The organism is Gemmobacter nectariphilus DSM 15620 (assembly GCF_000429765.1).
Classification (GTDB): Bacteria; Pseudomonadota; Alphaproteobacteria; order Rhodobacterales; family Rhodobacteraceae; genus Wagnerdoeblera; species Wagnerdoeblera nectariphila.
The window spans coordinates 54,181-109,862 of the sequence record NZ_AUCM01000010.1; the positions used below are offsets into that span (position 1 = coordinate 54,181).

The following is a 55,682-nucleotide window of genomic DNA, read 5'->3' on the forward strand; positions in this document are numbered from 1 at the left end:
CCTCTTGGCCTCTCGGCCAATTCACCCCCCGAGGATATTTGGATCAAGGCGAAAAGCCCCGCACGCGCGTGCGGGAGAGGACCCGATCAGCCGAGGCCCGCGATGATGGCGCGCAAGGTCTCCAGCCCCTCGCCCTTTTCCGACGAGGTGACCACGATCTCGGGAAAGGCGGCCGGGTGTTTGGCCAATGCGCCCTGAACCTGGGCAATGGTCGCCTCGCGGGTGGCAAGGTTGACCTTGTCGGCCTTGGTCAGCACCACCTGGAAGGTGACGGCGGATTTGTCGAGCAGGGTCAGGATCTCCTGGTCTACCGCCTTGATGCCATGGCGCATGTCGACCAGCACGAAGACCCGGCGCAGCGTGGCGCGGCCTGCCAGATACTGTTTCAGCAGCGCCTGCCATTTCGCCACCACGGCGACCGGCGCCTCGGCATAGCCATAGCCCGGAAGGTCGACCATGTAGAAGGCCTCGCCGAGGGCAAAATAGTTGATCTCTTGCGTGCGGCCCGGCGTGTTCGAGGCACGCGCCAGCGACTTGCGCCCGGTCAGCGCATTGATCAGGCTGGACTTGCCCACGTTCGAGCGGCCGGCAAAGCAGAATTCCACCCGGTCGGCCGGGGGCAGGCCGGGCATCGCCACCACGCCCTTGACGAAATCGACCGGCCCCGCGAACAGCAGGCGGCCCTTTTCGCGGGCGAAATCTTCGGGCTCTTCGGCCAGCGGAAAAGTCAGGCTCATGCAAGCACCTCATCGCCAAGGGCGATCGTGCCGCCCGTGATCACCTCGGCATAGACGCCGAAATCCTGATGGCCCCAGCCCGATTGCAGCGCGGCCAGCGTATCGCCCGCGACATGCCCGGTTGCCGGATCGACGGTCGTCGCCTTGCAGCGGGTGATCCGCTCGCGCACGAGCAGCCGCACCGGGCCAATGGCAATCTCTTGTCCCACCAGATCGAATTCCTGCCAGGGCTGCCAGCCCCGCACCCAAAGGTTGCCGCGAAAGCGGTGGGGCGACAGGTCGATCCCCATCCGCGCGGCCAGATCGTCCAGCGTGTCCAGCGACAGGACCGAGACCGAGGGCCAGGCGCTGTCGGTGAGCGGCTGGCTGGCGGTGACGATCCGTTCGGGCCGGGCGCGCCCCTGCGGGTTCAGCGGGCGCAGCCAGTCGAGCGCGCGGGCCATCGCGGCCTCATCGCCCAGCCGAAAGGTGATCTCGCCTTGTGCGGGGTGGCGCAGGGTCAGATCGCCCGTCGCCTCGTCCAGCCGGCTTTCCAGCGCCATGAGCTCGGGCGCCTTGGCGCCGCGGGCGAAATTGGCACAGCGGCTCCAGCCGCCCTCGGGGTCCAGCCGCGCCGCATCATGCGCCACGGCCCAGACCCGGTCCCAGGGCAGTGCCTGCCCCCCGGAAAGGCGAACGGACGCGAGTTCCTCGCGTCCGTGGCCTTTCAGGGGATGGCGGCAGATGATCTCCAGCCGTGCCGTCATTTCTTCCTGGCCTTGTCCGGCGTCTTGGCCGGTTCTGCCTTGGGCTTGCGCTTCACGCTGGCCTTGATGTTGCCGAAGATGTCCGGCCGGTGCCCGTGGCTGCGCATGATGGCATATTGCTGGGTGAAGGTGATCAGGTTGTTGGTGATCCAGTAGACGACCAGACCGCTGGCAAACCCGCCCAGGATGAACATGAACACCCAGGGCATCCAGGCAAAGACCTGCGCCTGCACCGGATCGGCGGGGGCCGGGTTCAGCTTCTGCTGCAGCCACATGGTGATGCCCAGCAGGATCGGCAGCACGCCGATGAAGACCATCGCCAGCATGGTGCCATGCGCCGGCGCCGCCCAGGGCAGCAGGCCGAACAGGTTGAACAGCGACGTCGGGTCGGGCGAGGACAGATCCTGGAACACGCCAAAGAACGGGGCGTGGCGCAGTTCGATCGTGACGAAGATCACCTTGTAGAGGCTGAAAAAGATCGGGATCTGCAGCAGGATCGGCAGGCACCCGGCGGCCGGGTTCACCTTCTTGTCCCGATACAGCTTCATCATCTCTTGCTGCATCTTCTGGCGGTCGTCGCCCACGCGTTCCTTCAGCGCCTCCATCTCGGGCTGAAGTTCCTTCATCCGCGCCATGCTGACGTAGGACTTGTAGGCCAGCGGCAGCACCAGCGCCTTGAGCAGGAAGGTCAGCGCGATGATGGCGATGCCCATGTTGCCGATCACGGCATGCAGCCAGTGCAGGACGGTGAAGATCGGTTTCGTCAGGAAGAAGAACCAGCCCCAGTCGATCGCATCGACCAGCCCCTGAACCGGCTGCATCGCCGGATCGACCTTGGCGCCGAACAGGCGCTGCACGAAGCCCGGGTTGTTTTCATAGTGCTGCAGCAGCGCCCATTCCTTGGCGCCTGCGAACAGGCGGCTGTCGACGCTGGCCGTCTCGCCCGGCGCAACCGAGACGGTCGCCATGCGGGTTTCGGTCTGCCACACGTCGCGGGCGGGGAAATACTTCTGGACGGCCTTGAAGGCAGTGCCCGACGACGGCACCAGCATGGTCATCCAGTATTTGTCGCCAAAGCCCAGCCAGCCGGTGCTGGCCGCATCGACCGACACCATTGGCACACCTTCGGTGGCCGAAACGGCAGCGTCCTGGATGTCCTTGTAGTCCATCTCGGTCAGACGGCCATCGACCATCTGGATGGTGCCTTCATGGCTGATGAAGAACTTCTGCAGATCGGGCGGCAGACCATGGCGCGCGACCTGGCCATAGGGCGCCAGCCGCACCGCCTCGGTGCCCGTGTTCGTCACCGACTGGGTGATGGTGAACATGAAGTCCCGGTCCACCGCGATGGTGCGGCGGAAGGTCAGCCCCTTGCCGTTGGCCCATTCCAGCACAACCGGCTTGCCAGGCGCCAGCGTATCGCCCTGGGCCACCGACCAGACGGTGTTCGGCCCCGGCACATCGCCATCGGCCAGCGCGCCGCCGGGGGCCCAGCCATAGACGGCGTAATAGGCATTCGCCCCGCCCATCGGGCGCAGCAGCCGCACGATGTCGGAATCGGCCGCCGTGGTCTGGCGATAGTCGCGCAGGCTCAGGTCATCCAGCCGCCCGCCGGTCAGCGCGATCGAGCCGACAAGGCGCGGCGTGTCCACCGCGATCCGGGCCGTTTCGGGCACGGGCTCGGCCGCGGCTGCCGGAGCGGCGGCTCCGGGCACGGCAGCGGCCGGCGCGGTCTGGGTCACTGCGGCGACCGGGGCGTTCGGATCCACCGCCGGTTCTTCGGGCGGAAACAGCACGAACCACACGAGGATCACGAGGAAGCTCAGCGCCGTCGCCAGAATGAGGTTCTTGTTCTGATCGTTCATGATGGGGGGGCCACCTGCATTACGGGTCAGCGCGCTTCAACAGAACGGGGACCGAAAGGTCAAGCACAAACGCCTTTCGGGGCGATAACAACCTTGGCGAGGCCAGCCTGCGAAGGCCGGCCCAAGGCATGGTCCGGCGCCTGCGCACGGGGGGCATCCTTGCCGCGCCGCGCCTGCCGGACAAGGGGCCACGGCGCTATCGCCTTGGCCACAGGGCGCGTCCTTGCGCCGCTCAGACCGGGTGGAAGCCGCCGCGCTCGGGGTCGTATTGCTCGAGCGTGCCTTCGCCCGTCGAGGTCCACAGCCCATGCAACGTCAGTTCCTCGGATTCGACGGCCGCCCGCACAAAGGGGAAGGTCATCAGGTTTTCCAGGCTGACCAGAACGGCCTCCTTCTCCAGCGCCGAAAGCTGGTCAGGCGCGGGCAGCTGCACCACCCGCTCGTAGCCGGGGCGCAGGATGTCCATCCAGCGCCCGACGAAGCTGGATTTTTCCTCCAGCGCCGGGGCATGGCCGCTGCACATGTCATGGCAGCCCTTGACCCCGCCGCAATTGGCATGGCCCAGCACCACGACATGCGCCACCTTCAGCGCCGTCACGGCATATTCCACTGCGGCCGAGGTGCCATGCGGCTCGCCGTCGGCCTGATAGGGCGGCACCAGATTGGCGATGTTGCGGTGAATGAAGAACTCGCCCTCATCCGCGCCAAAGATCGAGGTGACATGCACCCGGCTGTCGCAGCAGGAAATCACCATGGCGCGCGGATGCTGTCCGCCCGTCGCCAGCTTTCGGTACCACGCCTTGTTGTCCTGCCAGGTGGTCGCGCGCCATCCGTGAAAGCGTTGGACGAGATAGCTGGGAAGCGGACGTGCCAGGTTCATCTGCGGTCTCTCCTTGAGTTGCGCACGACATAGGCCGCCGGCCATGAAAATTCGAGCGATTTTTGCAATCCACCGCAACGGTTTCTTCAGCACACCAGGCGCAGCCTCCCGCCCGGGTGAACGGGATGGATGTGGAGGGTGCCATGGCTGGAATGGTCATGTATCTGTGCCCGCGCGAACGGATCTGGCTGGATCCGTCGCGCATCGGGCTATTGTATGCCGAACTTGGCGGGGCCGAGGTTCAGGCACTGCTGGACCGGGCGATGGCCGAGCTGGCCAGCGTCCATGAAGATCTGAGCCTGCAATATGCGGCCCGCGATCTGGACGGATTCGCGCGAAGTCTGCGCCGGATGCGGCGGATCGCGGATCACCTCGGGCTGACCACCGTCGCGCGCATCGCCTGCGACGTGACGGAATGCCTGGACCGCAGCGACCCGACCGCGCTGGCCGCGACCTGGGCGCGCCTGTCGCGCAGCGCCGATCAGGCACGCCTTGGCAACTGGACCAGCCCCTGACCCCGGCGAATCGGCCCTCCTTTCGCCTTGATCCAAATATCCTCGGGGGTGAATGGCCCGGCACGGGCCAGAGGGGGCAGAAGGCCCCCTTGCGATCGCCGTTTGCGCAGCGTTGGGCAAAAGGGGGGCTGTCTGCCCCCCTCGGACCGGCACGCCGGTCCTCACCCCCCGAGGATATTTGGATCAAGGCGAAAGACCGGACCTGACGCGCTCATCCGCCGCCCCTTGCGGCTGCCGATCAGCGGGATAGGCTGGGGCTTCCAGGAGGAACCGCCATGACCGATCCGCGCCGCCTTGCCTTTGCGCCTGCCGATGCCAATGCCCTGCCACTGCATGTCGTGCATCAGGAAGACGCCCCCGCCTTTCTGGCCGCCCGCCCGCCTGCGGTGCGGGCCTGGCTCGAGGTGCAGGGCTGGTCGGGGGCGGCGGGCGATCCGGTGGTGTTGCCGGGGGTCAATGGCTCGGTCGCGGGGGCGGTGATCGGGCTCGGCGATGCGTCAGCGCGGGCGCGCAGCCGTTTTACGCTTGCCCGGGCGGCTGCAAAGCTGCCCGAAGGCAGCTGGGTTCTGCATGGCGAATTGTCACCGGCCGAGCGGGACGAGGCCGCGCTTGGCTGGTTGCTGGCCGGCTACCGCTTTGACCGCTACCGCGCCGCCAAACCGCCGCGCGCGCGGCTGGTCGCGCCCAAGGGCTGTGATGCCCACCGGCTGGAAATCATCGCCAATGCCGAGGCGCTGACCCGCGATCTGATCAATACCCCGGCGGCCGACATGGGCCCCGATGAGCTGGAGGCCGCCGTTCAGGCGCTGGCCAGCCGGCATGGCGCGCAGCTGGAGGTGATCGGCGGCGGGGATCTGCTGACGCGCAATTTTCCGATGATCCATGCCGTCGGCCGTGCCAGTGCCCGCGCGCCGCGGCTGCTGGACCTGCGCTGGGGCACAACGGGGCCGATGGTCACGCTGGTTGGCAAGGGGGTCTGTTTCGACACCGGGGGCCTTGATCTCAAGCCGTCGGCCGGGATGCTGCTGATGAAAAAGGACATGGGCGGCGCGGCAACCGTGATCGGGCTGGCCGAGATGATCATGGCAGCGCGCTTGCCGGTGCGGCTGCGGGTGCTGATCCCGGCGGTCGAGAATGCCGTTTCCGGCAATGCCATGCGCCCGCGCGACATTCTGACCAGCCGCAAGGGCCTGACGGTCGAGGTGAACAACACCGATGCCGAAGGGCGCCTGGTGCTGGCCGATGCGCTGAGCTATGCCTGCGAGGAAAAGCCAGATCTGCTGGTCTCGATGGCGACGCTGACGGGGGCGGCGCGGGTGGCGCTTGGCCCCGATCTGCCGCCCTATTACACCGATGACGCATCGCTTGCGCAGGCGCTGGACCATGCCGCGCAGCAGGTGCGCGATCCGCTGTGGCGGATGCCGTTCTGGGATCCCTATGAGCCGCAGATCGAACCCGGGATCGCGGATCTGGACAATGCGCCTTCGGGCGGGATGGCGGGGTCGATCACTGCCGCGCTGTTCCTGCGCCGCTTTGCCGAGGCGCCGCGCTATGTGCATTTCGACCTATATTGTCACCAGATCGCCGATGCCCCTGCCCGTCCCAAGGGTGGCGTTGGCCAAGGGGCACGGGCGCTGTTCGCCGCGCTGCCCACCATGCTGGAGATCTGAGCGATGGATCGGCGCACCACCCCGTTTTCCGGCCGCGTTGCCCATAGCTCGCTCAAGGGCCGGGTCGAGGCCTCGAGCTTCACCGATGGCACGCCGGCCCGCGTGATCCTGCCGCTGGCCGATCTGAACCGCAGTCCCGGCGGCGCCCGCGACCGGCAGGTGCTATGGGGCGAGCGGGTGCTGGTCATCGAGCGGCGCGAGGGCGAGGCCTTTGTCATGGCGGACAAGGACGGCTATTGCGGCTGGATCGCCGATGCCGCGCTTGGCCCGGACCATCCGGTGACCCACCGCGTCAACAGCCTGTTCAGCCAGCTTTACCCCGAGCCCCGCGTTCAGGCGCGCGAGTTGCAGACCTTGCCCTTCGGCGCGCAAATCCGGGTGCTGTCGGTGGGCGGCAAGTTCGTGGAAACGCCGCATGGCTTCGTGCCGCTGGCCCATCTGCGGCCGCTGGCGCAGCATGACCATGATCCGGTGGCGGTGGCCGAGCGGTTTCTGGGCGTGCCCTATCTGTGGGGCTGCAACAGTGCGGCTGGGCTGGACTGTTCCGGTCTGGCCCAGGCCGCAATGCTGGCCTGCGGCATCCCCTGCCCTGGCGACAGCGACCTTCAGGCGGCTGCCGGCACCCCCGTGCCCGACACCGCCCCGGTGCATCGCGGCGATCTGGTGTTCTGGAAGGGCCATGTCGCCATCGTCTCGGGCCCCGACGAGATCATCCACGCGACCGCCGCCTTCATGTCGGTGGTGCGCGAGCCGCTGTCGACCGCGACCGCCCGCATCCTGGCACAAGGCGGCGGGCCGGTGACCCACCGCCGCCGGCTGCGCTAAAGCCCGCGCAGCCAGCCGCGCAGGATGCGTTCCAGCTTGGCCGCGCCCACCGGGGCGCTGGCCTTGGTATGTTCGTGGCTGATATGCTCGCTGCTCATGCCGGCGGCCATGTTGGTGATGACCGACACCGCCGCACAGCGCAGGCCATAGAAGCGGGCAAGGATCACCTCGGGCACCGTCGACATGCCGACGGCATCGGCGCCCAGGATCTTCAACATGCGAATCTCGGCCGGGGTTTCGAAGTTCGGGCCGGAATACCAGGCATAGACGCCCTCGTTCAGCGCGATCCCCTCGGCAACCGCCGCAGCCCGCAGGCCCGCGCGGATCTCGGGGTCATAGGCGTTGGTCAGGTTGACGAACCGGGCATCCGTCGGCTCGCCGATCAAGGGCGAGCGGCCGGAATAGTTGATGTGATCGGCGATCAGCATCAGCGCGCCAGGCGGGTTTTCCGGCAGGAACGATCCGGCCGCATTGGTCAGGATCAGCGTGTCGGCACCAAGACCCTTGAGCACCTCGATCGGCAGGCGCATCGCATCGGCGCGGCCTTCCTCGTAGTAATGCGCCCGCCCGCCGAAGACCGCGACCGGCACGCCCTCGAGCGTGCCGACGACCAGCTTGCGGGTATGGCCCGACACGCCCGCATGGGGAAACCCCGGCAGATCGTCATAGTCGATGGCGACACCGTCCACCGCCTCGGTCAGATGGCCAAGGCCCGAGCCAAGGATCAGCCCGATGCGGACCTTGGCCCCCCCGGTGCGGGCATTGATGATGGAAAGGGCCTCGGTCGCACTCATGCGGCGTCTCCTGCTGTTTGTGTCGTTCTACGCCATGGCAGGGGCTTTGCCAGCCCCCTGCGCGGGCGCCGATGACGGGCGGCGGATCGGATCGGCCAGCAGGCGCAGCCCGTTCAGCACCACCAGCACGGTGCCGCCTTCGTGCCCGATCACCGCAAGCGGCAGCGGCAGATCCCAAAACAGCGCGCCCGAGACCAGCACCACCATTGCCCCCAGCGCAAAGACCAGGTTCTGGCGGATGATCGTCGCAGTGCGGCGGGCCAGGCGGTGGGCCTCGGCCAGGCGGGTCATGTCCTCGGACATCAGCGCAACGCCTGCGGCCTGCAAGGCCACATCCGATCCCGCCGCGCCCATGGCGATGCCGACATCGGCCCGGGCCAGCGCCGCCGCATCGTTCACCCCGTCGCCCACATAGGCGACGCGCCCGTCTGCGGTCATCGACGCGATCAGCTCCACCTTGTCGGCCGGCATCAGATCGGCGTGGATTTCATCCTCGCGCAGGCCCAGTTCGGCGCCAATGCGTTCCGCCACCGGGCGCCGGTCGCCCGTCATCATGGCCAGGGTATGAACCCCGCCCTGCCGCAGCTGCGCCAGCCCCTGACGCGACGAGGTGCGCGGCCGATCCGCGACAGCGGCGGCGCCGATCACCCGGGCGCCCCGCCCCAGCCAGACCACGGTTTCCGACGCCTCGTCAAAGCCGCGCAGCCCATCGGCCGCCGGGTCCGCGCCCATTCGCGCCGCCAGGCGCCGGTTGCCCGCCCACAGTTCGCCATCGGCTGTCACCCCCTCGCTCGGGTGGGCCATCACGCCGGTCGCGGGCACCGGCACGATGCCGCGCTCTGCCGCCTCGGCCCGCAAGGCGGCGGCAATCGGATGTTCCGAATGCGCCTCGATCCCGGCCAGCAAGGCCAGCATCGCCGGCTCGTCGCCATCGGCGGCCGCGATACGGCGCACCTCGGCCTTGCCGGTGGTCAGCGTGCCGGTCTTGTCAAAGGCAAAGCTGCGCACCGAGGCCAGCGTCTCCAGCGCCCCGCCGCCCTTGAACAGCACCCCGCCCCGTGCCGCCGCCGACAGCGCCGACAGGATCGCGGCCGGAACCGAGATCACCACCGCGCAGGGGCTGGCCGCCACCAGCAGCGTGGCCGCGCGGTAAAGCGCGCTGTCCATGTCGTGCCCCAGCGCCAGAAAGGCCAGATAAGCGATGATCGAGCCGCCCAGCACCGCCACCGTATACCGCTGGCCGAACCAGTCGCTGAACCGCTCGGACGGCGCGCGGGCGGCCTGGGCCTCGGTCACAAGGCGGATCATGCGGGCGACCGTGCTGTCGGCCAGCGGGCGCGTGACCTCGACATCCAGAACGCCGTTCAGGTTGACGGTCGCCTCGAACACCTGATCGCCGATGGCGCGGCTGACCGGCAGCGATTCCCCCGTGATGGTCGATTCGTCCAGACTGCCGGCCCCCGAGACGATGCGCCCATCCACCGGCACCCGCGCGCCAGGGCGCAGCACCACCACATCGCCAGGCATCAGCGTTTCGGACCGCACCTCGACCACCTCGTCCCCGCGGCGCAGCAGCGCGAAATCCGGGCGCAGCTGCATCAGCGCCTCGACGGCGCGGCGGGCGCGGTCCATCGCGCGGTCCTCCAGCGTGCCCGACACCGAGAACAGCGCCAGCAGCACCGCCCCCTCCAGCGGGGCGCCGACGGCAGCGGCGGCCAGGGCTGCGATGACCATCAGCAGGTCAATGTCCAGCGCCCGTTCGGTGAACAGCGCGCGCAAGGCGTCCTGCCCTGCGGGCACGCCCCCCGCCAGATAGGCCAGCACCCAGGCGGCCAGGGCGATCTGCCCTGCCCCCGCCCAGTGGGCGGCCAGCCCGACAAGCGTTGCGGCCACGGTTACAATCGTCAGCCAAAGGCCGGCGCGGTCGGAAATCGGGATCATGTCTTGCCTTGCACCTTGGGGCACTGGGTGGCCCAGACATGTCTGCCCCGCGCGCCGAATACAAGGCCAAAGCCGCCTTGCCCTGCCGCGCCCTTGCGTTAGAATACGCGGCAAATCGACGCCCGAGGAGATCCCGGAGATGACCGCCCAGCCCAAACATTCCGCGCCGGAAACCGAAACCGTCAGCCGCTGGAAAGTGGCCTGCGACGGCGGCGAGGGCGCGCTCGGGCATCCCCGCGTCTGGCTGGTGATCCCCGAGGAAACCGGCTGGATCGACTGCCCCTATTGCGACAAGCGCTATGTCCACGAAAGCCGCAAGGGTCAGCAGGCCGCCTGAGTGGCCGCACATTGACCTGAGGGGCCGCGATGTCCGCGGCCCCTCAGGTCATTCACGCCCGGACCGGACAGACCTTGCGGGAAACCATCGCCCCCCGACTTGCGCATCACCTTGCCGAAAATACCCCACGGGGAGGCGCCGGTTGGTGCGCAATTGGTTCGAGAACCAACCGGCGCGGAGGGGTGTGAAACCCCTCCAGCGGCCAGCCAAGGGGCGCCGGCCCATCCCGCTCTCGCCCCCTAGCCGAACCGTTCGACCGAGGCGCTGACAGCTTCCAGATAGTCGTAATCCAGCGTCACCCCGATGCCTGGCCCCGCTGACGGCACCGGCATGATGCCGTTTTCCGTCTCCAGCCGCTCGACCACGATATCGCGCTCGAAATAGCGCGAGGCCGAGGAGGTATCGCCCGGCTTGCTGAACCCCTCCAGCGTCGACAGATGGATGTTGTGGGCGCGGCCGATCCCCGCCTCCAGCATCCCGCCACACCAGACCGGCACGTCCCAGGCCTGACAGATGTCGTGGATGCGCCTGGCCTCGACATGGCCGCCGACCCGGCCGACCTTGATGTTGACCACCTGCCCCGCCCCCATCGCCAGCGCCTTGCGGCACTCTGCCGAGGACCGGATGCATTCGTCCAGGCACACCGGCGTTGCCAGCGCCCGTTGCAGCACCGCGTGATCGACATAATCGTTCCACGCCAGCGGCTGTTCGACATAATCCAGCCCATAGGCATCGAACCGGCGCAACAGCGGCAGATCGGCCAGCGTATAGGCGCAGTTCGCATCCACCGTCAGATGGACGTCGGGAAACCGCGCGCGCACCGCATCCAGCAGCCGAAGGTCATGGCCCCGCATCACCTTGAGCTTGATGCGCCGATAGCCCTGCTGCACATGGGCCGCCACGTCGTTCAACGTGGCGGGGATCTCCTTGATGCCCAGGGACACGCCAACCTCGACCTCGGTTTTCGTGCCGCCAAGAAGGGCGCGCAGCGGCTGGCCCAGCACCTTGGCCCACAGATCCCAGAAGGCCATTTCGACACAGGCCTTGGCCATCTGATGATCGCGCCAGGGCCGCATCAGCCGTTCCAGCTGCCAGGGCGTGTCGAAGCTTTGCCCGACGATCTGCGGCAAGAACACCTCGCGCAGCATCAGCATGGAGGTGACGTTGGTTTCCGGCAGATAATCCGGCAACACGTCGCTGACCCCTTCGGCATAACCCTCGACCCCGCCCGATCGCAGGATCAGCAGGGGAAACACCTTGCGGGTCTGGGTGCCGGTGGCAATCTTGAACGGGGTCAGCAGCGGCAATTCGACCAGCCGCAGTTCCGCGCTGTCGATGGTGATGGCTGAGGGCATCAGGCAAACCCCTTGAAGCCTGGGCTGGCGGAAATCGGCGGGCGGGCAGCAAGCGCGGCAATATCGGCGCGGGGAAAGGCCATCTCGGCGCTGGCATTGCAGATCGCCTCGATCTCGCGGGCAAAGGCCAGAAGGCGGGCGTCTTCATTGCGGCGCCCGATGATCTGAAGGCCAAAGGGCAGTCCCGCCTCGTCCCGGCCGACCGGAATGGTGATCGAGGGATGCCCTGCCAGCGTCGAGGCATAGGCCAGCGACAGCCAGTGGTAATAGCTTTGCGTGCGCTGGCCGTCGATCTGTTCGGGGTAAAGCTCGTGCCAGTCGCGGGGTGAGATGGTGACAGCGGGCGACAGCAGGAAATCATGGCGGTCAAAGAACGTCTGCCAGCGCCGGTAATAGCTGGTCTGTTCTGCCAGCGCCCAGGCGATATCCTCGGCGCTGAAGGACAGGCCTTCCTCGATATTTGCATGGACGTTCGGGCCATAGGCCGCCGGATCCTTGCGCACGCCGGCCAGATGGGTGGTCAGCATCTGCACCCCGCGCAGGATGGCAAAGATGCGGTCGGCATGGGCGCAATCGGGGTGGGCCGCCTCCAGCTGCCCCAGGAACGGCGCAAGGAACGCGACCCGCTTGGCAAAGGCGCGCCGGATGATGCCTTCGGTCAGAGTGAAGCCGAAATCCTCGGTGCAGGCGACGCGCCAGCGGGCGGGGTCGGTCGGGGCGGGATGGGCAAGGTCCGCCGGATCCCACAGGGTGCGCCCGTCCATCACCGTGGTCAGCGGATCGGACCTGTCGGGCCGCGCCAGAACCGACAGCATCAGCGCGGCATCATCCACCGTCCGCCCCATCGGGCCCGAGGTGGAAAAGTGGAACAGCCCCATGTTCCGCCCGGTCCCCGGCACCACACCGGGCGAGGGGCGATAGCCCACCACGCCGCAAAACGCTGCCGGATTGCGCAGCGAACCGCCGGTATCCGACCCGGTGCACAGGGGCGCCATGCCGCAGGCCAGCGCGGCGGCCGATCCGCCCGAGGATCCGGCCGCGCTTTTGGTCGGGTCATGCGGGTTGCCCGTCGCGCCATAGACCGCGTTGCGGGTGTTGCCGCCCAGCGAGAATTCCGGGTTGTTGGTCTTGCCCAGCACCACGGCGCCCGCCGCCCGCATGGCGGCGACGATCGGATCGTCGCTGGCCGCCACATTGTCCTTGTAGATCAGCGATCCAAAGGTCGTGGCATGGCCGGTCACATTGATCATGTCCTTGACACCAAAGGGCAGCCCCTCGACCGCGCCAAGGGGCGCCCCCGACATCTGCCGCGCCTCGGAGGCGCGGGCCTCGGCCATCACCTCGTCCTCGTGGACCGAGACGACGGCGTTGACCGCCGGGTTGACCTTGTGCATCCGGGCGAGGCAGGCCTGCGCCAGTTCGACGGGCGAGAGCTTGCGCCGGCCGATCAGGGCGCGGGCCTCGGTGGCAGACAGATCGGCGGGATCGGTGGTCATGGGGCGGTCCTTGGCAGGGGGTCAGGCAACAGCAGGCGGCAGGGCCGACAGGTCGGGCACCTTCCACCCCTGGCCGGGCATGGCGGCCAGAAGTTCGCGGGTATAGGGATGCTGCGGATCGGCGAACACACGGCCGATGGCACCGCGCTCGACGATCTCGCCCTTGCTCATCACGATCACATCGTCGCAGATCTGCGCCGCGACCCGCAGATCATGGGTGATGAACAGCATCGACAGGCCCATCCGGTCGCGGATCTCGGCCAGCAGGCGCAGAACCTCTTTCTGCACCGACACATCCAGCGCCGAAACCGCCTCGTCCGCGACAAGGATCTTCGGCTCGACCATCAGCGCGCGGGCGATGCACAGGCGCTGGCGCTGACCGCCCGAGAACTGGTTGGGATAGCGCTGCAAGACTTCCTCGCCCAGCCGGACGATGCGCACCAGATCGCGCGCGCGCTCCATCGCCTGGGCGCGGGGCACGCCAAAGTTCACCGGCCCTTCGACCAGCTGATCCCCGATGGTGCGGCGCGGGTTGAGCGAGCCATAGGGATCCTGGAACACGATCTGGATGTCCCGCCGCAGCGTGCGCAGCGAGGATTTCGGCGCCGCCGCAATATCCTTGCCGTCGATCATCACCCGCCCGCTGGTCGGGTCGATCAGCCGCAACAGCGCGCGCACCAGCGTCGACTTGCCCGAGCCGGATTCGCCGACGATCCCCAGCGTCTCGCCTTCGCGCAGGCTGAACGACGCCGGGCGCAGCGCCGCCACCTCGCGCGCGGCGCGGCCGAAACTGGCGGGGATGCGGTAGGTCTTGGTCAGCTCCTCGACCCGCAGCACCTCGGGGCGCGAGGCGGTCTCGCGCGCATCGTCCCGCGCGCGGCGGGGCACGGCGTCGATCAGCTGGCGGGTATAGGGGTGTTTGGGACGGTTCAGCACCTCGTCTGCCGTGCCCTGTTCCACCACGACGCCGCGCTGCATGACGACGACCTTGTCGGCCACCTCGGCCACCACATCGAAATCATGCGTCACCAGCATGATCCCGGCCCCGCGCGTGCGGCGCAATTCGCGGAACATCGACAGGATCTGCGCTTGCGTCGTCACGTCCAGCGCCGTCGTGGGCTCATCCGCGATCAGCAAGGATGGGTCCAGCGCCAGCGCCATGGCAATCACGATGCGCTGCCGTTGCCCGCCCGACAGCTGATGCGGATAGCTGGCATAAATGCGCGGCGGATCGGGCATCCGCACTTCGGTCAACAGCGCCAGCGTGCGCGCCTTGCGTTCCGCCTTGGGCATGTCGGTATGCGACAGGAACACTTCCTCGATCTGGTCGCCCACCGTGTAGCACGGGTTCAGCGCCGTCATCGGTTCCTGAAAGATCATCGCCATGCGGTTGCCGCGCAGCCTGGCATGATCGGCTTCGGACAGTTTCAGGATGTCCTGCCCCTCGAACACGATCCGGCCCGAGGACACGTTCAGCGCACGCGGCAGCAGCGCCATGGTGGCGAACGAGGTGATCGACTTGCCCGAGCCGGATTCCCCGACGATGCAGACGATTTCCCCCGCGCCGACCGTGACCGACAGGTTTTCGACCGCATGAGACCGGTCGCCCCCCTTGGGCAGATCGACCGTCAGACCTTCGATGGAAAGAATGGTGCCGGTCATCAGTTGCGGCCCTCCGGTGCGGTGACATCGCGGATGCCGTCGCCGAACATGTTGATCGAGAACACCAGCAGGAACAGCGCGATACCGGGGATCATGATCAGCCAGCTGTCGAACAGCAGCATCTCCTTGCCCTCGGAAATCATCAGACCCCAGGATGGCGTGGGCGGCTGAACGCCAAGGCCCAGGAACGATAGCCCCGCCTCCAGGATGATCGCATGGGCCATTTCCAGCGTGAAGATCACGATCAGATGGCTGGAGACATTGGGCAGGATTTCCTTCCACAGGATGCGGCTTTGGCGCGCGCCCAGCATCTCGGCCGCCTCGATATATTCCATGGCGCGGACCTGCATGGTGGCCGACCGCAGCACGACTGCGAAACGGTCCCACAGCAGCAGGCCCATCACGATCATGATGATGAACATCGACCCGCCCAGCAGCGACACCGTGGCCAGCGCCACCAGGATCACCGGCATGGCCAGCCGCACATTGATCAGATATTGCACGAACCGATCCACCCTGCCGCCGAAATAGCCTGCGGAAATGCCCATCACCGTGCCGATCACCGCCGACAGCCCCGCCGAGACCAGCCCGATCATCAGCGACACGCGCGCGCCATAGATCAGCCGCGACAGCATGTCCCGCCCCAGCGCATCGGTGCCCAGCGGGTATTTCCATGTCCCGCCCAGATAGACCGGCGGTTTCATCCGCGCGATCAGGCTTTGCTTGTAGGGGTCATAGGGCGCCAGCAGCGGGGCAAAGACCGCGATCAGCACGATCAGCCCCAGCACGATGGACGAAAAGATCAGCCCGCGATGGCGCAGCGCACGGCGCAGCATCTGGCGGCGGGGCGACAGCACGGGCGCGGGGGGGGAAACCATGGGGGGCGTCATTTCCGCAGCCTCGGGTCAAGCCAGGCGTTCAGCACATCCGCGAGGAAGGTGAAGAAGATGTAGAACAGCGAGAAGATCAGGATCAGCGCCTGCATCGTCGGCAGATCGTTCCTGGAGATCGACTGCCAGGCCAGATAGCCCGCGCCATGCAGCGCAAAGACGCTTTCGGTGACGATGGATCCCCCCAGCATGAAACCCATCTGCACCGCCGCCAGGCTGACCACCGGGATCACCGCATTGCGCAGCGCGTGCTTGAACAGGATCTTGCGCGGCTTCACCCCCTTGGCCCGGGCGGTGCGGATGTAATCCGACCCCAGAACCTCGATCATCCCGGCCCGTGTCAGGCGCATGATGGCCGGCGTGGCATAATAGCCCAGAACGATGGTCGGCAGCACGAACCCTTTCCAGCTGTCGGCACCCGAGGCGGGCAGCCAGCCCAGGTTGACCGCAAACAGCACGATCAGGATCAGGCCGAACCAGAAGGACGGGATCGCCTGCCCGACGACCGCGATGAACAGCGCGGCGCGGTCGATCAGCGAATTGGGCCGCATGGCAGCGAGCACGCCCATCGGCACGCCCACCAGCAGCGCAAAGGATATGCCCAGCACGCCCAGGATCATCGTCACCTCCAGCCGGTCGGCGATCAGCTCCGACACCGGCAGGCGGAAATAGGGGCTGGTGCCGAAATCGCCGCGCAGGGCATGGGCCAGCCAGTCCAGATATTGCACCGGCAAGGGGCGATCATAGCCATATTGCGCGCGGATCTGCGCCACCACATCGGGCGTTGCATTCTCGCCCGCCAGCGCAACGGCAGGGTCACCCGCCATGTAGATCAGCGCAAAGCTGATGATCGAGACGGTCAGCGCGACAAGCGCCGCCATCGCAAGCCGTCCCATGAGGTATCGGAGCATCGGGTGTCCCGCGTTGCGATCTGCCGCAAGGATGCCGCGCCCCCGGCGGTCCCGGGGGCGCGGCGGGCGATCATTTCCAGTTCATCTCGAAGAAGCGGACATATTCATCCGGCGTCGGCGCGAAATCGAGATCCGGCGACATGACATAATTCGCCGTATAGGCCCACAGCGGCACCCAATAGGCCCCATCCGCGATGATGTTCAGCGCCTTGGAATAGGCCTCCTTGCGCTTGGCCGGGTCGGTGGTCGTATCGCCCGTCTTGAGCAGCGCGGTCAGATCCGGGTTCTTCACATCGTCGATGGCCGAGCCGTCGAAGAACTTCGAGGTCGAGGCCGAGACATCAAGGATGGAGCCCGAGCCCCAGGTCATGAAGCTCATCGGGACTTCGCTTTTCAGCACCTTTTCCGCGAGGGCCGCATATTTGAGGTAGTTCATATTCGCCGTGATCCCGACCTCGGCCAGCATCTGGATCATCGCCTCGGCCGACTGCCGGTCGCGATAGGCAAAGAACGGCACCTCGAAGCCCTTTTCATAGCCCGCTTCCTTCAGCAGCGCCTTGGACTTTTCGGGATCGTAGTCATAGGTCTTGACGTTCTGGTCGCAGCCGAACTGCATCGGGTTGCAGACCGAATTGGTCAGCACGGCCTCGGGCGCGAAAAAGGCATCGCGGATCGCGGCGCGGTCGATGGCGTGATAGACCGCCTCGCGCACGCGCTGGTCCTTGAACGGCTCGAACCCGGTGCGGCCCGAGACATCCATCGAGATATAGCCAAAGCGCACGGTCGGCGCCGAGGTGACGGTATAGCCGCCCTTGGCCTTGATCTTCTGGGCCTGATCCTCGGGGACGTTCCACATGAAGTCCAGCGAGCCCGAGAACAGTTCCGCAATCTGCGTGTTCACATCGGGGATCGAACGCACGACGACAGTGCCGATGGCGGCCTTGGATTTCGAGCTGCCCGCATGATAGCCGTCAAAGGCCTTGAGCGTGAAGCCGCGGCCGGGGTCGATGCTGCCCACCGCATAGGGGCCGGTGCCGACCGGCTTTTGCGCGAAACCGGCCGAGCCGACCTTTTGATAATAGGCCGCCGGATAGATCGGCAACGCGCTTTCGACATAATCCAGCGCAGCCGGGAACGGCGCCTTCAGCTTGACGCGCACCTTGTAGGGGTCCAGCTTCTCGACGCCCGCAATCCAGGCGACCGTGTTCGGCATGGCAACGCCCGTCGCCGGATCCGAGAAGTGGCTGTAAGTGTAAACCACATCATCGGCGGTGAAATCATCGCCGTTGTGGAACTTGACGCCCTGACGCAGCACGAATTCCAGCGTCAGATCGTCAACCCAGGTAAAGCTTTCGGCCAGGTTGCCCACCCATTCGCCGGTCTTCGGATCGCGCTCGACCAGCGGGTCGAAGACCGAATAGCCAAAGACCGTGCTTTCGCGGGCCGAGCTGAAATAGGTGTCGGCATTGTCCAGCTCGCGCGTGAAGGCGACGGTGACGGTGTCGTCCGCCTTGCCGGCAAAGACGGCACCGGGCATGGCAAGCGCGATCGCGGCGCATCCCAGAAGTCGGGTGATGGGCTTCATGTGGTGGTCCTTCCTGTCAGGTTTTCGTTGGTCTTGTTATGGGTCGTGTCGGCCTAGGCCTCGGCAACGGCGTCGGCCCAGGGCATGGTGATCTCGCAGATGCCGGTGTTGGTGGCACCGTCGCGCACCACGCCGACCGGGCAGGCAAAGCCCAGCGGGAAGAACGATCGCGGCACGGCCACCGTCTCGAACCGCTCGCCCAGCGCGGCCAGCACGGCATCGGGCAGGCTGGCATCGGCCACCACCTGCGCCCCGCCCGACACATCGATGCGCGGGGTGTGGATCGCCTGATCCGGGGTCAGATCGTGGTCGGTCATCATCAGCGCCATCTGCGCCACGGCGGGCAGGATCTTGCGCCCGCCGGATGCGCCGATGGCGATGCGCCGGTCGCCCTTTTGTGCCACGATGGGGCAGACGTTCATCAGGCAGCGTTTCGACGGCGCAACCGAGTTCGGGCGCCCCGGTTCCGGGTCGAACCACATGATGCCGTTGTTCATCAGCAATCCCGTCGAGGGCGAGACGACCGACGAGCCAAAGGCCGACAGCAGCGTCTGGGTCATCGAGATCATGTTGCCCTGCCGGTCCACGATGGCGAAATGCGTGGTGCAGGACGGGGCGTTCGGCGCATCCATCCCGGCCTCGGCCACTGCGGTATCGCCCGCATTGGCCAGCCGGTTGCGATAGGCGGCGCGCAGGCTTTCGGCCCAGGCCACATAATCGCCCGGTTGCGGCGCGCCCGATGGCGCCGGGAAGGTGCCGCCCAGATGCGCCAGCGTATCGCCCAGCGTCGGCCCGGCGGTCAGGTGAGGCGTTGCGTGAAACGTCGCGCCGCGATGGGCGACCGACAGCGGCGCCTGCCATTCGGGGCGGTAGTTTTCCAGATCGGCCAGCACCATGCGGCTGCCCTTGGCCTGCAGATCGCTCACCAGCGCCCGCGCCAGATCGCCGCGATAGAAATCCTCCGCCCCGGCCTCGGCCAAGTGTGACAGGGTATCGGCCATGCGGTCCATGGTGACGCGCATCTCGGACATCGCGGTCCAGCCGCCCATCCGCGGCCAGGTGCCGCCATCAAGGAACATCGCTGCCGCATCCGGGTCTTTTGCCAGCGCCTCGGCGCGCGAGGCGATCATCAGACCGGCATACCAGTCCAGCAGCATCCCCGCGCGGGCACAGGCAATGGCGGGTTGCAGCAGATCGCGCCACGGCATGGTGCCGAACCGCTGGTGCAGCGCGGCAATACCCGCCACGGTGCCCGGAACCGCCACGGCCAGCGGGCCATAGACGTTGCGGTCATCGACCACCGCCCGCCAGGGGAACAGATCCGAGGCATGGCCATCTTCCGCCAGCGGATAATCCGCCGGATCCAGCTTCATCGGCGCGCGCATCCCGTAGAACAGCGCCTCGACCGGGCCATTCGCAGGCGAGACCATCATGGCGCCGCCGCCGAAGGGGCCGGACATCCACGGCTCCAGCACGCCCATGGCAAAGGATACGGCCACCGCCGCATCATAGGCATTGCCGCCCGCGCGCAGCACCTCGGCCCCGATTTCCGAGCCCCGGCGGTGCTGGGTCGATACGACCCCGGCCGCCGAGCTGACAGCCGGTTTGCGCAGCTGCGCTTGGTGGGACAGGTTGGTTTCCTTGACGGTCCAGGCCATGGCGGCATCCGTTTTCTGGGTCAGAACATGAAGAGGCGCAGGGGCGGCCCTGCGGTGGTTCAGCAAGCGTTGCGGATGGTGCGGCGCAAGGGCGCACGACACGCCTGCGCCTTATGAACAGCCACACGGGCCAAGCGCCCTGTCAGGAAACCTTCGATCATCTTTCCCTCGCTGTCAGACCGTTGACCGATCTTGTCCACTGTAGTGACATGTTGTTCTCTTTGGTGGATATTGATCTGGCTCGGCACCGGGTTGTCAACCCTGACATGGCCGGCACATGGGGGGAACGGCATGGCTCAGCGCGCACGCGGAACCGATCGCATTCTGGATATTCTGGAATGCCTGGCCCGGCTGGACCGGCCCGCAAGCCGGGCGGAACTTTCGGCCCAGACCGGAATGCCGCGCTCGACCGTCTATGCGCTGACCGATCTGCTGCTGAAACGGAACTGGATCGAGGAAACCGACTCGCGCCTGGTGCTGGGGCGCATGGCAGGCTTTGTCAGCAACGCCTATCTGCGCCGCAACGGCTTTGAGACCCTGGCGCGCGAGGTGCTGAGCGCGCTGTCCGCCGCCACTGGCGCGCTGACCGAAATCGACCTGGTCGAAGACTGGGTCCATATCGTCGCCATCAGCGAAGGGCACATGGCCCAAGGTTACGTCCGTCCGATCGAGGGCGCGCGCCTTCCGCTGATGCCGACGGCTGCGGCGCGGGTCATGCTGGCCGACCTGCCGGATTCGCGGATTCGCCAGCAGTTCCCCAGCGATGCGCTGCAAACCCCCAGCGGGGCGCGGATCAGCTGGGATCAGTTCTTCGACGATCTGCGCCGGTTCCGCGAACGGGGCTATGCCTCGGTTGCAGGCTGGTTCGACGGCTCGATCTCGACCCTGGCCTGCCCGGTGCGCGACCCGGCCGGGCGCACCATTGCCTCGCTGTGCATGTTGCTGGCAACGCGCGACATGAACGCAAGGCTGGATTTCCACCTGGGCCATCTGCGCACCGCCGCCCTGCGGCTGGAGGATCTGGTGGCGGGCCTGGGCTGGCCGCGGGCGGAACTGGGCTGGCAAAGACTGCACGGCCCGGACACGGCCGCCGCAAGCTAGGCGCCCTGACCCACCCGCCATATTGCACCCGGCCGGGATTGGCCTAGGGTCTTGCGAGGCCCCGGCGCAGCAATGCCCCTTGCGACGGCGCCGGCCGACCTCTGCACCAGCGGCGGTCTGCTGTGCGCCCATCCGTAATGGACTTTGCCCCCGCCGGCCTTACCTTCACCCCACGGACAGGGCGCGCCCTGCCCGCCAGCAGGAGAGCTGCCATGACCCCCCTTCGCCGCCTTGGCCAGACCGACATTCACATCGCCCCGCTGGTGCTGGGCACCAACACGGCCGGCTGGACTGCGGACGAGGCCACCAGCTTTGCCATTTTCGATGCCTTTGTGGATCACGGCTTCAGCGCGCTGGACACCGCCGATGTCTATTCCCGCTGGGTGCCGGGCAATGACAGCGAAAGCGAGCGGATCATCGGCCGCTGGATGAAGGCGCGCGGCAACCGCGACAAGGTGCATGTGCTGACCAAGGTCGGGTCCGACATCGGCCAGGGCAAGCGCGATCTGTCGGCCAAATGGATCATGCAGGCGGTCGAAGGCTCGCTTGCCCGGCTTCAGACCGATTACATCGACCTTTACCAAAGCCACTGGCCCGACCCGACCGTCGGCCAGGAGGAAACGCTCGAGGCCTATGACCGGCTGATCAAGGCGGGCAAGGTGCGCTGGATCGGCTGTTCCAACTATGACGAGACGCTGCTGGGCGAGGCGCTGGGGATTTCCTCGGCCAAGGGCCTGCCGCGCTATCAATCGGTGCAGAACGAATTCAACCTGCTGAACCGGGGCGCCTATGAAGGCGCGGTCAAGCAGATCGTCCTGCGCGAGGGGCTGAGCCTGATCCCCTATTACTCGCTCTCGGCCGGGTTCCTGACCGGCAAATACCGCACCGAGGCCGATCTGGACCAGGGGCCGCGCGGCACCAGCGTCAAGCGGTTCATGACCGAGCGCGGGATGAAGGTTCTGGCGGCCATGGACGAAGTGGCGGCAAACACCGGCGCCACGCTGGCCGAAATCGCGCTGGCCTGGGTGGCCGCGCAGCCGGGCGTCGTGGGGCCGCTGGCGTCGGCGACATCGGTGAAACAGCTCGAAAGCCTGGCGCGCGGCGCAAGGCTGCACCTTGGCGCCGAGGACATGGCGCGATTGACAGCGGCGGGGGCCTGACCCCCGCCCGAAAGGGAACGGATATGGGCAATCTCAGCATGGGCCGCGTGGCCCTTGTGGTGCATGACCTCGACAAGGTCGGGGCATGGTATGAACAGGCGGTCGGGCTGCATCTGCTGCAGCGCGATGGCGAAACCGCCCGCTATGGCGCCGGCGACACCGTGCTGCTGGAACTGCGCCGCGACACGGGCGTGCGGATGCGCAGCCGGCGCGAGGCGGGGCTGTTCCACACCGCCTTTCTGCTGCCCGACCGTGCCAGCCTTGGGCAATGGATCATGGATGCCTCGGCCCGTCGCACGGCGGTGGACGGGGTGGCCGACCATCTGGTCAGCGAGGCGATCTATCTGACCGATCCCGAAGGCAACGGCGTCGAAATCTACGCCGACCGCCCGCGCGATCAGTGGGCCCGCAATGGCGCCGAAGTGCAGATGGCCACCGACCCGCTGGACATTCCCGCCATCGTCGCCAGCGCCGAAGGGCGCGGGGCCTGGCAGGGCGCGCCTGCCGGCACCGTGGTTGGCCATGTCCATCTTCAGGCCGGCGCAATCCCCGAGGCGGATGCCTTCTACGCCGGGGTTCTGGGCCTTGACCTGACCGCCCGCTATCCGGGCGCCAGCTTCTATGCCGCCGACGGCTATCACCACCATCTGGCGGCCAATATCTGGAACAGCCGGGGCGCCGGGCCGCGCAACCTGCCCTCGACCGGGTTGGCCGAGGTGGAAATCCGGCTGAATGCCGCCCGCGCCGCCACGATCCGCGATCGGGCGACGCTGGCCCCTGCGGGCAACCGGCTGGTGGTGAATGATCCGTGGAACACGCCGATTTCGCTGGTGGTGGAGGGTTAGGCCATGCTGGTGAACGGCGCATGGGTGGAAAACTGGCAACCCGTGCAAGCCACGGACGAAAAGGGCGGCTTCGTGCGCCAGATCTCGGGCTTTCGCAACTGGGTAACGCCGGATGGCGCCGCCGGGCCGACGGGCCACGCGGGGTTCAAGGCCGAAGCAGGGCGCTATCATCTGTATGTGGCGCTGATCTGTCCCTGGGCCAGCCGCACGCTGATCGCCCGCAAGCTCAAGGGGCTGGAGGATGTGGTCTCGCTGACGGTGGTAGAGCCGGAAATCGGCGATCAGGGCTGGCGCTTTGCCGCGCCCGATCCGGTGAACGGCGCCAGCTACATGCACCAGATCTACACCCAGGCCGATCCGGTCTACACCGGCCGCGCCACGGTTCCGGTTCTGTGGGACAAGGCGTCGGGAACCATCGTGTCGAACGAAAGCGCCGAGATCCTGCGCATGTTCGACACGGGCTTTGGCAATCTGGCCTCTGGCCCCGTGCTGTGCCCTGACGATCTGCGCGACCAGATCGACGCGCTGAACGATCGCATTTACCCGCGCCTGAACAACGGCGTCTATCGGGCCGGCTTTGCCACCACGCAGGCCGCCTATGACGACGCCTTTGCCGATGTCTTTGCCCAGCTGGACGAACTGGAGGCCCGGCTGGCCGCCGGCGGGCCGTTCCTGTTCGGGGATCGCTTTACAGAAACCGACATTCGGCTGTTCGTCACGCTCGTCAGGTTCGATCCGGCCTATCACGGCTTGTTCAAATGCAACCTGCGCCGGATTGCGGACTATCCGGCGCTGTCGGCCTATGTCGCGCGGGTGATCGCCCTGCCCGGTGTGCGCGAGACGGTCAGCATCGACCATATCAAGCGCGGCTATTATTCCATCAAGGCGCTGAACCCCACGGGCATCGTGCCACTGGGGCCGGAACTCGACTGGGCTGCCTGAGCGACCTGCAAAGACATCGGGCCGGGGCCTTGCATGGCCCCGGCCAAAGGTTTTTCAGCGGGCCGCCAGCGCGACCTTGGGCTGCGGCGTGCCACCCTTGCGGAACTGTTCCAGCAATTCCAGCCGCCGGGCTGCGGCCTTTTTCGCGTTCTGCTCCTTGACCGGGCCAAAGCCGCGGATGGTCAAGGGCAGCTCGGCCAGTTCCTTGGCCGCCACCATGCGGTCGGGGGTCAGACCGGCCAGAACCTCGGCCATGTCGCGCTCGTATTCCGCGATCAGGGCGCGTTCCATCCGGCGCTCGGCCGTGCGGCCGAAGATGTCCAGCGCACCACCGCGCAGCCCCTTCATTGCCGCCAGGACACGGAACAGCGGCACGACCCAGGCGCCGAATTCGCGCTTCTTCGGCCGTCCATCGGCATCGGTGCCGCCAAGGATCGGCGGGGCCAGATGGAAGCGGGGCTTGAGATCGCCATCAAACTCGGCGCGCGCCTTCTCCATCGTTTCCAGATGCAGGCGGGCGACCTCGTATTCGTCCTTGTAGGCCAGCAGCTTGTGATAGCCCTTGGCGACCGCGAGCCGCAGTGCGGGGTCGGTCACGCGGTTGACCAGCGCGACATAGCGATCCGCCAGCGCATCGTTCTGATAGGCGCGCAGGTGATCGGCGCGGAAGGCGACCGGATCGACGGGCGCGGCGGTGTCCTCGGGGTGGATCATCGCGGCGGCCTGATCCGGGTGCAGCACTGCCCAGCGGCCAATGTCAAAGGCGCGCAGGTTCGCCTCGACCCCGGCCCCGTTCAGGTCCACCGCCTTGCGGATCGCGTCCAGCGACAGGGGCACAAGGCCCTGCTGCCAGGCTGCGCCAAAGACCATCATGTTGGAATAGATCGAATCCCCCAACACCACCCGCGCCAGTTCCGAGGCATCGAACAGCGCGATATCGCCGGCCAGCCGCGCCTCCAGCGCCAGTTTCAGCCGGTCCGCAGGCAGGCGGAAATCGGGCTTGCGGGTGAACTCGCCGGTGACGATCTCGTGGCTGTTGACCACGGCGCGGGTGCGCCCGGTGGTCATCAGGCCCAGCGTCTTGGCGCCTGCTGTCACCACCAGATCGCCGCCGATCACCGCATCGGCCTCGCCTACGGCCACACGAACGGCGGTGATATCCTCGGGCCGTTCGGCAATGCGGCAATGGATGTGAACCGCCCCGCCCTTTTGCGCAAGGCCGGCCATTTCCATCATGCCTGCCCCCTTGCCATCGACATGGGCCGCCATGGCAATGATTGCGCCCACCGTGACGACGCCGGTGCCGCCAACGCCGGTGACCACGATATTCCACGTCCCGTCAATCGCGGGCAACGGCGCATCGGGCAGATGCGGCAGATCCAGCGCCCGGGTCGCGGCCTTTTTCACCCTGGCGCCTTCCAGCGTCACAAAGCTGGGGCAGAACCCCTTGAGGCAGGAAAAGTCCTTGTTGCAGGACGATTGGTCCACCGCGCGCTTGCGTCCAAGTTCGGTTTCTACAGGCACCAGCGAAACGCAGTTCGACTGCACGCCGCAATCGCCGCAGCCTTCGCAGACGTCGGTGTTGATGAACACCCGCTTGTCCGGGTCGGGGAAGGCCCCGCGCTTGCGCCGCCGGCGCTTTTCCGCCGCGCAGGTCTGGACATAGACGATGGCCGAGACGCCATTGACCGCGGCCATCTCCTTTTGCACCGCCATCAGATCGTCGCGCAGCCGGAAGGTGACACCGGGGGGGAAGGATTTCAGATCCAGCCCCTCCTTGGGGTCATGCACCACGACGACCGGCTTGACGCCCATCGCCAGCACCTCGCGCACGATCTGCGGCGCGGTCAGCCCGCCTTCGTTCGGCTGGCCGCCGGTCATCGCGACGGCATCGTTGAACAGGATCTTGTAGGTGATGTTGGTCCCGGCCGCGACGGCCGAGCGGATGGCGAGCGACCCCGAATGGTTGTAGGTGCCATCGCCCAGGTTCTGGAACACATGACCCCGGGTCGAAAACGGCGCCTCGCCCACCCAGTTGGCACCTTCGCCGCCCATCTGGGTAAAGCCGGTGGTTTCCCGGTCCATCCACTGGACCATGTAGTGACAGCCGATCCCGGCATAGGCGCGGCTGCCCTCGGGCACCTTGGTCGAGGTATTGTGCGGGCAGCCCGAACAGAACCACGGCGTGCGGGCGGCGATTTCCGGGGCATTGTCGGCGCGGCGCGTCTCGATCAGCCGGGCAACCGAGGCGCGGATCCGGTCGGTGCCGCGCCCTTCCTCGATCAGGATATCGCCCAGCTTTTCCGCGATCAGGATCGGGTCCAGCGCATAGCGGGTCGGGAACAGCTCCAGCCGGCGGCCGTTTTCCCAGCTGTCGCCCTTGTGCCAGCCATAGACGCGGCGGCCACCCCGGTCATCGAACAGCGCCTCCTTGACCTGCACCTCGATCAGCTTGCGCTTTTCCTCGACCACGATCACCAGATCGAGCCCTTCGGCCCATTCGTGGAACGATTGCATGTCCAGCGGGAAGGTCTGGCCCACCTTGTAGGTGGTGATGCCCAGCCGCTCGGCCTCGGCCTCGTCGATGCCCAGCAGGCTGAGGGCATGCACCAGATCCAGCCAGTTCTTGCCCGCCGCCACCATGCCGATCCGGGCGCCCGGCTTGCCCCAGACGCGCTTGTCCATGCGGTTCGCGCGGGCAAAGGCCTCGGCGGCGAAACGCTTGTAGTCGATCATCCGCGCCTCTTGCGCGACGGGCGTATCGGCCAGGCGGATGTTGAGCCCGCCCGGCGGCATGGCGAAATCGGGGGTGACGAACTGCATCCGGTCGGGGCGGCCATCGACCACGGCGGTCGCCTCGATCGTGTCCTTCATGGTCTTGAGCCCGACCCAGACGCCAGCAAAGCGGCTGAGCGCCCAGCCGTAAAGGCCGTAATCCAGAATTTCCTGCACACCGGCGGGCGAGACCACGGGCATATAGGCATCGACCATCGCCCAGTCGGACTGGTGCAGCGTGGTCGAGGATTCGCCCGTATGGTCATCGCCCATCGCCATCAAGACGCCGCCATGAGGCGAGGTGCCGGCCATGTTGGCATGGCGCATCACATCGCCCGACCGGTCGACACCCGGCCCCTTGCCATACCACAGGGCAAAGACGCCATCGTGCTTGCCTTCGCCGCGCAGCTCGGCCTGCTGGCTGCCCCAGACGGCGGTTGCGGCCAGATCCTCGTTCAGACCGGGCTGGAACAGGATGTCATTGGCCGTCAGCAACTTGCCCGAGCGGGTCATCTGCTGGTCCACCCCGCCAAGGGGCGATCCGCGGTAGCCGGTGACATAGCCGGCCGTATTCAGCCCTGCCGCCCGGTCACGCGCCTTCTGCATCAGCATCAGGCGCACCAGCGCCTGCGTGCCATTCAACAGAACCGGCGATTTATTCAGGTCGAAACGGTCGTTCAGCGACACATCCTGCCTGCTCATCGGGCACCTCCCCTGCGGTCTGAGCATATTTCATCATAATAGGTCAAAAACTCTGACCTACAAAGCAGAATTTTCATTCCGCTTTCGTTTGCAATCGTTATCGCTCGCGCATATCTGTCATGCGTCTGACGGGGATCAGGTGATACAAAGTTACGTCATGGACTGGGACAAGCTGCGAATCTTTCATGCGGTGGCCGATGCGGGCAGCCTCACTCATGCGGGTGAGTCGCTGCACCTGTCGCAATCCGCTGTCAGCCGCCAGATTCGCGCGCTCGAGGAATCGCTGTCGGCGACCCTGTTCCATCGTCATGCGCGGGGCCTGATTCTGACCGAACAGGGCGAGCTGCTGTTCGATGCGACCAGTTCCATGGCCAAGCGCCTTGATGCCGCCGCCGCCCGCATCCGCGACAGCGAGGATGAGGTGTTCGGCGAATTGCGGGTCACCACCACCACGGGCTTTGGCACCATGTGGCTCGCCCCGCGGCTGGCGACATTGTATCAGCAATATCCCGATCTGCGCATCGACCTGATGCTTGAGGAACGCGTGCTGGATCTGCCCATGCGCGAGGCCGACGTTGCCATCCGCATGAAGGAACCCAGCCAGGCCGATCTGATCCGCAAGCGGCTGATGGTCATCCGGATGCAGCTGTTCGCCAGCCCGCAATACCTTGAAGAACGCGGCCGCCCGAAAACGCTGGACGATCTGCGCCAGCACCGCATCATCTGCCAGCAGACCGGCGCCGCCCAGGTCGCGGCCGGCGCGCGGATCGTGCAAGAGATCCTGGCGCAGGAACCGGCCTCGACGCTCAAGGTGAACAACTACTTCGGCGTCTTGCAGGGTGTGCTGAACAATCTGGGCATTGGCGTGCTGCCCGAATACCTCACGCCTGACTTCCCGCATCTGGAACGGGTGATTCCGGGCTTCGAATCAGAAGAAGTGCCGGTGTTCCTGGCCTACCCCGAGGAGCTTAGGCATTCCAAACGGGTCTCGGCCTTCCGGGATTTCGTCATGGACGAGGTCATGGCGCACCGGCGCAACGTGCGCGAGTGACATTTCTGCACCTGCGAGTTTTTTCTGCGTCTGCAAATTATGCAGGTGCAGCAATGCCTTGCTGCAATGACCGGCAAGGCATGACTACAGCACATAGCAGCCATACCACTTTCGCGGCCATATAATGCTTGAATGACCGCACCCCGGCGCCTAAATCCAGCCTCGAGGACGGTGATTGAGTTTCTCTTACCGTCCTTTACCTCCCTGTTGGACTTCGGCCGAGCGAAAGCTCGGCCTTTTTTTTGGCCTCAAGGCCGAATGCCCCAAGTTTGGGCGAAATGGCCGCGCATCGCCCTTGGCGCAGGCAGGCAGCGAACACACCGCGTTGCAAAAACCGCCTTGTCAGACCGATCGCGTGTTGCGGATGCTTCCCCTTTTGCCCCTTGTGCCGTAAGAGGCGCGGCAACGCCGCTTATAGGAGTTCCAGCCATGTCCGAACCCGAGATCACGCCAGACCTGGTGGCCGCACACGGGATCAAGCCGGACGAATGGGAACGCCTGCTGGGCATCATCGGCCGCCAGCCCACCTTTACCGAACTGGGCATCTTTTCGGCGATGTGGAACGAGCATTGTTCCTACAAGTCGTCCAAGCGCTGGCTGCGCACCTTGCCGACCACCGGGCCGCAGGTGATCTGCGGACCAGGCGAGAACGCGGGCGTGGTCGATATTGGCGATGGCCAGGCGGTCATCTTCAAGATGGAAAGCCACAACCACCCCAGCTACATCGAGCCGCATCAGGGCGCGGCAACCGGCGTGGGGGGCATCCTGCGCGATGTGTTCACCATGGGCGCGCGCCCGATTGCCGCGATGAATGCGCTGTCCTTCGGCCTGCCCAGCCATCCGAAAACCGCGCATCTGGTCAAAGGCGTGGTCGAGGGGATCGGCAGCTATGGCAATGCCTTTGGCGTGCCCACCGTGGGCGGCGAGGTGCGCTTCCATCGCAGCTATAATGGCAACTGTCTGGTCAACGCCTTTGCGGCCGGCCTCGCGGATGCCGACAAGATTTTCTACTCCAAGGCCTCGGGCGTCGGCATGCCAGTCGTCTATCTGGGCGCCAAGACCGGCCGCGACGGCGTCGGCGGCGCCACCATGGCCAGCGCCGAGTTCGACGACACGATCGAGGAAAAGCGCCCCACCGTGCAGGTTGGCGACCCCTTCACCGAAAAGCGCCTGCTCGAGGCCTGCCTCGAGCTGATGACCACCGGCGCGGTGATCTCGATCCAGGACATGGGCGCGGCGGGGCTGACCTGTTCGGCGGTCGAGATGGGCGACAAGGGCAATCTGGGCATCAAGCTGCAACTGGACCATGTGCCCCAGCGCGAGCGCGGCATGAATGCCTATGAAATGATGCTGTCGGAATCCCAGGAGCGGATGCTGATGGTGCTCAAGCCAGAGCGCGAGGCCGAAGCGCGGGCGATCTTTGAAAAGTGGGATCTGGATTTCGCCATCGTGGGCGAGACCATCCCCGAAGACCGTTTCCTGATCCTGCACGGGAACGAGGTCAAGGCAGACCTGCCGCTGTCGAAACTGTCGTCCAGCGCGCCGGAATATGACCGCCCCTGGGTGGAAACCCCTGCCGCTGCCCCCCTTGGCCCGATCCCCAAGGCCGACCCGATGGAGGCGCTGAAGGCGCTGATCTCCTCGCCCAGCTATGCACACAAGGGCTGGGTGTGGGAACAGTATGACAGCCAGGTCGGCGCCGACACGCTGGTCACCCCCGGCCTGCCCGCAGGCGTCGTGCGCGTGCATGGCACCGGCAAGGCGCTGGCCTTCACCAGCGACGTGACCCCGCGCTACGTCAAGGCGAACCCGTTCGAAGGCGGCAAGCAGGCGGTGGCCGAGGCCTATCGCAACCTGACCGCCATGGGCGCGCGGCCCTTGGCCACCACCGACAACCTGAACTTCGGCAACCCCGAAAAGCCAGAGATCATGGGCCAGTTCGTCGGCGCCATCAAAGGCATCGGTGCGGCAGTCGCGGCGCTGGACATGCCGATCGTGTCGGGCAACGTCTCGCTGTATAACGAAACCGATGGCCAGCCGATCCTGCCGACGCCGACGATTGGCGCGGTGGGCCTGCTGTCCAGCCTGGACGAGCTGATCAATGGCAAGCCCCAGTCGGGCGATGTGGCGCTGATGATCGGTGCCAGCACCGGGCACCTCGGCCAGTCGGCGCTGTTGGCCGAGCTGTGGGGCCGCGAGGATGGCGATGCCCCGCACGTCGATCTGGAAGCCGAGCGGCGCAACGGCGAATTCCTGCGCGCCAATCGCGGGCTGGTTCATGCGGCCACCGACCTGTCGGACGGCGGCCTTGCGCTGGCCGCCTTCGAGATGGCCGAAGGCGCGGGGGTCGGCGTCGCGCTGGATGATGGCGCCCTGCCCTGGCTGTTCGGCGAAGATCAGGCGCGCTATCTGGTGGCCTGCTCCATCGACAATGCCAAGGCGCTGATCGAGGCCGCGACCGAGGCCGGCGTTCCCGTTCAGCCCGTTGGCCGCTTTGGCGGTGGCTTCCTGCGCATGGGCAATGCCGAGGCGCCGCTGGCCGATCTGTCGCGCCTCTACCGCGGGGCCTTTGCCGCGGCCATTGGCGACGAATGACCTCGACCCCCGGCCTGCGCGCGCTGGCGGCGGCCGGGGTTGCCGTCACGCTGCACCCCTATGACTATGACCCCAAGGCCGATGCCATCGGCCTTGCGGCGGCTCATGCGCTGGGGCTGGACCCGGCGCTGGTGCTGAAAACCCTGATGGTCGAGGTGGATGGCAAGCCCGCCTGTTGCGTGCTGCCATCGGACCGGCAGCTGTCGATGAAAAAGGTGGCCGCAGCCTTTGGCGGCAAACAGGCCGAGATGATGAAACCCGACAAGGCCGAACGCCTGACCGGATTTCGCGTCGGGGGGATTTCGCCCTTTGGCCAGAAGCGTGCCGTCGCCACAGCATTTGACGCAAGCCCGATGGCGGCCCCGAACGTGTGGATCAATGCCGGGGCCAGGGGTCTTTTGCTGGGCATCGCCCCGCAGGACGCCTTGCGCGTCACCAGCGGCCGGGCATTGACGCTGACCCCCTGAACACGGGCATTGCCCCGCATCCAGCGCCATGGCTATGCTGGCGCCATCTGATGCCACAAGGGGATACCATGAAACGCATTATTCTGACCCTCGCCGCCGCGATGTTTGCCGCGCCGGCCTTTTCCGCTGGCTGGACCGTCGACGATCTGGGCTCGATGTCCGCGCGGTCGGACTGCATGACCCGCGCCGAACGCACCATGAAACGCTATTACCAGGTGCATGGCGGCAAGGAAAACATCGGCCGCAGCGAATGGACCCTTGGCGGTTACAACCTGCGTGGCAATGTGGTCAACGCGCTGATCATCTGCCCGATCGAGGCCGGCCTCGTTGCCCCGTTCCTGATCGTCCACAATTCCGACAGCGACAATGACGCGCGCAAGATCGTGGCGGACCGGGTGAAGGCGATCTGGCAGGAACAACCCTGAGCGGCCTTTCGGCGCGGGGCGTTTTCGGGCATGAAGGGAAAAAAGGATGTCCCGATGCCCGACCCCCGCGCCCCGCGACTGTGTGTGCTGATCGACGCCGACAACGTGCCCGCCGGCTATGCCGAAGCGATCTTTGAAGAAATTGCCACATTTGGCGAAGCATCGGTCCGGCGGATCTATGGTGACTGGTCGGCCCAGCGGCTGAACAAATGGGCCGAAAAGGTCGCCGCCCTTGGTCTGGTGGCCGATCAGCAGTTTTCCAACACCAAGGGCAAGAATGCCAGCGATATCGGGCTGGTGATCGCGGCCATGGATTTCCTGCATTCGGGCCTGTTCGACGGCTTCGTGCTGGTCTCCTCCGACAGCGATTTCACCCGCCTTGCCGCGCGGATCCGCGAACAGGGGCTGGATGTCTATGGCATCGGCGAAAAGAAGACGCCCGAGGCCTTCCGCATGGCCTGCAAGCGCTTCATCTATGTCGAGAACCTTGGCCCGTCGGAACCGGTCCGCCCGGCCACGCCCCAGGCGCCCGAGCCGCGCCAGACCGCCAGCGGCAAAGAGGCCCCCACCGGGGCAATTCCGCTGATCGTGGCTGCCATGCGCGCCATCGACCCCGAAGGCGAATGGTATTCGCTGGGCCAGATCGGCCAGTTCATCACCCAGGCCAACCCGGATTTCGACACCCGCACCTATGGCGCGCCGAAACTGTCGGATCTGATGCGCAAGCTGCCCCGCTTCGAGGTGCAGCAGGGCCCCGGCGGCCAGCTTCAGGCCCGCGACGTGACCTGAGGCTCAGTTCAGCGGCCCGATCTCGACCCCATGGGGCAGCGTGGTCAGAACGCGCCCCTGATCGGTCAGGCGCAGCCCATAGCCCTTGGCGGCCAGGCGCCGCGCCAGATCCTCGTCGGTGCGTGCAGCGCGCAGATCCTGCGCGATGAGCTGGCGGATTTGCGACAGGATGAACGGATCTGGCGTGGACATGGCAGCCTCGGAACTCGGAATGGCCCCAAGGTGGCAGGCGAGTGCGGCAGCATGGCGGCAGCCGCCGGGCCATAGAGCGGCACTCAGCCGATCAGCGCATTATACAGCCGGACTGACCCGTCCCGACTGCCAAGGCTGGCCGAGGCATTGACGTCCCGCGCATAGGCCGCCATGGCCGAGGCCGTGCCCTGCCCCCAGATCCCGTCGATGGCACCGCGATAATACCCATAGGCCGCCAGCCGCTGCTGGATCAGCCGGCGCGATTGCGGGCTGTATTCATAAAAGGCATCGGCGGCGACGTTGGCATAATACCCCTGCCGCGGCGGCTGGGGCGCATGGCTCTGATACCGCCAGTCATCGCCGCGATACCGCTGATCGTAGCGATAGCGATTCTCCTCGCGATAGCGCGGATCCTGGCCATAGCGCGGCTCAAGGGGCTGCGGCGCAGCCTGCGCGCGGCTTTGCTTGACAAGTTCATTGACGATCACCGCCGCAGCGACCCCCTTGAGGAAATTGCGCTCGTTCTTGCCCAGCGCCTGGGCCGGGGCAACAGAGGCCGCCGCCAGCGCAAGGGCGGTGACAGCAACAGTGGCGGTTCGGGTGACAGCGGGCAGCATGTCGGCATCCTTCCGTTGAGGCGCCGTCAAAGGGCGGCGCGGTTCGATGGAACCAATCTGGGAAGGCACCGGCTGCAAGGCAAAATCAGCGCCCTGCTATCGGATAACAATGCCCTCCGCGCCCGGAAAACGCGGCCTTGCCACCGCGTTCCGTGCCCCCGAAGGGGTTTGCCGTTCAAACGCCCCGCCGCCCCCCTCACCCCAACTGCTGCGCCCGGCTGTCCGGCGTCATGACCAGCGGCAAGCGTGGATGCCTCCGGCGGGGATATTTGTATCAAGGCGAAAGACCACACGACCGAGCTGCCCCGAGCGCGCAACCCGTGTTTCGCCTTGTCCAAATATCCCGGGGGGCAGGCGCGACCGCACCACCCGCGCCAACGCAAGAAGGGGGGCAGCGCCCCCCTTGGTGCAACGCGGCCAGCCGCGGATCAGACCGACAGGCAGACGTATTTCAGTTCGAGATAATCCTCGATCCCGTGGCGGCTGCCTTCTCGGCCAAGGCCCGATTGCTTGACCCCGCCAAAGGGCGCCACTTCGGTCGAGATGATCCCGGTGTTCACCCCGACGATGCCGTATTCCAGCGCTTCTTGCACCCGGGTGATGCGGCCGATGTCGCGGGCGTAGAAATAGGCGGCCAGGCCAAAGATCGTGTCATTGGCATAGGCCACCGCCTGATCCTCGGTCTCGAAGCGGAACAGCGGCGCCAGCGGGCCAAAGGTTTCTTCCTTCGAGACCATCATGTCCTGCGTCACGCCGGTGATGATGGTGGGCTCGAAGAAGCTGCCGCCGCGTTCGTGCCGCTTGCCGCCGGTGACCACGGTGCCGCCCTTGGCCAGCGCATCGGCGACATGTTCCTCGACCTTCTCGACCGCAGCCATGTTGACCAGCGGGCCAAGATCCACCGTCTCGGTCAGCCCGTCGCCCACGCGCATCTTGTCGACCGCTGCAGCCAGCTTGGCCGCGAAGGCATCATAGACCCCGGCCTGCACATAGATCCGGTTGGCGCAGACGCAGGTTTGCCCGTTGTTGCGGTATTTCGACATGATGGCGCCCTGCACCGCCGCATCCAGATCGGCATCGTCGAACACGATGAAGGGCGCGTTGCCGCCCAGCTCCATGCTGCACTTGATCACCTGATCCGCCGCCTGACGCAGCAGGATGCGGCCCACCTCGGTCGAGCCCGTGAACGTCAGCTTGCGGATGGCCGGGTTCTCGCAGAACTCCTTGCCGATGTCCGAGGACCGTTTCGAGGTCACGATGGAAAACAGCCCCGCCGGCACCCCCGCGCGTTCGGCCAGCACCGCCAGCGCCAGCGCCGACAGCGGGGTTTCCGCCGCGGGCCGTCCGACAAAGCCGCAGCCCGCCGCCAGCGCCGGGCCGCATTTGCGGGTGATCATCGCATTCGGGAAGTTCCACGGCGTGATGGACCCCACAACGCCGATCGGCTGGCGCAGCACGGTGATGCGCTTGTCGGGCTGGTGGCCGGGAATCGTCTCGCCATAGATGCGCTTGGCCTCTTCGGCAAACCACTCGATGAAACTGGCGCCATAGGCAATCTCGCCCTTGGCATCGGCCAGCGGCTTGCCCATCTCGGCGGTCAGGATGGCGCCCAGATCGTCCTGGTTGGCCATCATCAGATCGAACCATTTGCGCAAGATGTTGGCGCGCTCCTTGGCGGTGCGCTTTTGCCAGGCCTTCATCGCCACTTCGGCCGCAGCGATGGCGCGGGCAACCTCGGCCCTGCCCAGGTTCGGCACGGTGCAGATCACATCGCCCCGCGCCGGGTTCGTCACCGGAAAGGTCGAACCGTCATCGGCCTCGATCCATTCTCCGGCCACATAGGCGCGTGTCGCCAGCAGCGACGGGTCTTTGAGCATCGCACGCAGATCGGCAGCAGTATCCAGCATCGGGGCCTCCCATTTTCTGACGGGACATGTCAAGCATGGGCAAACACGCTTGTCCAGCGACGGAGGTATGCGATGGACTGGGACCGCGCCTATGCCAATGCGGATTTCATCCCCGAGGGGGCTGACTATCCGGCCCGCTGGGCCGCTGCGGCCGAGGCCTTTCGCGCGGGGGCGAAAGCCCGGCTGGACCTGCCCTATGGCGATGGTCCGCGCAACAGGTTCGATCTGTTCTTGCCCGAGGGCACGCCCAAGGGGTTGGCCCTGTTCATCCATGGCGGCTACTGGATGGCCTTCGGGCGCGAGATCTGGTCGCATCTGGCCGCCGGGCCGCTGGCCCATGGCTGGGCGGTGGCGATGCCGTCCTACACGCTGGCGCCCGAGGCGCGGATTTCGCAGATGACGGCCGAGATCGCGGCAGCCCTGACCGCGGCGGCGGCCGAGGTTGCCGGCCCCATCGTCCTGGCCGGACACAGCGCCGGCGGACATCTGACCGCCCGCATGGCCTGCGCCGATGTGGCGTTGCCCGATGCTGTCGCCGCGCGGATCAGGCGCGCCGTTCCCATCTCGCCGCTGGCCGATCTGGAACAGATCGCGCTGACCGGCATGAACCGCACTCTGCATCTGGACGGCGCCGAGGTGGCATCCGAAAGCCCTGCCCGGCTGCCCCGCCGCCCCGGCCCCGAGGTGCTGGTCTGGGTCGGCGGGCAGGAACGCCCCGCCTTTCTGTGGCAGGCGCGGCTTTTGTCCGAGGCATGGGACTGCCCCTGGCATGTCGCCCCCGGTCGTCACCACTTTGACGTGATCGCCCCGCTGAGCCAGCCGGACAGCGACCTGACAAGGGCCCTTGTCGCATGATCTTGCTGCTGCGACACGGACAGACCGAATTCAACGCCGCCGGGCGGCTGCAAGGCCAGCTGGATTCGCCCCTGACCGACAAGGGCCGCGATCAGGCGCTGCGCATGGGCGAGCGGGTCGCCGCCCTCGCCGCAGGGCGCAAGGTGTCCATTCATTCCAGCCCGTTGGGCCGGGCGCTGGAAACCGCCCGCCTTGTCGCCAGCCGCATTCCCGGCGCCATCGGCCCGCGCCCCGATCCGCGCCTGACCGAGATCAGCTTTGGCCAATGGGACGGCCTGACCCGGCACGAGATTGATGCCGGCTGGCCTGGCCTGCGGGCCAGCGCGCCGGAAAACCGCTGGTTCTTTCACGGCCCCGACGGCGAGACGCTGGAAGGTCTGGTGGCCCGCGTCGCCCCCGCCCTTGCCGAAGTTGCCGCCGATCCGGCCGATCTGCGGGTGATCGTCTCGCACGGGATTGCAGGCTGGGCGGTGCGCATGGCCCATACCCGCCGCAGCCCCGAGGAGAACATCATTGACGGGCTGCAACAGGATTCGCTGCAACACCTGACCCCCGATGGCCGGGTCGAGCTGCTGTGATCAGCCGCCGAATTTTTCCAGCGCGGCCAGGTCCATCTTTTCCAGCAGCCCCAGCATGACGGCGGGATCGCCATCTTGCGCCTGAACCAGAATGCGGTTGGCGATCAGCGCCTGCAGGCTGTTGTCCTGTTGCAAGAACCGCACGCGGCCGACGCGCACCACCTTGCCCATGCTGGCCATGATCTGCGCATTCGACAGCATGGCGCCCATGCTGGCCACCATCGGATTGTCGGCCATCAGGGTGATGCGGAAACTGCCATCCGGGCCTTCATAGGTGGCCTCGGCCCCGATCCCGCCGCCCATCATGGCAAGGCCCGCATTCATGTCGGTCTTGATCTCGCGCGTCCAGCCCTCGGGGGCCTCGGGCAAAAAGGCTGACAGATCGTCAGCCTTGGCCGACTGGATCATCTGCTGGGCGGCGATCAGCTCGTCCAGTGCGAACTGCCGGTCACCCGCCTCCCACGCCTCCAGCGCCGAGCGGATGGTATCGGAAATCTCGTCCGCCTGGGCCGGAACGGCCGCCAGCAGGGCAAGGGCAAAAAGGGACATACGCATCAATAGTCTCCGAAAAATGGAAGCCTATCGACCGTACAGGCTGGACCACGCGGGCTGCAAGTCCCCTTCAAACGCCTGCGCGGCATGAACCCCGCGCGCGATGGCGCGGGCCAGCACGGTCGCCGCCGCATGGCCCAGGGTGAAGATGTCGGCATCGCCGCTCTCCAGCGCCCGCGCGCCGGTCGACACCGCAAAGACCAGATCGCCATCAAAGGGCGTGTGACTGGGCACGATCGCCCGCGCCATGCCATCTTGCGCCGCCGTCGCCATGCGCAAGGCCTGCGCCTGCGTCAGCCTGGCATCGGTTGCCACGATGGCGATCGTTGTCGCCTCGCGCAGCGCCTTGCCGGGGCGGACTTCCTCGTCGGCGGGATAGCTTTGCGCAACGCCCCGGCCGCCGAATTCGCCGCCCATCTCCCAGGGCGCGGCCCAGAACTGCCCGGTATCGCCCACGACGACCGACCCAAGCGGGTTCACCGCCACCAGCGCCCCCACCGTCACCCCGTTCGACAGCACCAGGGATGCCGACCCCAGCCCGCCCTTGAGGTTCTTCGTCGTCGCCCCGAACCCCGCCCCGGCAGAGCCGATGGCAAAATCCTCGGACACGGCCGCCAAAGCGGCGCGGCCCAGCCCCGGATAGGGGCTGGCATCCCAGCCCTTGTCGCCGCCATTGGCCAGATCGAAGATGATCGCGCCTGGGACGACCGGCACATGCAGCCCATGAACGGCAAAGCCCCGCCCCATGGCCCGCAGCCCGTCGACCACACCGCCGACAGCATCAAGGCCATAGACCGACCCGCCCGACAGGACCAGCGCCTCGACCTCCTGCACCACCTTGTCGGGGGCCAGCAGATCGGTCTCGCGCGTGCCGGGCGATCCGCCCATCACCGAAACGGCGGCGACAAAGGCCCGCTCGCCCAGCAGCACCGAGGTGCCAGTGCGCACGCGACGGTCCTCGGCATTGCCGACCTTCAGCCCCGGCACATCGGTGATCAGGTTCCTCGGTCCTGGCCGCATGACGCCCCCGCCTGTCATCATCTTGCTCCAAATACCCTGCAGGGGGTCCGGGGGATGCAAAATCCCCCGGCGCTATCCACCCCGCGCCGCGCCTCAGATGCAGCGCCCGCCGTCAACCTCCATGGCGACACCCGTCACCATGCCTGCCTCGTCCGAGCACAGGAACAGCGCCGCATTCGCCATGTCCTCGGGGGTCGAGAACCGGCCGATCGGAATGGTCGACAGGAATTTCGCGCGCATCTCGGGCGTGTCCTCGCCCATGAAGCTTTTCAGCAGCGGGGTTTCCCCGGCGACCGGGTTGATCGCATTGACCCGCACGCCGAACGGCGCCAGTTCGACCGCCATCGCCCGCGTCGCGGTGATCATCCAGCCCTTGGAGGCATTGTACCAGTTCAGCTTGGGACGCGGCGAGACGCCAGCGGTCGAGGCAACGTTCAGGATCGCGCCCGACTTGCGCGCCTTCATGCCCGGCACCAATGCCCGCGCGGTCAGATAGACCGACTTGGCGTTGACCAGCATCACGCGGTCGAAATCGGCCTCGCTGACGTCTTCCATATAGGCCGGAAGATGGGTGACACCTGCATTGTTGACCAGAATGTCCGGCGCCCCGCCAAAGGCCGCCTCGGCCGCCGCAGCCATCGCGGCCACCGACTCGCCCTTGCCGACATCGACGCCCTGCGCGATGCCGCCGATCTCGTCCGCGATGACCTTTGCCGCTTCGGCATTGATGTCGGCCACCATGACGCGGGCGCCTTCCGCCGCGAAACGCCGGGCGATGCCCGCACCAAAGCCCGAACCCGCCCCGGTCACGATCGCCGTCTTGCCCTGCAGTCGCATCCTCGTCTCCCCTCACTGGAATCGGGGCGATAGGCGCATGTTTCCCGCCCGGCTGCAAGCCGTCGGACACGCTGCGCGTGCACACTTACTCGGGCTGGTAGCCGCCGATCAGCTGTTGCAGGCCCAGGAAGGCCCCTGCGGCAATCGCGGCCAGCGTCACCGGCCCCGACCAGGCCAGCGCGGCAAAGGCGGTGACCCCCTGCCCGACCGAACAGCCCATGGCGATCACCCCGCCAACCCCCATCAGCGCCGCGCCTGCCACCTGGCGGCCCAGCTCGCGCGGGTCTTCGCAGGCTTCCCACTTGAACAGGCCCCGCGTCATCGACCCGATCAGCGCCCCGGCCATCACCCCGACGACCGACCCTACGGAAAAGGTGATCCCGCCCGCGGTCGAGGTCATCAGATAGATCAGCGTGCGCCCGACCGGCGCAGTGAACGAGGGCCCTTCGACACCGATCTCGCCAAGGCTCTGGTCGTAAAGCCAGCTGGTGCCCAGAAAACACCAGACCACCGCCAGCCCGGCCGCCACGCCCCACAGCATCATGCGCGGACGGGCGCGCAAGGGCGCATGCCACAGCCCCCAGACCAGCGCCGCGCAGCCGGTCAGCAGCACCGTGGCCAGCGCCGGAATGCCCAGCCCTGCCAGATCATGCACCACCCCCTGCGGCCCGGTCGCATCGGGCTGGGGAAACAGCATCACCCGCAAGGGCGCCAGCGGCCCCGACAGCGCGACAAAGCCGAAGATCCCCATGACCACCACCACGACCAGCGATCGCAGATCGCCCCCGCCGAAGCGCACCAGCGCCCCGAACCCGCAGTTGCCTGCCAGCGCCATGCCATAGCCGAACATCAGCCCGCCCACGACCGAGGCCCAGGGGTTCCAGGCGATGCTGTGATAGAACGAGGCCCCCAGATCGACCACCCCGGCCATGGCCAGCCCCTGGGTTCCCAGGATCGCCACGCCCAGCACGATGCCCCACAGCCTCAGGCGGCGATGGTCCTTGCCATAGACAGCCGATTCCAGCGCACCCAGCGTGCAGAAATCGCCCAGCCGTGCCGACAGGCCCAGCACGACGCCGCCCGCCAGACCGACCAGCGCGGCCAGCACTCCATAGGGCAACCCCTCCATCGCGCCTCTCCCTTCCTGCCGGGGCCTCCACCCCGGCGCCCCCCGTTGACCGCTGCCCAGCTAGCAGGGCGTGCCGTAGATTCGCTTGAGAACCAGCAAAATCTCGGCCACTTTCGGGTCCAGTATCGAATAATAGATCGCCTGCCCCTCGCGCCGCGCCCTGACCAGGCCTTCGTGCCGCAGCCGCGCAAGCTGCTGGCTGACCACAGCCTGCCGCGAGGCCAGCAGGTTTTCCAGCTCTGTGACGCTTTTGGGGCCGGACATCAGATGGCACAGGATCGTCAGTCGCCCGTCGTGCCCCAGCGCCTTGAGGAAGGTCGCAGCATCGGACGCGGCCTGAACCAATGCGTCCAGGCCGGTCGCATCGCCGTCGTCAGACCGTATGCTGCCGATATCGCCCAAGGGCCCTGTCCCCCCTAATCGCCCCCTTCATGCCGATGTCGGCCGCAAAGGGCAACCGGAACCCGGTTGGTTTCACATGACGGACGCGCGGCGATGCGCGCGCGCCTCACTCGCCGGCGGGCACAGCGGCAATCAGCCGGGCCAGCAACGGCCAAAAGAAATCCTCGCCCGGATAGCCCTCGATCCGTCCGGTCTCGACCCCGTCGGCCACCAGAACGAAGGTGGGCGTAAAGGCCGCCGGGCGATCCAGCGTCAGATCGGCAGGCAGCGGCTCACGCAGCTGCAGGCGGCGCAGCGGGGCGGCCTTGCCTTCGTCGGTCAGCGGGTATTGCGGCGCCACCTCGGCATTCCAGCGCGCGCAATAGATGCAGCCGGGCTGTTCGAACATCAGCAGCTGCAGCTCGGCCGCCCGGACCTGAACCGGCAGGGCCACGGCAAGGAACAGCGACAGCACAAGGCGCGGGATCATCGGTTTCACTCGCAGGATTGACGCACGCAGAAGAACATAGAAATATGCTAATGTAACCGTTGCGGCATCACAAGCGGCAGCCGCGCGGCGATCCTCGGGGAGGGGGTTGAATGCTTGACATCAGTTACGGCGGGGCCGCGCTGGCGGGTCTGCTATCGTTCCTGTCCCCGTGCATCTTGCCGATGGTGCCGTTCTACCTGTCCTATATGGCCGGGCTTTCCGTCAAGGAACTGCGCGAGGGCGGCGAGGTCGCACCCGGTGCGCGCCGCCGGCTGATCCTGCGCGCGCTGGCCTTTGCGCTGGGGGTCACCACCATCTTCCTGCTGCTGGGCCTTGGCGCCACGGCGCTTGGCAAGGCCTTTGCCCAGTGGAAGGAAACGCTGTCCTGGGTCGCGGCGGCAGTGCTGATCGTCTTTGGCCTGCATTTCCTGGGGGTTCTCAAGATCGGCCTGCTCTACCGCGAGGCCCGGGTGCAGTCCGAGGCCAAGCCATCCACCCTGATCGGCGCCTATGTGATGGGCCTGGCCTTCGGTTTTGGCTGGACGCCCTGCGTGGGCCCGGCGCTGGCGGCGATCCTGATGGTGGCCAGCGGCATGGGCGATCTGTGGCGCGGCGGCCTGTTGCTGGTGGTCTACGGGCTGGCGATGACCCTGCCCTTTGTGGTCGCCGCCTTCTTTGCCGGTCCGTTCCTGGGCTGGGTCGCGCGGCACCGCAATCTTATGGGCTATGTGGAAAAGGCAATGGGTGTCATGCTGATCGTGTTCGGCGTCCTGATCGCCACCAATTCGGTCAACCTGATTGCCGACTGGATGATTCGGACCTTCGACTGGTCCGCGACGCTGAAATGAGGGGGGAGACACCATGAAACCCATCCGCACCCTGCTGGCCGCCCTGGTTCTGGCCGCAAGCCCTGCGCTTGGATCGGAGATTGGCGAAGATGGCCTGCACAAGCCCGACTGGCTGCGCGAAACCTTCAAGGATCTGCGCGAGGATCTGGCCGAGGCGAATCACGAAGGCAAGCGGCTGATGATCATCGTGGAACAGCGCGGCTGCATCTACTGCAAGAAGATGCACGAAGAGGTCTTTCCCGACCCCGCGATCGACGCGCTGATCCGCGACAGCTATTTCGTCATACAGATGAACCTGTTCGGCGATGTCGAGGTGACCGATTTCGACGGCACGGCCTTGCCCGAAAAGGACATGGCCGCGCGTTGGGGGGTGATGTTCACGCCCACCATGATATTCTTGCCCGAAGAGGTGCCCGAGGGAAAAACCGCCGCCGAAGCGGCCGTCGCCCTGATGCCCGGCGCCTTCGGCAAGGGCACGACCAAGGCGCTGCTGACCTGGGTCAAGGACCACGGGTATGACAGCGGCGAGCATTTTCAGAAATACGTCGCCCGCACGCTGGGCGCGAGCAACTGACCGGAAGCCTTGACGAACACCAAGATATAGGAATATTCAAAAATCCATATATCCATGTTGTCGCAGTCGGGGCCGCAAGGTTTTCGGGGACTACGGGAGAGCAGAGGGAGGACAGCATGAACAGCCATCTATGGTATGTGTCGGCATTGGTTTTGGCCATGGCGACGCCTGCCATCTCTGAGACGGCACCAAAAGAGGTGGTCTATGCGGAAGGCGCGGTCGAGACCTCGCTGACCGGCGTGCCGGGTGATCCGGCAAACGGCGTCAAGGTGATGACCACCAATGCGCTTGGCAACTGCGTGGCCTGCCACCAGATCGCCGCGCTGCCCAAGGTGGAATTCCCCGGCGACATCGGCCCGGCCCTCGATGGTGCTGGCAGCCGCTGGAGCGAGGCACAACTGCGCGGCATCGTGGCGAATGCCAAGATGACCTTTGACGGAACCTTCATGCCCGCCTTCTACAAGGTCGATGGCTACATCCGTCCGGGCGACGCCTATACCGGCAAGGCGGGCACCGAACCGCTGCCCCCCATCCTGAATGCCCAGCAGATCGAGGATGTCGTCGCCTTCCTCATGACGCTCAAGGACTGACGCCTGCCACCTGGCGGGCTCCGCCAACACGAAGGAGAAACTGATGAAACTGTCACGACGCGATGCGCTCTGGGTTGGCCTTGGCGGACTTGCTGCCGCCGTGCTGCCGGGCTCTGCGGCCCTTGCCAAGACCGTCGACGAGCTGACCGCGGCCTTTACCGGCGGCGCAGCGGTCGGCGAAGGCGGCCTGACGCTGACCGCCCCGGAAATCGCTGAAAACGGCAACACCGTCCCGGTCGAGGTGAACGCCCCCGGCGCCGTTGCCATCATGCTGCTGGCCACCGGCAACCCGGAGCCGGCGGTTGCCACCTTCACCTTCGGCCCCGCGGCCGGTGCCCAGCGCGCCGCCACCCGGATCCGTCTGGCGACCACGCAAGATGTCGTCGCCCTGGCCAAGATGGCCGACGGCTCGGTCGTCAAGGCGCAGACCACCGTCAAGGTGACCATCGGCGGCTGCGGCGGCTGAGTTCAGGAACAGGAGAAACGACATGGCAAAAGACGCAAAGCCCCGCGTGAAGGTTCCGAAATCGGCCAAGGCCGGTGAAGTCGTCACCATCAAGGCGCTGATCTCGCACACGATGGAATCGGGCCAGCGCAAGGGCTCGGACGGCAAGCTGATCCCGCGCTCGATCATCAACCGCTTCACCTGCGATCTGAACGGGGTGAACGTGGTCGACGTCACGATCGAACCGGCCGTCTCGACCAACCCCTACTTCGAATTCGATGCCAAGGTCGACGCGGCGGGTGAATTCAAGTTCACCTGGTATGATGACGACGGCTCCGTCTACGAAGACGTCAAGCCGATCGAAGTCGCGTAAAGCAGCATCCGTCCAGGGAGGAGACGCCATGACGCGCTTTACCAAGACCAAGACAGCACTGGCCGCAACGGCCCTTGGCCTCGCCCTTGTCGGCGCGGCCTTCGCCGCCCCGGTCGAGGACGAACTGGTCATCGAAACCGACGATGGCCCCGTCGAGATCGTCACCAAGACCACCGCCCCCGCCTATCTGGATGGCGCGCTGGACGAGATCTATTCGGGCTGGCTGTTCCGTGACGAGGCGACCCGCGCGATGGAGCGGGACGATTTCGACAACCCGGCCATGGTGTTTGTCGACCGCGCCACCGACAAGTGGAACGAGGCCATCGGAAAGAACGGCGAAAGCTGCGCCGGTTGCCACCAGGGCCCCGAGTCGATGGCCGGCCTGCGCGCGCACATGCCGCGGGTCGATGCCAAGTCCGGCAAGCTGATGATCATGGAAGACTACATCAACACCTGCGTGACCGAGCGCATGGGGCTGGAAAAGTGGGGGGTCACGTCTTCGAACATGAAGGACATGCTCTCGCTGATCTCGCTTCAGTCGCGTGGCATGCCGGTGCAGGTCAAGATCGACGGCCCAGCCGCCCCGTTCTGGGAAAAGGGCAAGGAGATCTACTACACCCGCTATGGTCAGCTGGAAATGTCCTGCGCGAATTGCCACGAGGACAATTTCGGCAACATGATCCGCGCCGACCACCTGAGCCAGGGGCAGATCAACGGCTTCCCGACCTATCGCCTGAAGGATGCCGGCATGGTCAGCGCCCAGCAGCGGTTCGTCGGCTGCGTGCGTGACACCCGGGCCGAGACCTTCAAGGCCGGCTCGGACGAGTTCAAGGCGCTGGAGCTTTACGTCGCCTCGCGCGGCGCCGGCCTGAGCGTCGAAGGCGTTTCGGTCCGTCACTGAACCCTTGTGGTCGCCGGTCCGGCCGGCGGCCACGTTCCGACAGTCTGACACCGGGGTCCGGCCCCAGGCGCCTTGGCGCAATGGTCGTGTATTGCCCGACGATTAACAGGAGTTCCGGGGATGATCACCCGCCGCGAGTTCATACAGGCCGCCATGGCCACCACCGCCATCTATGGCGCGTCGGGCTTTGGCAATTGGGCGCGGCTGGCGGCCCAGCAGCGGCTGACCCAGGACCAGTTGCTGCAATTCGACGACTTCGGCAATGTCACCCTGATCCATATCACCGACATTCACGCCCAGCTCAAGCCGATCTGGTTCCGCGAGCCGGAAATCAACCTGGGCGTCGGCGCGGCCAAGGGCCATGTGCCCCATGTCACCGGCACCGATTTCCAGAAGATGTTCGGCATCGCCCCCGGCTCGGCCGAGGCCTATGCGCTGACCTATACCGATTTCGACGCGCTGGCCCGCACCTATGGCAAGATGGGCGGCATGGACCGTGTGGCGACCGTGGTGAAATCCATCCGCGCCGCGCGTCCCGATGCGCTGCTGCTGGACGGCGGCGACACCTGGCATGGCTCGATGACCTCGCTGCTGACCAAGGGTCAGGACATGGTCAACGTGATGAACGCGCTTGGCACCGAGGCGATGACCAGCCACTGGGAATGGACCTTTGGCACCGAGCGGGTCAAGGAAATCGTCGAGGGGCTGCCCTTCCCCTTCCTGGGCGCCAATATCTTTGACGCCGAATGGGATGAACCCGCGTTCGAGCCCTACAAGATCTTTGAAAAGGGCGGTGTGCGCATCGCAGTGATCGGCCAGGCCTTCCCCTATATGCCGATCGCCAACCCCAAGTGGATGTTCCCCGAGTACTCCTTTGGGATCCGCGAAGAGCGGATGCAGGAGGTCGTCGACGAGGTGCGCGCCGAAGGCGTCGATCTGGTCGTCTGCCTGTCGCACAACGGCTTTGACGTCGACAAGAAGATGGCAAGCCGCGTCAATGGCATCGACGTCATCCTGACCGGCCACACCCATGACGCCGTCCCCGAGCCTGTGCTGGTGGGCGAGACGATCCTGATTGCCAGCGGATCGAACGGCAAGTTCGTCAGCCGCGTCGATCTGGACGTGCGCGATGGCCGCATGATGGGCTTCCGCCACAAGCTGATCCCGATCTTCTCGGATGTCATCACGCCCGATGCCGACATGGCCGCGCTGATCGACGCCGAACGCGCCCCGTTCAAGGCACAGCTGGAAGAAAAGATCGGCACCACCGAAAGCCTGCTTTACCGGCGCGGCAACTTCAACGGCACCTGGGACGATCTGATCTGCGACGCGATCCGCAGCGAGCGTGACGCCCAGATCGCGATGTCGCCCGGCGTGCGCTGGGGCACCTCGATCCTGCCGGGCGAGGCGATCACCCGCGAGGATATCCTGAACGTCACCAGCATGACCTATGGCCAGTGCTACCGCACCGAAATGACGGGCGAGACGATCAAGCTGATCCTGGAAGACGTGGCCGACAACATCTTCAACACCGACCCCTATTACCAGCAGGGCGGCGACATGGTGCGCGTGGGCGGGCTGGCCTATGCGGTCGACGTGTCCAAGCCCATCGGCGAGCGGATCAGCGCCATGGCGCTGGTCGACACCGGCGAAGAAATCGACGCGGCCAAATCCTATACGGTCGCCGGCTGGGCCTCGGTCAACGAAGGCACCGAAGGCCCGCAAATCTGGGATGTCATCGAATCCCACATCAAGAAGATCGGCACCGTCCGTCTGGAACCCAACACCTCGGTCACCGTGACCGGCATCTGACACGACCAAGGAGTGTTCGCCCATGAATAATGACGAACCCGAAACCGGCACCTCGCGCCGCGGCTTCCTGCGCCAGACCGCGCTGGCAGGCGCGGGGCTGGTGGCCGGCACCAGCGCCGCCCGCGCCGAAGGCGCCGACCCGCTGATCACCGAAGTGCAGCCCTGGGCGACCGAATTCGGCGACCCGGTGGATGCCGTGCCCTATGGCATGCCCATCCGCTTTGAACAGCATGTGGTGCGCCGCAACGTCGAATGGCTGACCGAAAGCCCGGTCAGTTCCATCAACTTCACGCCGATCCACGCGCTGGAAGGCACGATCACCCCGCAAGGCTGCGCCTTCGAGCGTCACCATTCCGGCGCGATCGAGCTGTCCAAGGCCGATTACCGGCTGATGATCAACGGCCTGGTCGAACGCCCGCTGGTCTTCACCTTTGAAGACCTGCTGCGCTTCCCCCGCACCTCGGTCACCGCCTTTTGCGAATGTGCGGCGAACGGCGGGATGGAATGGGGCGGCGCCCAGCTGGAAGGTTGCCAGTTCACCCAAGGCATGATCCACAACATGGAATATGTCGGCGTTCCGCTGCGCGTCCTGCTGGAAGAGGCCGGGGTCAAGCCGGAAGGCAAGTGGCTTTATGCCGAAGGGGCCGATGCCTCGTCCAACGGCCGCTCCATGCCGATGGAAAAGGCGCTGGATGACGTGATGCTGGCCTTCTACGCCAATGGCGAGGCGCTGCGGAAGGAACATGGCTATCCGGCCCGTCTGGTCGTTCCCGGCTGGGAAGGCAACATGTGGGTCAAGTGGGTGCGCCGCCTTGGGGTCTATGACCGGGCCGTGGAAAGCCGCGAGGAAACGTCGAAATACACCGATCTGATGCCCGATGGCCGCGCGCGGAAATGGACCTGGGTGATGGATGCGAAATCCGTCATCACCTCGCCCTCGCCGCAGGCGCCGATCCGTCATGGCAAGGGGCCACTGGTCATCACGGGCCTTGCCTGGTCGGGCAATGGCAAGATCACCAAGGTCGATGTCTCGATGGATGGCGGGCGCAACTGGGTAGAGGCCCGCATCACCGGCGAGGCCAAGGCCAAGGCGCTGACCCGCTTCCATCTGGATATCGACTGGGACGGGTCAGAGCTGATGCTGCAATCGCGTGCCACCGATGAAACCGGCTATGTCCAGCCGACCAAGGACGCGCTGCGCGCGATCCGCGGCCGCAACAACGTCTATCACAACAACGGAATCCAGACCTGGTGGGTCCGGGCCGACGGGGAGGTCGAGAATGTCGAAATCGCTTAAGCTGCTTCTTGGCTCGGCGCTGACGGTCTCGGCCCTTGCCGCGCCGGCGATGGCCGAACGCCTGGGCCTGGGCCGCGCCGCCCTGCCCGAAGAAATCTCGGCCTGGGACGTCGCTGTCCTGCCCGATGGCCAGGGGCTGCGCCCGGGTTCGGGCGATGTGGCGACCGGCGAGGAAGTGTTCGCCGCCAACTGCGCGATGTGCCACGGCGAATTCGCCGAAGGGCTGGACGCCTGGCCGGTGCTGGCGGGCGGCGATGGCACGCTGCGCGATATGCGCCCGGTCAAGACGATCGGCAGCTACTGGCCGCATCTGTCGACGGTCTATGACTATATCCACCGCTCGATGCCCTTTGGCGCGGCGCAGACCCTGTCGGTCGACGAGACCTATGCGATCACCGCCTTCCTGCTCTATTCCAACGGGCTGGTCGAAGAAGATTTCGTGCTGTCCGACAAGAACTTCACCGAAATCCAGCTGCCGAATGCCGACGGGTTCTACCCCGACGACCGGGCCGAGTCGGAATATCCGCTGTTCTCGGCCGCCGCCTGCATGACGGACTGCCTGCCGGAACAGAAGATCACCAAGCGCGCGGTCGAGCTGAACGTGACCCCGACTGATCCCGATGGCAAGCCGGCCGGCACCCTGCCCGACCTGCACGCCGCCGCAGCGGTAGCCCCGGCATCGGGCGACACCAAGGCCGCCGAGGTCACGCCGGAACCGGCCAAGGCCGAAGAGGCCAAGGCCGAACCGGCAGCGCCTGCGACCGAGGCCGTCGTCGCCATCGATCCCGAACTGATCGAGGACGGCGAGAAGGTGTTCAAGAAATGCACCGCCTGCCACAAGGTCGGCGACGGCGCCAAGAACGGCACGGGCCCCGCGCTGAACAACGTGTTTGGCCATGCGGCGGGCAAGGCGGATGGCTTCAAATACTCCAAGCCGCTGCTGACCATGGCCGAAGGCGGGCTGGTCTGGGACATGGACTCGCTTGATGCCTTCCTGGCCGACCCCAAGGGCTTCATGAAGGGCACCAAGATGTCCTTTGCCGGCCTGAAGAAAGAGGAAGACCGCGCGGCGGTGATCGCCTATCTGTCGACCTTCAGCAACTGACCGGCATGAGGCGCCTGGCCGCCATCGTGCTGATCCTTTCCGCCGCCGTGGGCCCCTTGCCTGCGGCGGCCGATGCCATTGGCGATGCTGTCCGGGGCGAGACGCTGTTCAGGCAGCACTGTTCGGCCTGCCACCAGATCGGCCCTGGCGCCACAAATCGGGTCGGGCCGCGCCTGACAGGGATCTTTGGCCGCCGGGCCGGGTCGCTGGAGGATTTCAGCTATTCCAAGGCCATGACGCGGATGGGCCGCGACGGCCTGACCTGGACGCTGGAAACCCTGACCGCCTATGTCGAAAACCCCAGGGCGCTGGTTTCGGGCACCCGGATGAACTATCGCGGCATGGCCGACCCCGAGGCCCGCAGCGCGCTGCTGGCCTATCTGCGCGAATATTCCGACAAGCCGCAGAACATCCCCGAGGCCGAGCCCACCGCCGTCAGGACCGACCATGACCTTGATCCCGCGATCCTCGCGCTCAAGGGCGACCCGGATTACGGCGAATACCTGTCGTCGGAATGCACCACCTGTCATCAGGCGGATGGGTCCGACCAGGGCATCCCCTCGATCACCGGCTGGCCGACAGAGGATTTTGTGGTCGCGATGCACGCCTACAAGCGGCAGTTGCGCCCGCATCCCGTGATGCAGATGATGGCCGGGCGGCTGTCCAACGACGAAATCGCGGCGCTGGCAGCATTTTTCGCCGCGCTGGACCCGGCCCGCTAGGGACAGGCCCCGGCATGGGAGGATGCCGGGAAACAGCTTTCCCCAAAGGGCCCAAAAACAAGAAGAAGCGTTCCATTGTTTCGCAAAGTCAATGATTTACCTGGACTGGCAGAGCCGCGAACATCTGCCGGTTCCATCCAAGGGAGGACGACATGACACTGAACAGACGCCTGTTTCTGGGCGGGGTGGCCGCAGGCAGCGCCCTGTTGTCGGCGCCGATGGTTCTGGGCCAGGCCAAGCCGCGGGTCGTGGTGATCGGCGGGGGGGCTGGCGGGGCAACCATCGCGCGCTATCTGGCCAAGGACAGCAAGGGCGCGCTGGACGTCACGCTGATCGAGGCGAACCCGATCTATACCACCTGCTTCTTCTCGAACCTCTATCTGGGCGGCTTTCGCGACTTCGAAAGCCTGCAGCATGGCTATGACAAGATCGCTGCGGGTGGTGTGACCGTCATCACCGATATGGCCACGGCGGTGGACCGCGCGGCGAAAACCGTCACGCTGGCCGGGGGCCAGACCCTTGGCTATGACCGGCTGGTGCTCTCGCCCGGCATCGACTTCAAGGAAGGCTCGGTCGCCGGCTGGTCGCTTGCCGATGCCGAGGTGATGCCCCACGCCTACAAGGCGGGCCCCCAGACCCAGCTGCTCAAACGGCAGATCGAGGCAATGCCCCAGGGCGGCACCTTTGCCATGGTGGCGCCCCCCAACCCCTACCGCTGCCCGCCTGGCCCCTATGAGCGGATCAGCATGGTCGCCTGGTGGCTGAAACAGCACAACCCGACTGCCAAGATCCTGCTGATCGACCCCAAGGACAAATATTCGAAACAGGCGCTGTTCGAGGAAGGCTGGCAAAAGCACTACCCCGGCATGGTCGAACGGATCGGCCCCGACATGGGCGGCAACGCCGTTGAGGTGCGCCCGGCCAGCATGGAAGTGGTGATCGACGGCGAGGCCGAGAAGGTCGATGTCTGCAACGTCATTCCTGGCCAGATGGCGGGCAAGATCGCCGCCTTGGCCGGCGTGACGGCAGACTCGGGCTGGGCGCCGGTGCACCCGGACAGCATGAAGTCGAAAACCGATGACAACATCTGGGTTCTGGGCGATTCCAGCGCTCAGGGCGACATGCCGAAATCGGGCTTCTCGGCCAACAGTCAGGCCAAGATCGCCGCCATGGCGATCCGGGGCGATCTGCTGGGCGCCAAGGTGTTCCCGGCGAAATACGCGAACACCTGCTGGTCGCTGATCGCCGCCGACGATGGCGTCAAGGTCGGCGCCGCCTACGAGCCCACCCCCGAAAAGATCGCCAGCGTGCAAAGCTTCATCAGCCAGACCGGCGAAGATGCGGCCCTGCGCAAGGCGACCTATGAGGAAAGCCTTGGCTGGTATGCCGGGATCACCGCCGACATCTTCGGCTGACCCATTGCCCGCCCACAGACCAACGGGCGGCCCCCTGCCGGGGCCGCCGCATTTCCAAAGGTGCCCCATGCTGACCCGCCGACATATCCTGATCAGTGCCGCTGCCTCGCTGGCCGCGCCCCTTGCGCCCCGCCGGCTTTGGGCCGGCACCTCGCTGGAAACCGGCGGGCTGCGCATCGACACCCTGTCCGATGGCAATCTTGTCATGCCGATCGGCTTCAGCTTTGGCGACCTGCCGGCCGATCAGATCGCCGCGCTGCTGGAACGGCACAAGCTGCCGACCGACCAGCTGACCCCGCCTTGCAACGTCACCCTGCTGCGCGATGGCACCAACACCGTGATGTTCGACGTCGGCTCGGGCCCCGATTTCATGCCCACCGCCGGCAAGCTGGCCGAGGCGCTGGACGCGCTGGACGTCACGCCCGAGGACATCACGCATGTCGTCTTTACCCATGCGCATCCCGATCACATCTGGGGCCTGCTGGATGAATTCGACGAACCTGTGTTCCCGAATGCCGAATACATGATCGGTGCGGCCGAATTCGACTTCTGGACCGATCCTGCCACGCTCGAGACGATCGGCGCCGATCGCGCCACCTTTGCCGTCGGCGCCGCGCGGCGGCTGGAGGTGATCGCGGATACCGTGCGCAAGCTGGCGGACGGCGAAGAGGTTCTGCCCGGCCTGACCGCCCGCCTGACCCCCGGCCATACGCCCGGCCACATGAGCTATGACATCGTCGGTCCCGAAGGCACGATCACCGTGATCGGCGACGCCATCGGCAATGGCCATATCGCCTTTGACATGCCGGCCTGGCATTCGCCCTCGGATCAGGATCCGGTGCTGGGCGCGCAAACGCGGGTCGCGCTGCTGGCGCAGCTGGCCGACAGCGGCGCCACGATGATCGGCTTTCACCTGCCGGGCGGCGGGATCGGCCGGGTCGAACGCGCGGGCGACGCCTATACCTTCGTGGAGATCTGATCCATGCGCGCCCTTGCCCTGCTGCTGCTGACCGCCCTGCCCGCCCTGGCATCCGAGGACATTCCCGACCAGTATCCGCAATCGGTGCTATATGCCAAACCGGTCGAGGTGATCCCCTATGTGTTCACCGCCACCGGCGCCACCGCACCGCCAACCTATGAAAACGCGGGGCATAACAACAACCTGTCCTTCATCGTCACCGGCGACGGGGTGGTCGTGGTCAACTCGGGCGCCTCGTGGAAACTGGCCGAGGCGCTGCACGCCGAGATCAAGACCGTCACCGATCAGCCGGTCAGGCTGGTGATCGTGGAAAACGGTCAGGGCCACGCCAATCTGGGCAACGGCTACTGGGCCGCGCAAGGCGTGCCGATCCTGGCGCATGAGGAAGCGGCGGCCGAATTCGCGGATGGCGCGGCGCAGGATCTGGCCGCCCTGCAACGCTATGCCCGCGAGAATGCCGAGGGCACCGTCATCACCATGCCGACCGAAACCTTTACCGGCCGCAAGGACATCACCATGGGCGATGTGACGCTTCAGGTGCTGCACCTTGGCCCGGCGCACAGCCCCGGCGATACTCAGGTCTGGATCCCGCAATGGTCGATGATGGTGGCCGGCGACATCGCCTTTCACGAACGGATGCCGCCGATCTTTGAAGGCACCTGCACCTCGTGCTGGATCGAGACCTGGGATACGGCACTGGTCCCGCTGGCCCCGACCTATCTGATCCCCGGCCACGGCCACCCGACCAATCTGGCGCAGGTGCAGCGGTTCACCCGCGATTACCTGCTGGATCTGCGCGAAAAGATCGGTGCGCATATCGAGGCAGGCGGCGATCTGGCGGGTGCCTATTATGTCGATCAGTCGCGCTGGTCGCGCCTTGATACGTTCGAGGAACTGGCGACCAAGAATGCCGGCGTCGTCTATGCCGAGATGGAATTCGAATAGCGCTGCCTGCGCCGGGGCCGACAGGATCCCGGCGCAACCAGGGGCCGTCAGGCAGTGACCCGCGCGCCCTGCTGATCGACCAGCCAGTCGGTGATCATCGCGCCGATCCACATGCACAGCAGCGCAAGCCAGGCGGTCGCCACAAAGATCGACCCGCCCGTCACCCCTGCCCCGATGGCGCAGCCCCCCGCCAGCATGGCGCCAAAGCCCATCAGCACCGCACCGAACATCGACCGGCGCATCTGGCTTTCGCCGTCAAAGCCCTGAAACTTCAGGCTGCGCTTGAGCCCGGCCGAAACCAGCGCCCCCAGTGCAACGCCCGGCACAAGCCCGATGTCAAAGTCCAGCACCGGGTTTTCCGTCAGAAAGAACATCAGCGTGCTGGCCGATGGCCCCGAGAAAGTCGCGGATGTGACCGACACCGGGTCAAAGGCGGCCTGCGACAGGTTCCAGGTCAGCACCCAGCCCATCGCCACGGCAAAGCCCACACCCGAGCCGAACACCAGCACCCGCCAGCCGATCGCATTGCGCGCCGCCAGCACCAGTGCCAGCACGGCCAGCGCAACCCCAAGGCCCATTCCGGCACCTTGCGGCAGCCCCAGCAGGGTCAGCAGGTTGACGTTCGCGCCCCCCGGCGTCACCCACAGCCCGGCCAGCCATTGCCGCACCGGCGCCAGCCAGCCATGCAGCGCCATCTGCGCCACCACAGCAAAGATCAGCCCCGACACCACCGACCGCAGGTTCCCCGTCGCCGCCAGCACCAAGAGCCGCCCCGAACAGCCGCGGGCCAGCACCATGCCGGCGCCGAACATCAACCCGCCGATCACCGCGCCCGACCAGCTGCCGGTGACCGCCATCATCCGCGCATCGGCCGACCGGAACAGGCCCAGCCATTGCGCCCCCTGCACCCAGATCACGGCGGTGGAAAAGGTCAGCAGCCAGACCGCCACCCTGGACCCCATCCGCCCGCGCGCGAATTCCACGGTCGCGGCGCGCAGGCAAAAGGACGACCGTTCCGCAGAAAAGCCGAACACCGCCCCCACCAGCAGGCCGAACAGGGCAGCCAGGATCGGCTCGGGCAGACGATCAAGCAGATAGGTCAGGTCCATGGCGCGTCCTCCTGCGCGCCACATGCCACAAGAGGGCGCGCGCCGCCTTGATTCAGGTCAGATGCGGCAATCGCCTGCCGTTCAGCGCGCGCTGTCCGGCGGGTCGGCTGGCCTGTCCGCGTCGGCGGTCGGCCATTGGCGGTACAGCGCGGTCGCATGAAACGCCGCATCGCGCAGGTGGTCCTGCAGCTCGGCCCGGATCCGCGCCACATCGCGCGAGCGCAGGGCCTCGATCAGCGGCTCGTGCTGGCGGGCAATCTCGACCGGATCGTCATAGACCCGGCCGACCAGCGCGATGCCGGATCGCAGTTCCGTCGCGATCTGGTCGAACAGCCGCAGGATGCGGGAATTGCCGCCAATCTCGCACATCATGCGATGAAAGGCGTAATCCTCGGCCACCTGTTCCTGCATCCGCCCTTCGGCACCCAGCCTTTTCAGCAGCTCGACCTGGGCCTCCAGCCGTGTCAGATCGGCCGGGGTCATCCGGTCGACCAGCGCCTGGGCATTGTGCAGTTCCAGGCATTCGCGCAGGTCATAGATATCCGCCAGCTCGTCCGCATCATAGCTTTTGACGAAAAAGCCCCGCCGCGGGTGCGACACGATCAGCCCCTGGCTTTCCAGCAGTCGCAGCGCCTCGCGCACCGGCGCGCGCGAGGTGCCCAGCTGTTCGGCAAGCCGCGCCTCGGTCACACGTTCGCCAGGGCGCAAAAGCCCGTCGCCAATGGCGCGCAACACCTGATCGGCAATGCGGCTTGGCAGGTCGGGCTGCTGCAACGCCTTGAACATCGGTTCTGTCTCGACTGCGCCGGCCAAGGACGCCCCCTTGATGCAGATGGATGCGGCGTTGCAGTCTGCCCGATCTTTGGGCGTCACGTCCGGCCGCGGGCAATGTGCCATCTAGGCATACATTATGTCGATTGTCGACACTTGAAAAGTCGACGAGTTTCCCGGAACCTCAGCTCAACAAGAACGACGGTCGCACAACCTGGGCGATTCGCGGACAGGGAAAAACGATGACAACACCGGGCGCTGTTCGGACGACGTGCCGCCAGTTTTGTGCGCAAGGCGATGGCGCATGCGACATCGCGGCAGGGGCGGATTTCGGGGTCGGCGGGCCATCTGCCCTGCGCAGGCCGGGCCTTGCACCATGAGCGGGTGCGGCGCCCCCGAGGTGATCGAGATCCTTGCGCTGTCGCGGACCTTCGATCTTGCCCGGATCTTCGCCGATGCGAATACCGACCGCGTTCGGGTGATCAGCCCCGATCAGGTCACCGACCCGGCCCGCGTCGA

Annotated in this window: 54 protein-coding genes (1 of these 54 running past the window's edge); 29 read left to right on the forward strand and 25 right to left on the reverse strand. The window is 66.3% G+C overall.

The genetic code is table 11. The annotated features are described in order from the left end of the window. Nucleotides 1-86 precede the first annotated feature (86 nt). The 4 genes from yihA to G481_RS0111630 form a co-directional block, all read right to left on the reverse strand. Entirely contained in the window at nt 87-737 is a 651-nt protein-coding gene (gene yihA, locus G481_RS0111615; RefSeq protein ID WP_028030183.1) for a ribosome biogenesis GTP-binding protein YihA/YsxC, read from the reverse strand. Then, nucleotides 734-1,483 carry an MOSC domain-containing protein gene (locus G481_RS0111620; RefSeq protein WP_028030184.1) on the reverse strand — a complete coding sequence of 250 codons (750 nt, stop codon included), beginning with the start codon at nt 1,481-1,483 and terminating at the stop codon, nt 734-736. The genes yihA and G481_RS0111620 overlap by 4 nt, the downstream gene beginning before the upstream one ends. Beyond that, on the reverse strand, nt 1,480-3,348 hold the full coding sequence (gene yidC, locus G481_RS0111625) for a membrane protein insertase YidC (RefSeq protein WP_028030185.1): 1,869 nt from the start codon (nt 3,346-3,348) through the stop codon (nt 1,480-1,482). Before yidC ends, G481_RS0111620 begins: the two co-directional genes overlap by 4 nt. Before the next feature lie 232 nt (nt 3,349-3,580). Further along, nucleotides 3,581-4,228: a carbonic anhydrase gene (locus G481_RS0111630; protein WP_028030186.1), complete on the reverse strand. Its 648-nt coding sequence runs from the start codon at nt 4,226-4,228 to the stop codon at nt 3,581-3,583. 143 nt (nt 4,229-4,371) lie between these two features. Between G481_RS0111630 and G481_RS0111635 the strand changes: the two genes are divergently transcribed. The 3 genes from G481_RS0111635 to G481_RS0111645 all read left to right on the forward strand — a co-directional run bounded on the left by G481_RS0111635 (nt 4,372) and on the right by G481_RS0111645 (nt 7,238). Then, nucleotides 4,372-4,743 (forward strand): hypothetical protein, encoded by a 372-nt coding sequence (locus G481_RS0111635; RefSeq protein ID WP_154664592.1) that lies wholly within the window; start codon nt 4,372-4,374, stop codon nt 4,741-4,743. A 275-nt stretch (nt 4,744-5,018) separates the two neighbouring features. Then, nucleotides 5,019-6,413: a leucyl aminopeptidase family protein gene (locus G481_RS0111640; protein WP_028030188.1), complete on the forward strand. Its 1,395-nt coding sequence runs from the start codon at nt 5,019-5,021 to the stop codon at nt 6,411-6,413. A 3-nt stretch (nt 6,414-6,416) separates the two neighbouring features. Further along, entirely contained in the window at nt 6,417-7,238 is an 822-nt protein-coding gene (locus tag G481_RS0111645; protein ID WP_028030189.1) for a C40 family peptidase, read from the forward strand. Here G481_RS0111645 and G481_RS0111650 read toward each other — a convergent pair. Both G481_RS0111650 and G481_RS0111655 read right to left on the reverse strand, forming a co-directional pair. Further along, nucleotides 7,235-8,032 (reverse strand): purine-nucleoside phosphorylase, encoded by a 798-nt coding sequence (locus G481_RS0111650; protein ID WP_028030190.1) that lies wholly within the window; start codon nt 8,030-8,032, stop codon nt 7,235-7,237. The genes G481_RS0111645 and G481_RS0111650 overlap by 4 nt on opposite strands. A 27-nt stretch (nt 8,033-8,059) precedes the next feature. Beyond that, the gene (locus tag G481_RS0111655; protein ID WP_051294487.1) at nt 8,060-9,973 is read right to left on the reverse strand and encodes a heavy metal translocating P-type ATPase; all 1,914 of its coding nucleotides are present in this window, start codon (nt 9,971-9,973) and stop codon (nt 8,060-8,062) included. A 139-nt stretch (nt 9,974-10,112) separates the two neighbouring features. Between G481_RS0111655 and G481_RS0111660 the strand changes: the two genes are divergently transcribed. Then, a complete protein-coding gene (locus G481_RS0111660; RefSeq protein ID WP_028030192.1) occupies nt 10,113-10,310 on the forward strand; it encodes a zinc-finger domain-containing protein in 198 nt (65 codons plus the stop codon). 239 nt (nt 10,311-10,549) lie between these two features. Here the strand turns inward: G481_RS0111660 and menC are convergent, their stop codons facing one another. From menC to G481_RS0111695, 7 genes are all read right to left on the reverse strand, one after another. Then, on the reverse strand, nt 10,550-11,665 hold the full coding sequence (gene menC / locus G481_RS0111665) for an o-succinylbenzoate synthase (protein WP_028030193.1): 1,116 nt from the start codon (nt 11,663-11,665) through the stop codon (nt 10,550-10,552). Beyond that, on the reverse strand, nt 11,665-13,161 hold the full coding sequence (locus G481_RS0111670) for an amidase (RefSeq protein WP_028030194.1): 1,497 nt from the start codon (nt 13,159-13,161) through the stop codon (nt 11,665-11,667). The genes menC and G481_RS0111670 overlap by 1 nt, the downstream gene beginning before the upstream one ends. A 21-nt stretch (nt 13,162-13,182) precedes the next feature. Further along, the gene (locus tag G481_RS0111675) at nt 13,183-14,823 is read right to left on the reverse strand and encodes a dipeptide ABC transporter ATP-binding protein (RefSeq protein ID WP_028030195.1); all 1,641 of its coding nucleotides are present in this window, start codon (nt 14,821-14,823) and stop codon (nt 13,183-13,185) included. Further along, complete coding sequence (locus tag G481_RS0111680) at nt 14,823-15,701, reverse strand: ABC transporter permease (RefSeq protein WP_028030196.1); 879 nt, start codon at nt 15,699-15,701, stop codon at nt 14,823-14,825. The genes G481_RS0111675 and G481_RS0111680 overlap by 1 nt, the downstream gene beginning before the upstream one ends. An 8-nt stretch (nt 15,702-15,709) precedes the next feature. Next, on the reverse strand, nt 15,710-16,624 hold the full coding sequence (locus G481_RS0111685; RefSeq protein ID WP_028030197.1) for an ABC transporter permease: 915 nt from the start codon (nt 16,622-16,624) through the stop codon (nt 15,710-15,712). A 70-nt stretch (nt 16,625-16,694) separates the two neighbouring features. Further along, nucleotides 16,695-18,209 (reverse strand): ABC transporter substrate-binding protein, encoded by a 1,515-nt coding sequence (locus G481_RS0111690; protein ID WP_028030198.1) that lies wholly within the window; start codon nt 18,207-18,209, stop codon nt 16,695-16,697. A 53-nt stretch (nt 18,210-18,262) separates the two neighbouring features. Beyond that, on the reverse strand, nt 18,263-19,867 hold the full coding sequence (locus G481_RS0111695; RefSeq protein ID WP_051294489.1) for a gamma-glutamyltransferase family protein: 1,605 nt from the start codon (nt 19,865-19,867) through the stop codon (nt 18,263-18,265). Nucleotides 19,868-20,158: 291 nt separating this feature from the next. Between G481_RS0111695 and G481_RS0111700 the strand changes: the two genes are divergently transcribed. From G481_RS0111700 to G481_RS0111715, 4 genes are all read left to right on the forward strand, one after another. Continuing rightward, nucleotides 20,159-20,968 (forward strand): IclR family transcriptional regulator, encoded by an 810-nt coding sequence (locus tag G481_RS0111700; protein ID WP_028030200.1) that lies wholly within the window; start codon nt 20,159-20,161, stop codon nt 20,966-20,968. A gap of 212 nt (nt 20,969-21,180) precedes the next feature. Continuing rightward, entirely contained in the window at nt 21,181-22,128 is a 948-nt protein-coding gene (locus G481_RS0111705; RefSeq protein ID WP_028030201.1) for an aldo/keto reductase, read from the forward strand. Nucleotides 22,129-22,151: 23 nt separating this feature from the next. Next, on the forward strand, nt 22,152-22,973 hold the full coding sequence (locus tag G481_RS23630) for a VOC family protein (RefSeq protein ID WP_035025906.1): 822 nt from the start codon (nt 22,152-22,154) through the stop codon (nt 22,971-22,973). 3 nt (nt 22,974-22,976) lie between these two features. Next, on the forward strand, nt 22,977-23,915 hold the full coding sequence (locus G481_RS0111715) for a glutathione S-transferase family protein (protein ID WP_028030202.1): 939 nt from the start codon (nt 22,977-22,979) through the stop codon (nt 23,913-23,915). 54 nt (nt 23,916-23,969) lie between these two features. Here the strand turns inward: G481_RS0111715 and G481_RS0111720 are convergent, their stop codons facing one another. Then, nucleotides 23,970-27,392 carry an indolepyruvate ferredoxin oxidoreductase family protein gene (locus G481_RS0111720; protein ID WP_028030203.1) on the reverse strand — a complete coding sequence of 1,141 codons (3,423 nt, stop codon included), beginning with the start codon at nt 27,390-27,392 and terminating at the stop codon, nt 23,970-23,972. Nucleotides 27,393-27,549: 157 nt separating this feature from the next. Between G481_RS0111720 and G481_RS0111725 the strand changes: the two genes are divergently transcribed. The 5 genes from G481_RS0111725 to G481_RS0111745 all read left to right on the forward strand — a co-directional run bounded on the left by G481_RS0111725 (nt 27,550) and on the right by G481_RS0111745 (nt 32,719). Next, entirely contained in the window at nt 27,550-28,443 is an 894-nt protein-coding gene (locus G481_RS0111725) for a LysR family transcriptional regulator (RefSeq protein WP_028030204.1), read from the forward strand. 429 nt (nt 28,444-28,872) lie between these two features. Further along, nucleotides 28,873-31,038, forward strand: a complete 2,166-nt coding sequence (gene purL, locus G481_RS0111730; protein WP_028030205.1) for a phosphoribosylformylglycinamidine synthase subunit PurL — start codon at nt 28,873-28,875, stop codon at nt 31,036-31,038. Further along, entirely contained in the window at nt 31,035-31,505 is a 471-nt protein-coding gene (locus G481_RS23635) for an aminoacyl-tRNA deacylase (RefSeq protein ID WP_035025909.1), read from the forward strand. Before purL ends, G481_RS23635 begins: the two co-directional genes overlap by 4 nt. A 68-nt stretch (nt 31,506-31,573) precedes the next feature. Continuing rightward, nucleotides 31,574-31,930: a hypothetical protein gene (locus tag G481_RS0111740; RefSeq protein WP_028030206.1), complete on the forward strand. Its 357-nt coding sequence runs from the start codon at nt 31,574-31,576 to the stop codon at nt 31,928-31,930. A gap of 54 nt (nt 31,931-31,984) precedes the next feature. Continuing rightward, nucleotides 31,985-32,719, forward strand: a complete 735-nt coding sequence (locus tag G481_RS0111745; protein WP_028030207.1) for an NYN domain-containing protein — start codon at nt 31,985-31,987, stop codon at nt 32,717-32,719. 3 nt (nt 32,720-32,722) lie between these two features. On the opposite strand, the gene G481_RS0111750 is transcribed toward G481_RS0111745, so the two are convergent. The 3 genes from G481_RS0111750 to G481_RS0111760 all read right to left on the reverse strand — a co-directional run bounded on the left by G481_RS0111750 (nt 32,723) and on the right by G481_RS0111760 (nt 35,435). After that, nucleotides 32,723-32,911, reverse strand: coding sequence for a hypothetical protein (locus G481_RS0111750; protein ID WP_035025911.1), 189 nt, complete (start codon nt 32,909-32,911; stop codon nt 32,723-32,725). A gap of 83 nt (nt 32,912-32,994) precedes the next feature. Further along, entirely contained in the window at nt 32,995-33,528 is a 534-nt protein-coding gene (locus tag G481_RS0111755; RefSeq protein ID WP_028030209.1) for a peptidoglycan-binding protein, read from the reverse strand. 428 nt (nt 33,529-33,956) lie between these two features. Further along, a complete protein-coding gene (locus tag G481_RS0111760) occupies nt 33,957-35,435 on the reverse strand; it encodes an NAD-dependent succinate-semialdehyde dehydrogenase (protein WP_028030210.1) in 1,479 nt (492 codons plus the stop codon). A gap of 72 nt (nt 35,436-35,507) precedes the next feature. Here G481_RS0111760 and G481_RS0111765 point away from each other — a divergent pair, with 72 nt between their 5' ends. Together G481_RS0111765 and G481_RS0111770 are read left to right on the forward strand one after the other, a co-directional pair. Further along, on the forward strand, nt 35,508-36,290 hold the full coding sequence (locus G481_RS0111765; protein ID WP_028030211.1) for an alpha/beta hydrolase: 783 nt from the start codon (nt 35,508-35,510) through the stop codon (nt 36,288-36,290). Next, entirely contained in the window at nt 36,287-36,868 is a 582-nt protein-coding gene (locus tag G481_RS0111770) for a histidine phosphatase family protein (protein WP_028030212.1), read from the forward strand. Before G481_RS0111765 ends, G481_RS0111770 begins: the two co-directional genes overlap by 4 nt. On the opposite strand, the gene G481_RS0111775 is transcribed toward G481_RS0111770, so the two are convergent. The 6 genes from G481_RS0111775 to G481_RS0111800 form a co-directional block, all read right to left on the reverse strand. After that, nucleotides 36,869-37,423 carry a hypothetical protein gene (locus tag G481_RS0111775; protein WP_035025913.1) on the reverse strand — a complete coding sequence of 185 codons (555 nt, stop codon included), beginning with the start codon at nt 37,421-37,423 and terminating at the stop codon, nt 36,869-36,871. 24 nt (nt 37,424-37,447) lie between these two features. After that, a complete protein-coding gene (locus G481_RS0111780; RefSeq protein WP_028030214.1) occupies nt 37,448-38,440 on the reverse strand; it encodes a P1 family peptidase in 993 nt (330 codons plus the stop codon). Nucleotides 38,441-38,533: 93 nt separating this feature from the next. Beyond that, on the reverse strand, nt 38,534-39,277 hold the full coding sequence (locus G481_RS0111785) for a glucose 1-dehydrogenase (RefSeq protein ID WP_028030215.1): 744 nt from the start codon (nt 39,275-39,277) through the stop codon (nt 38,534-38,536). Nucleotides 39,278-39,362: 85 nt separating this feature from the next. Beyond that, nucleotides 39,363-40,406, reverse strand: a complete 1,044-nt coding sequence (locus G481_RS0111790) for a YeeE/YedE family protein (protein ID WP_028030216.1) — start codon at nt 40,404-40,406, stop codon at nt 39,363-39,365. Between the two features lie 60 nt (nt 40,407-40,466). Further along, nucleotides 40,467-40,808, reverse strand: a complete 342-nt coding sequence (locus tag G481_RS0111795; protein WP_028030217.1) for an ArsR/SmtB family transcription factor — start codon at nt 40,806-40,808, stop codon at nt 40,467-40,469. A gap of 106 nt (nt 40,809-40,914) precedes the next feature. Further along, entirely contained in the window at nt 40,915-41,277 is a 363-nt protein-coding gene (locus G481_RS0111800) for a thioredoxin domain-containing protein (RefSeq protein WP_028030218.1), read from the reverse strand. A gap of 110 nt (nt 41,278-41,387) precedes the next feature. On the opposite strand from G481_RS0111800, the gene G481_RS0111805 reads away from it, so the two are divergent. From G481_RS0111805 to G481_RS0111865, 13 genes are all read left to right on the forward strand, one after another. Continuing rightward, nucleotides 41,388-42,125: a cytochrome c biogenesis CcdA family protein gene (locus tag G481_RS0111805; protein ID WP_028030219.1), complete on the forward strand. Its 738-nt coding sequence runs from the start codon at nt 41,388-41,390 to the stop codon at nt 42,123-42,125. 13 nt (nt 42,126-42,138) lie between these two features. Next, nucleotides 42,139-42,699 (forward strand): SoxW family protein, encoded by a 561-nt coding sequence (locus G481_RS0111810; protein ID WP_028030220.1) that lies wholly within the window; start codon nt 42,139-42,141, stop codon nt 42,697-42,699. 116 nt (nt 42,700-42,815) lie between these two features. Further along, entirely contained in the window at nt 42,816-43,289 is a 474-nt protein-coding gene (gene soxX, locus G481_RS0111815) for a sulfur oxidation c-type cytochrome SoxX (RefSeq protein ID WP_051294490.1), read from the forward strand. Between the two features lie 43 nt (nt 43,290-43,332). Then, on the forward strand, nt 43,333-43,755 hold the full coding sequence (soxY, locus tag G481_RS0111820) for a thiosulfate oxidation carrier protein SoxY (RefSeq protein ID WP_028030222.1): 423 nt from the start codon (nt 43,333-43,335) through the stop codon (nt 43,753-43,755). Between the two features lie 22 nt (nt 43,756-43,777). Beyond that, entirely contained in the window at nt 43,778-44,107 is a 330-nt protein-coding gene (gene soxZ / locus G481_RS0111825; protein ID WP_028030223.1) for a thiosulfate oxidation carrier complex protein SoxZ, read from the forward strand. Nucleotides 44,108-44,135: 28 nt separating this feature from the next. Next, nucleotides 44,136-45,008 (forward strand): sulfur oxidation c-type cytochrome SoxA, encoded by an 873-nt coding sequence (gene soxA, locus G481_RS0111830; RefSeq protein ID WP_028030224.1) that lies wholly within the window; start codon nt 44,136-44,138, stop codon nt 45,006-45,008. A 120-nt stretch (nt 45,009-45,128) separates the two neighbouring features. After that, nucleotides 45,129-46,820 carry a thiosulfohydrolase SoxB gene (gene soxB / locus G481_RS0111835; RefSeq protein ID WP_028030225.1) on the forward strand — a complete coding sequence of 564 codons (1,692 nt, stop codon included), beginning with the start codon at nt 45,129-45,131 and terminating at the stop codon, nt 46,818-46,820. A 22-nt stretch (nt 46,821-46,842) separates the two neighbouring features. Next, nucleotides 46,843-48,117: a sulfite dehydrogenase gene (gene soxC / locus G481_RS0111840; protein ID WP_028030226.1), complete on the forward strand. Its 1,275-nt coding sequence runs from the start codon at nt 46,843-46,845 to the stop codon at nt 48,115-48,117. After that, nucleotides 48,101-49,222, forward strand: a complete 1,122-nt coding sequence (locus G481_RS0111845) for a c-type cytochrome (protein ID WP_028030227.1) — start codon at nt 48,101-48,103, stop codon at nt 49,220-49,222. The genes soxC and G481_RS0111845 overlap by 17 nt, the downstream gene beginning before the upstream one ends. 5 nt (nt 49,223-49,227) lie before the next feature. After that, on the forward strand, nt 49,228-49,944 hold the full coding sequence (locus G481_RS0111850; protein WP_028030228.1) for a c-type cytochrome: 717 nt from the start codon (nt 49,228-49,230) through the stop codon (nt 49,942-49,944). A gap of 152 nt (nt 49,945-50,096) precedes the next feature. Next, nucleotides 50,097-51,359, forward strand: a complete 1,263-nt coding sequence (locus G481_RS0111855; protein ID WP_028030229.1) for an NAD(P)/FAD-dependent oxidoreductase — start codon at nt 50,097-50,099, stop codon at nt 51,357-51,359. A gap of 67 nt (nt 51,360-51,426) precedes the next feature. After that, nucleotides 51,427-52,338 (forward strand): MBL fold metallo-hydrolase, encoded by a 912-nt coding sequence (locus tag G481_RS0111860; protein WP_028030230.1) that lies wholly within the window; start codon nt 51,427-51,429, stop codon nt 52,336-52,338. A 3-nt stretch (nt 52,339-52,341) separates the two neighbouring features. Continuing rightward, a complete protein-coding gene (locus tag G481_RS0111865; protein ID WP_028030231.1) occupies nt 52,342-53,283 on the forward strand; it encodes an MBL fold metallo-hydrolase in 942 nt (313 codons plus the stop codon). A 47-nt stretch (nt 53,284-53,330) separates the two neighbouring features. Here the strand turns inward: G481_RS0111865 and G481_RS0111870 are convergent, their stop codons facing one another. After that, nucleotides 53,331-54,392 carry a YeeE/YedE family protein gene (locus G481_RS0111870; protein ID WP_028030232.1) on the reverse strand — a complete coding sequence of 354 codons (1,062 nt, stop codon included), beginning with the start codon at nt 54,390-54,392 and terminating at the stop codon, nt 53,331-53,333. An 81-nt stretch (nt 54,393-54,473) separates the two neighbouring features. Then, the gene (locus tag G481_RS23640) at nt 54,474-55,205 is read right to left on the reverse strand and encodes a GntR family transcriptional regulator (RefSeq protein ID WP_211235201.1); all 732 of its coding nucleotides are present in this window, start codon (nt 55,203-55,205) and stop codon (nt 54,474-54,476) included. Between the two features lie 334 nt (nt 55,206-55,539). On the opposite strand from G481_RS23640, the gene G481_RS0111880 reads away from it, so the two are divergent. Further along, nucleotides 55,540-55,682: the beginning of a 2-hydroxyacid dehydrogenase gene (locus G481_RS0111880; RefSeq protein WP_035025916.1), read on the forward strand. The gene runs 820 nt beyond the window's last position; 143 of the gene's 963 nt are visible here — the first part of the coding sequence; the start codon lies at nt 55,540-55,542; the stop codon falls past the right edge of the window.

What these genes read in the sequence shown, in the direction of transcription:
- yihA (WP_028030183.1), bottom strand. Translation starts at nt 737, where the DNA reads ATGAGCCTGACTTTTCCGCTGGCCGAAGAGCCCGAAGATTTCGCCCGC.
- G481_RS0111620 (WP_028030184.1), bottom strand. Translation starts at nt 1,483, where the DNA reads ATGACGGCACGGCTGGAGATCATCTGCCGCCATCCCCTGAAAGGCCAC.
- yidC (WP_028030185.1), bottom strand. Translation starts at nt 3,348, where the DNA reads ATGAACGATCAGAACAAGAACCTCATTCTGGCGACGGCGCTGAGCTTC.
- G481_RS0111630 (WP_028030186.1), bottom strand. Translation starts at nt 4,228, where the DNA reads ATGAACCTGGCACGTCCGCTTCCCAGCTATCTCGTCCAACGCTTTCAC.
- G481_RS0111635 (WP_154664592.1), top strand. Translation starts at nt 4,372, where the DNA reads ATGGCTGGAATGGTCATGTATCTGTGCCCGCGCGAACGGATCTGGCTG.
- G481_RS0111640 (WP_028030188.1), top strand. Translation starts at nt 5,019, where the DNA reads ATGACCGATCCGCGCCGCCTTGCCTTTGCGCCTGCCGATGCCAATGCC.
- G481_RS0111645 (WP_028030189.1), top strand. Translation starts at nt 6,417, where the DNA reads ATGGATCGGCGCACCACCCCGTTTTCCGGCCGCGTTGCCCATAGCTCG.
- G481_RS0111650 (WP_028030190.1), bottom strand. Translation starts at nt 8,032, where the DNA reads ATGAGTGCGACCGAGGCCCTTTCCATCATCAATGCCCGCACCGGGGGG.
- G481_RS0111655 (WP_051294487.1), bottom strand. Translation starts at nt 9,973, where the DNA reads ATGATCCCGATTTCCGACCGCGCCGGCCTTTGGCTGACGATTGTAACC.
- G481_RS0111660 (WP_028030192.1), top strand. Translation starts at nt 10,113, where the DNA reads ATGACCGCCCAGCCCAAACATTCCGCGCCGGAAACCGAAACCGTCAGC.
- menC (WP_028030193.1), bottom strand. Translation starts at nt 11,665, where the DNA reads ATGCCCTCAGCCATCACCATCGACAGCGCGGAACTGCGGCTGGTCGAA.
- G481_RS0111670 (WP_028030194.1), bottom strand. Translation starts at nt 13,161, where the DNA reads ATGACCACCGATCCCGCCGATCTGTCTGCCACCGAGGCCCGCGCCCTG.
- G481_RS0111675 (WP_028030195.1), bottom strand. Translation starts at nt 14,823, where the DNA reads ATGACCGGCACCATTCTTTCCATCGAAGGTCTGACGGTCGATCTGCCC.
- G481_RS0111680 (WP_028030196.1), bottom strand. Translation starts at nt 15,701, where the DNA reads ATGGTTTCCCCCCCCGCGCCCGTGCTGTCGCCCCGCCGCCAGATGCTG.
- G481_RS0111685 (WP_028030197.1), bottom strand. Translation starts at nt 16,624, where the DNA reads ATGCTCCGATACCTCATGGGACGGCTTGCGATGGCGGCGCTTGTCGCG.
- G481_RS0111690 (WP_028030198.1), bottom strand. Translation starts at nt 18,209, where the DNA reads ATGAAGCCCATCACCCGACTTCTGGGATGCGCCGCGATCGCGCTTGCC.
- G481_RS0111695 (WP_051294489.1), bottom strand. Translation starts at nt 19,867, where the DNA reads ATGGCCTGGACCGTCAAGGAAACCAACCTGTCCCACCAAGCGCAGCTG.
- G481_RS0111700 (WP_028030200.1), top strand. Translation starts at nt 20,159, where the DNA reads ATGGCTCAGCGCGCACGCGGAACCGATCGCATTCTGGATATTCTGGAA.
- G481_RS0111705 (WP_028030201.1), top strand. Translation starts at nt 21,181, where the DNA reads ATGACCCCCCTTCGCCGCCTTGGCCAGACCGACATTCACATCGCCCCG.
- G481_RS23630 (WP_035025906.1), top strand. Translation starts at nt 22,152, where the DNA reads ATGGGCAATCTCAGCATGGGCCGCGTGGCCCTTGTGGTGCATGACCTC.
- G481_RS0111715 (WP_028030202.1), top strand. Translation starts at nt 22,977, where the DNA reads ATGCTGGTGAACGGCGCATGGGTGGAAAACTGGCAACCCGTGCAAGCC.
- G481_RS0111720 (WP_028030203.1), bottom strand. Translation starts at nt 27,392, where the DNA reads ATGAGCAGGCAGGATGTGTCGCTGAACGACCGTTTCGACCTGAATAAA.
- G481_RS0111725 (WP_028030204.1), top strand. Translation starts at nt 27,550, where the DNA reads ATGGACTGGGACAAGCTGCGAATCTTTCATGCGGTGGCCGATGCGGGC.
- purL (WP_028030205.1), top strand. Translation starts at nt 28,873, where the DNA reads ATGTCCGAACCCGAGATCACGCCAGACCTGGTGGCCGCACACGGGATC.
- G481_RS23635 (WP_035025909.1), top strand. Translation starts at nt 31,035, where the DNA reads ATGACCTCGACCCCCGGCCTGCGCGCGCTGGCGGCGGCCGGGGTTGCC.
- G481_RS0111740 (WP_028030206.1), top strand. Translation starts at nt 31,574, where the DNA reads ATGAAACGCATTATTCTGACCCTCGCCGCCGCGATGTTTGCCGCGCCG.
- G481_RS0111745 (WP_028030207.1), top strand. Translation starts at nt 31,985, where the DNA reads ATGCCCGACCCCCGCGCCCCGCGACTGTGTGTGCTGATCGACGCCGAC.
- G481_RS0111750 (WP_035025911.1), bottom strand. Translation starts at nt 32,911, where the DNA reads ATGTCCACGCCAGATCCGTTCATCCTGTCGCAAATCCGCCAGCTCATC.
- G481_RS0111755 (WP_028030209.1), bottom strand. Translation starts at nt 33,528, where the DNA reads ATGCTGCCCGCTGTCACCCGAACCGCCACTGTTGCTGTCACCGCCCTT.
- G481_RS0111760 (WP_028030210.1), bottom strand. Translation starts at nt 35,435, where the DNA reads ATGCTGGATACTGCTGCCGATCTGCGTGCGATGCTCAAAGACCCGTCG.
- G481_RS0111765 (WP_028030211.1), top strand. Translation starts at nt 35,508, where the DNA reads ATGGACTGGGACCGCGCCTATGCCAATGCGGATTTCATCCCCGAGGGG.
- G481_RS0111770 (WP_028030212.1), top strand. Translation starts at nt 36,287, where the DNA reads ATGATCTTGCTGCTGCGACACGGACAGACCGAATTCAACGCCGCCGGG.
- G481_RS0111775 (WP_035025913.1), bottom strand. Translation starts at nt 37,423, where the DNA reads ATGCGTATGTCCCTTTTTGCCCTTGCCCTGCTGGCGGCCGTTCCGGCC.
- G481_RS0111780 (WP_028030214.1), bottom strand. Translation starts at nt 38,440, where the DNA reads ATGCGGCCAGGACCGAGGAACCTGATCACCGATGTGCCGGGGCTGAAG.
- G481_RS0111785 (WP_028030215.1), bottom strand. Translation starts at nt 39,277, where the DNA reads ATGCGACTGCAGGGCAAGACGGCGATCGTGACCGGGGCGGGTTCGGGC.
- G481_RS0111790 (WP_028030216.1), bottom strand. Translation starts at nt 40,406, where the DNA reads ATGGAGGGGTTGCCCTATGGAGTGCTGGCCGCGCTGGTCGGTCTGGCG.
- G481_RS0111800 (WP_028030218.1), bottom strand. Translation starts at nt 41,277, where the DNA reads ATGATCCCGCGCCTTGTGCTGTCGCTGTTCCTTGCCGTGGCCCTGCCG.
- G481_RS0111805 (WP_028030219.1), top strand. Translation starts at nt 41,388, where the DNA reads ATGCTTGACATCAGTTACGGCGGGGCCGCGCTGGCGGGTCTGCTATCG.
- G481_RS0111810 (WP_028030220.1), top strand. Translation starts at nt 42,139, where the DNA reads ATGAAACCCATCCGCACCCTGCTGGCCGCCCTGGTTCTGGCCGCAAGC.
- soxX (WP_051294490.1), top strand. Translation starts at nt 42,816, where the DNA reads ATGAACAGCCATCTATGGTATGTGTCGGCATTGGTTTTGGCCATGGCG.
- soxY (WP_028030222.1), top strand. Translation starts at nt 43,333, where the DNA reads ATGAAACTGTCACGACGCGATGCGCTCTGGGTTGGCCTTGGCGGACTT.
- soxZ (WP_028030223.1), top strand. Translation starts at nt 43,778, where the DNA reads ATGGCAAAAGACGCAAAGCCCCGCGTGAAGGTTCCGAAATCGGCCAAG.
- soxA (WP_028030224.1), top strand. Translation starts at nt 44,136, where the DNA reads ATGACGCGCTTTACCAAGACCAAGACAGCACTGGCCGCAACGGCCCTT.
- soxB (WP_028030225.1), top strand. Translation starts at nt 45,129, where the DNA reads ATGATCACCCGCCGCGAGTTCATACAGGCCGCCATGGCCACCACCGCC.
- soxC (WP_028030226.1), top strand. Translation starts at nt 46,843, where the DNA reads ATGAATAATGACGAACCCGAAACCGGCACCTCGCGCCGCGGCTTCCTG.
- G481_RS0111845 (WP_028030227.1), top strand. Translation starts at nt 48,101, where the DNA reads ATGTCGAAATCGCTTAAGCTGCTTCTTGGCTCGGCGCTGACGGTCTCG.
- G481_RS0111850 (WP_028030228.1), top strand. Translation starts at nt 49,228, where the DNA reads ATGAGGCGCCTGGCCGCCATCGTGCTGATCCTTTCCGCCGCCGTGGGC.
- G481_RS0111855 (WP_028030229.1), top strand. Translation starts at nt 50,097, where the DNA reads ATGACACTGAACAGACGCCTGTTTCTGGGCGGGGTGGCCGCAGGCAGC.
- G481_RS0111860 (WP_028030230.1), top strand. Translation starts at nt 51,427, where the DNA reads ATGCTGACCCGCCGACATATCCTGATCAGTGCCGCTGCCTCGCTGGCC.
- G481_RS0111865 (WP_028030231.1), top strand. Translation starts at nt 52,342, where the DNA reads ATGCGCGCCCTTGCCCTGCTGCTGCTGACCGCCCTGCCCGCCCTGGCA.
- G481_RS0111870 (WP_028030232.1), bottom strand. Translation starts at nt 54,392, where the DNA reads ATGGACCTGACCTATCTGCTTGATCGTCTGCCCGAGCCGATCCTGGCT.